A 57,671-nucleotide genomic window follows, 5' to 3' on the forward strand; every position below is an offset into this window, starting at 1 on the left:
GTGCTCATCACTCGGGTGAGCCTGAACGCCCTCCAGTGACTGCTCACGGTAGTCCAGCAGAGCGGCTATATCTCGAGCCTTCAGGCGGTCTTGCATCCACGCCTGAAAGGCTGTGACGTAGCGGGGAACGGACCGGTGCGGCCTGCGAAAATCGCCCAGGTTATGTGTCAGACTGCCTGACGCGATAAGGAGTACGTCGTCAGCCAATGATGACGCTAATGCCTGACCGAGCTGGTAGTGATAGGCGGGGCCCTTGTTTTCATCAATGGACAGGTTGACGACTGGAACATCGGCATCAGGATACATGTAACGCAGTGGCACCCACGCGCCATGATCCAGCCCGCGATTAGGATCAATACGTACCGGCAACCCCTGAGCCTGTAACGCCTCTGCCAGCTGAAAAGCCAGGTCAGGTTCACCCGCCGCGTTGTAGCGCAGCGCATAAAGCGCCTGAGGAAATCCATAAAAGTCATGGATGGTGTCATGCTGCGCGGTCGTTCCGAGCACTGGATATGGCGCCGAAAAATGAGCGGAGACCATTACAATGGTTCGCGGACGTAGTAACGCCGCGGCAAGCTCCGTCCAGGCCTGCCCTGCCCGCCCTGCATCCAATGCCTCCATTGGCGAACCGTGGGATATGAAAATCGTGGGAAGTCGGCTCATGGTGTTCTCCTCAAGAGTGCAGCGCGGTTTAGAACCTTAATCCTTACGAAGTGATGGCTTCAGAGCCAAGGCACCAGGCCCCAGGAGTGCCAACGCAGCGGCCGTGACTGCCAGAAAAACAGGATACTCCCAGCCGCCATCAGCTGCGGTAAATGACCAGCCATTTCCAAAGTGTACGGAAGAGGCTGCCAGTAATTGTACCGCGGCAACGGCTGCAACCCAGCGAGGCAGGATGCCCAGTGTCAGCATTGCACCCGCCAGAATTTCGAAGACCGTAACCGGATAGGCCAGCACGCCTGGAAAACCAACCGATTCAAAGAACTGTGCGGTACCCGGCAAGGTAAAGACGAACAGCTTTGTAAGGCCGTGGGCCAGAAACATGATACCTAGCGCTAAGCGCAACAGAAGCGCGGCATAGGAAGCGGTACGAGTATCCATCGTTAAATCCTTAGAAAAAGGTGCGATCGGTCAGATACCGCTATTCTTTGTATTTCCCTTTTAGAGATAAATAGGGTAAATAAAAATGAATTATTTACATTTTGGAAATCGATATGGATACGCTTTCTGCGCTATCTGCCTTCGTCAAAGTAGTGGAACTAGGATCATTCGCTGCGGCCGCTGATCGACTTGAACTGTCCCGCTCGGGACTTACGAAACTGATCGCCTTTCTTGAGCGTAAATACGATGCGAGACTGCTTAACCGGACGACACGCAAGCTAAGCCTTACCGATGCGGGTCGTGCACTCTATGAGCGCATTCTTCCGTTGCTGGCCGAGTTTGATGACCTGGAAACAGCCCTGCAGTCTGATGTCCAGCATCCGCGGGGGCGGCTACGGGTCAATGCCCCGTTCTCCTTTGGCATCCTGCAGCTGGCCCCGGTAATTGCCCGATACATGGAGCAATACCCAGAGGTATATGTTGATCTTGAACTGAATGACCGAGTCGTTGACCTTGTAGAGGAAGGTTTCGATCTGGCAGTACGTATTGGTCAGCTCGACGACTCCAGCTTAGTCGCACGTCAACTGGCCGTACTCGACGTAGTGGTGTGTGCCTCACCGCTCTACCTGAAACAGCATGGAACGCCAGCGCATCCACTGGAACTCAGACAACACCGCTGCCTCAACTATACGTACGCGCGCCAGGGTAATGAATGGCTCTTTCAACGCGACGAAGAAGAAGTACGAGTCAAGGTATCCGGGATGTTTCGGGCCAATAACGGCGATGTTTTGCGAACTGCAGCCTTGGCAGGTCATGGAATTATTCTGCAGCCAAGCTTCATCATTGGCGATGACATAAAAGCTGGCCGCCTGGTACCGCTACTGCAAGCATGGAAGACCAGCTACACCCCCATTCTCTATGCTGTTTACCCTCACCGCCGCTTCCTTTCAGCCAAAGTGAGGACATTTATCGAGCATCTGCAACATAGTCTAGGAGGCGGTTTGCCTACAGGTTAGCGATGGATTTCACGACACTGGTCTCTGCAGGTGCAGCGGGTTCTACACGCACTGTTCGGATAGCCTCTACCAGATCCTCCTCCGCTACATGCGCCGCCGTTTCCTGGAGCAAAGAACGCAGATTCTTTTCAATCGTTGTGCACAGACTATCCATGGCGATCTGGTGCTGGCTGTCGGCAAAAGGTGCCTGAAGCTCGGTTCCTATTCGCTCTAATGCGAGCAGCATGAAACCTACCACAGAGGAAACAACAGGGGTGTACCAGCCTAATGTACTGACTAGCCCCATGGGCATGATGATGCAAAAGAGCGTTGTAAAAAGTCTTGGAAAATAGACATAGGGATAAGGTAATGGCGTGTTGTTAATGCGTTCCATGCCGCCCTGGCAGTTGGACATATCCACGAGAGTCGATTCAATTCGTGCCAACCGGATACTATCGAGGCGACCCTGGTTTAGTTCTCTGACCAATAGTTGTGCGGTGCCGTTGAGTATGTCGTTGGGGAAATTGCTGCTGCCTTCAGCCATTGATAACTCGTGCCGGGCCAGGTAGGGTCCCGCAGCCTCTGCGCATGAGGTACCCTTCAGATGTGCGCGCAGTGCATTGATATAGGCCATATGACGTAGCAGAAGAACCATCTTTACTCGATTACGCCCTACGCCCACATCATCAATAAGTGTCATCACCTGCCGGCCGAAACTGCGAGAGCTATTGACCATTGCGCCCCACAAGGTACGCGCTTCCCACCAGCGGTTATAGGCACTGCTATTACGAAAGCTGATCAGCACTACCAATGCTGAACAAAGCAATGTCAGGGGCGTGAGTGGCAAGTCAATCGGGTCTTTTACGTACAGCATAGCCTCTGCTGTGACGGCTATGTCCCACACAAGCAGCCAGAACAAAGACCAACCTACATAAAAGAAGGTCTTGCGTAACAAGGCGACTTTCTTATGGATCGACCTGGACATCGGAACACCTTTAGCAGCGCAATGAATGGTTGCCTATCTCTACTGGCTCGCCGCGGACTTGCCGTAAAACAGTTTTCGAATCAGCAACCTGTTCTATTCAGAACGTGTCGGCCATCTGATTCATAACCTTTGGCAAGGCTCGACGGGTGGTTAGGCTAACTAGCGCGCTAAAAGCGTTTTATAAGGTCTAGCCAGGGCAACGGACCGCCTATCGATTTCTCTCAGCTTTCTGATTCACCAGTAATATTCAACCGATAAAACTCATGCAGCTTTTCCTGCAGTAGTTTCTTGTCGGGCAAATGGGTCTGGTATTCCGCTACAAGCGCAGGCGACAAAGATCGATTCAACGCGTACTCAACGACTTCATCATCCTTGCTGGCACAGAGCAGAACACCAATTGCCGGATTTTCATGTGCCTTGCGTACGGTGCGGTCCAGCGCCTCAAGGTAGAACTCGAGTTTACCCAGATATTCCGGCTCGAATCGGCCTACCTTGAGCTCGATGGCCACCAAGCAGTTCAGGCCCCGATGGAAGAACAGCAGGTCCAACGCGAAATCCCGTCCACCCACCTGTAAGGGATACTCGGAGCCGACGAAGCAGAAATCCCGCCCGAGTTCGATCAGAAAATTCCTGAGTCGCTGCAGCAGTCCGTGGTGCAAATCAGCCTCTGCATGTCCCTCCGGAAGCCCAAGAAATTCGACCATATAGGCATCCCTGAACACACTCAGCGCCTCAGGATGACTTTGTCTCAGCGCTGCTGAGACTTTTGCAGGCTGCGTAACGGAGCGCTCAAAAAGTGCAGACTTGAACTGCCGCTCCAACTCACGGCTGGGCCACCGTTCCTGCATGGCCAGCCGTAAATAGAACTCACGTTCTTCGGGGCGCTTGCTCTGACTGAGAATAATGAGGTTGTGGGTCCATGGTAACTGCCGTACCAGAGCGGCTAGTGATGGTTCGTTACGGTACGCTTCATAGAACTGGCGCATTCTGAACAGATTGGCGCGAGTGAAACCACGCAAGCCGGGTTGAGTCTGTGCAAGATAGCGCGCCAACTGATCGACGACCCCGTCTCCCCACTCCGCGGTTTCAAGCTTGGCGCTGATATACGCCCCTACCCGCCAATACAAATCGATCAACTCGATGTTGACGGCCTGAACCGCTCGCTGGCGAGCGGTTGAAATAAGACTGGCTACCTCAGCAAAACGCTTGTCATTCAGAGGCAGATTGGGCGTGGTCTGATCAGACATACCGTGGAGAACGTCCAGGATAATTATTGGAAACGGCCGATTTAAAGTGACTCTTTAGGTTATCTCGACCTGGTAACGAAAGCCTTCTGCCGCACCTCGAGACACTCTGTACTCGATGGGAAGCCGGTCATAGCCCAGCGCGATACGCTCGATCACGACAACCGGTTTGCCCTCCTCGATTTCCAGAATCCGAGCCGTTTCAGCCGAAGCCGATTCCACCGTCAGCGTTTCCTGCGCTGATGCGACATGCTGGCCGCATTGCTGCTCGTAAAAGGGATAAAGCAGATTGCCGAACCTGCCCGGGTCTACGTCTAGAAGCCTGGAAAACTTCGAGCCGGGAAGCCAGATATCCTCATAGAATTTCCGCTGTCCCTCGATAACGCGGACGCGCTCCAGATGTACTACCTGCTCATGCTTCTTGAGAATTAGTGCATGGATCACGGCCTGAGGAGGCTGCTCGAGCGTGCGGCTGAGTACCTGACTGGTCGGCACAGCCTGGCTACCGGACGAATCTATCTGGCGAAAAAAACGAAAGAATGAGGCATTGAAGCTTGGCCGACGAACAAACGTCCCCCTGCCCTGGCTTCGTTCGAGCAAGCCCTCGCTCACCAGCGTATCCACTGCCTTTCTTACCGTCCCGATGGCAACGCCATAGAGCTTGGTCAGTTCAGCCTCGGTGGGAATCGACTGGCCTGGCAACCATTCACCTGACGCAATCCTGGCCAGTATTTCATCACTCAACCGTTGATAGAGCGGTAAACGCTCATCCTGTCCCAGCTTTTCGTTGTTCATATCGTCATCCAAACGACTGGTAGACCTACTTTACCACGAGCACCATCGGGTGATGCATTGACAGCCAACACGCATCGCTATACGGTCCTCTATTCATATAGATGAATATATGTTTTATGGGCAAGGGCGGTGGTTACCTTTGCCAAAAACACACAACAAGGGTAGTGCCCATGTCTCAGCCATATATGCCTATCACGGGTATCGATACACATGCACATATTTTTTCCCGTGACCTTCCCCTGACCGAAAACCGCCGCTACAGCCCTGACTACGATGCCCTTGTGGAAAGCTATCTGGCTCATCTGGAGCATTGCGGGCTTTCCCATGGCGTGTTGGTACAGCCCAGCTTCCTGGGGACCAACAATAACTTCATGGTAGGTGCGCTGCGGGTCTATCCGGAACGGTTACGTGGGACAGCGGTAGTCGATCCCGAAGTCAGTGACGCCGAACTCAATGAATTGGAAAAGGCAGGAGTAGTGGGTGTAAGACTGAACCTGGTCGGGCTTCCGCTGGAAGATTACTCACAGCCACGGTGGCAAACCTTTTTCAAGAAGATGGCCGACCGAAACTGGTCGGTCGAAATCCAGCGTGCCATGGAAGACCTCTGCCTTATCGTTCCAACGCTATTGGATGCAGGGGTCAATGTTGTCATCGACCACTTCGGCTTGCCCGCCGGCTGTATAGATCCTGAAACGCCAGAACATCAGGCCTTCCTGTCGCTCCTGCCTGACTCGGCTATATGGGTCAAGCTGTCCGCCACCTATCGAAGCAAGGCCAGTCTAGAGCAAGCCACCCAGATGGTTGATATATTGCGCAACGCCTATGGGCACTCTGATCAACTGTTATGGGGTAGCGATTGGCCTCATACCCGCTTCGAGGACCAGACCGATTATGATGCCCAGTTTTCAATAATGACCTCCCTCCTCCCGGATGCGCTGGAAAGAAGGAAAGTGCTGGTGGACAACCCGGCCAGACTATTCAAGTTCAAGCCCTGAAAACCAGACAATAACAACAAGGAAAGACAATTATGATGAGTCTGCTCGTCGTGACGGCGATTGCCGTTGCCATTGTCCTCGGGTACAAGACCCGGATCAATATAGGCCTGTTTGCTATCGCCTTCGCTTACCTGATCGGCTCGTTTGTGATGGGTATGAGTCCGTCGGAAGTCATCAACCTCTGGCCGCTCAAAATCTTCTTTATCATTTTCTCGGTATGCCTGTTCTACAGTTTTGCCATCGTTAACGGCACGCTGGAAAAACTGTCGGAGCATTTGCTGTACAGCTGCAGAAAAGTACCCTACCTGTTGCCCTACGCCGTCTTTGTTACTGCCGCCCTGATTGCTGCCTTAGGCGCGGGTTACTATACCGTACTGGCCTTCATGGCGCCGATCACGTTGCTGTTGTGTGAACGTACGGGCATGAGTCTCATCGTGGGCGCGATGGCGGTGAACTACGGAGCCCTCGGAGGGGCCAATTTTGTTTCCAGCCAAAGCGGGATCATTTTCCGCAGCCTGATGGTGAATGCGGGAATTCCGGAAGAAACCGCCTTCATAAACAGCTTTGGTATTTTCGCCAGTACGATCGTGATTCCTTTACTGGTCATCACCGGGTTTCTCTTGTTCAGCGGACACAAGCAATCCATGCGGGAGGCTGCGTTCAACATCAGTGCACCTACGCCGTTCACGAAAGATCAGAAAACCACGCTGTGGTTGACCCTTCTAATGATGGGGCTTGTCTTGCTGGCTCCTATCGCCCACCTTGTCTTCCCGCAGAATGACACGATCAGCTTTATCAACTCGAAGATGGATATTGGTCTGATCGCCAGTGTTTTCTCCGTGATTGCCCTGCTGCTCAAGCTGGGCGATGAGCGCAAGGTCATGGCTACGCTCCCCTGGTCTACCATCATCATGATCTGTGGCGTAGGTATGCTGATCTCGGTTGCGATCAAGGCCGGCACGGTTGATCTCCTGGCATCCTGGATCAGCGCCAATATACCGGCCGTCCTGGTACCTGTTGCTTTTGGTGTGGTCGCAGCGCTGATGTCCTTGTTCTCAAGTACATTGGGCGTGGTAACACCTGCGCTCTTCCCGATCGTGCCCGCAATTGCCGCTAACCTGTCCATTGATCCGATGATCATTTTCATCTGCATCGTGGCGGGGGCACAGGCAACCTCTATTTCGCCTTTCTCTTCCGGTGGAAGCCTGCTGCTGGGCTCATGCCCCACTGAACAAAGCCGCTCTGCTCTCTTTCCCAAGCTCCTGTTCAAGGCAGCGCCACTCGGCTTCATCGCCGCCCTGGTGTTCAACTTTGTTTTAACATTCTGCTTGTAACATTGGCGTGTTCGCCAAGCCCCGGGTTAAACACCCGGGGCTTTTTCGTCTTGATTACAGAAGTGTTATGGTAGTTTAGTTGTTTTATAATGGGCTGGTATTACTAAGAAAAAATAAGCATTTAATGCAAAACGAAGGCACCAGGGTTGATTCAGTGGTTTAGACGCTTCACCCTAACGTCGAGCCTGTATTCGAGCGGTGAGTCCACTGTCTAACGTCAATTCTTCTCGCGCCCTACGCTGGTTTCGGCGTTTAGGCTGGGCCAGTGTAGTTTTCCTGTTATTGCTGGCATCCGGTTCGCTCGGCTTTGCGTTGTTGATTCGCTCGCTGGGTATTACACACTGGAATCTACAAGGGCTGTATCTGAATACTCACTCGATAGGGTTACAGAGCCTATCGCTTGTCCAAGCCGATAAAGATGGTACAGAGCAGTCACTCAACACCGGGCCACTGATGTTTGAGTGGACCGGGCGTCATCTCAGGATCGATCACGTTGAGCTCGCGCTGGCTGCTATTCCAAACGGTACCAGCGGTGAGCCTATTGGCCCTCTGCACCTTGACACTCCTCTCGCCATACCGACATGGCTACCCGATCGTCTGGATGCACCTGATTTCACGTTGTCTCTGCCCTGCGCACAAGGCCAATGCAGGTTAGAGGGCTCCTTGAGTGCAAGCCAGGCAAACAACCAGGCCTTGCCCCTCAGCCTGGAGCTCACGCTTCGTCATGATGGGCGCACACTACAAACCCTGGCCTTGCTTGAGGGCACACCGGAGGCACCGCGCCTGACAGCCAACCTTGCCATTGATGATCAGCCAAGGCTTGTGCTACGGACTGCGCTAACGCCCCACGGCGACGGAGTGGCTTGGAGCGGTGACCTCCTGATCCCTGCCTTTAATGAAGGCCCCTGGGTTCTGGACTGGATCAACCAGTGGTGGCCAATGCCTGCCGTGAACGCTGAATCCCTGCCGGGTGCTCTTCGACTACAGGGTGACTGGCAGTTATCCCTACCTAACACAATTGACAACCTCCAGTCCCTGCTTAATGCACAAGGCAGTATTCGGCTTGATGCGCATTTACCCCAAGCCTGGCCAGTGCCAGGACTGGGATCACTTCAAGGCGATGCCAGCGTGGATGCTACAGTGGATCACGGCTATGTAATGCCTCGAGCCCTGCAAGCCGATCTGCAACTTGCAGTAAGGAACCAACCTTGGCAGCTCCAACTCCCGCAGGGTATACGACCCGACCAACTCCATATCCGGGCGCAGACACCTGCATCTATTGATCAGCCGGACGTGCTGCTCCCCCTCGACGTTACCCTAACCTCCCGTGGCGAAGCAGCTCTGGACCTGAAAGGACGCCTTAAGGTTGCTACTCAGGCCCCTTGGCGCCTCCGGGTGGATGGGCTTGATTTGCATGGAACCGTTCCAAACTTTAAGCAATCCGGCGTTGCCGTTCACACTCTCGACGTCAAACTGAAGGCGCAAGGGAAGATGGATCAGCGCAGTGCTGAGCTGACCTTCTCCAATATCATGCTAGGTGCGCGCCAGCTGGACATCGGTAGCGGTACTTCAGGGACACGCCTGGACAACGTATCTGCAACTTCGCCTGGGCTCAACCTGATGGGGCGGCTGGACGATCAGCAGGACGTGCATTTCACATTGAAGGGCAACACTCAGCTCGAGACCAAGCGCATTGCTCACCCGCAGCTCAAGGCTGCCAAATGGAACTGGAATGGACAGCTTGAGTTGACGGATCGGGCGCTAGGTCTAAATGGTACACTTAAGACCGATACAGGCCTCAGCCTCAAGACCCGGCTTCGTCAGTCTCCTGATCAGTCATTCGTCCTGGAAGGCACACTGGACACATTATTCATGCGGGCTGGAAATCCCTTTGCAGCCACATTTACCGCTTGGCCGGCCTTGCTGGAATTCAATACGGGACGTCTTGACGGTCAGCTTGCCCTTCGTATCCCTCAACAAGGCGACATGAACCTGAATATTGATCTGGATGCTCAAGGTCTGGGCGGCATTTACGATCGTCTGGAAATGAATGGCGTTGTTGCAAAGGTTGCGCTTGATTTGAATAACGATCAGCTGAGCGTAGCATTGCCTGCGTTCAAAGCCGATAGCCTTAACCCAGGGTTTACTCTAGGTCCTCTTGAATTGAGCGGCGCCTATCGCGCTCGGCTGGATGATCCACTGGCCGGCACGCTGTCCTGGCAACAGGCTCAAACGGCCATATTGGGAGGTCGCCTGTGGATACCGCCAGGCCAAGGCAACCTGGGCGACTTCACACTTGCGCTGCCGGTGCATCTCTCAGGTCTGCAAGTCGCTTCACTATTGGAAGCCTACCCGACCGAGGGGCTCAGCGGCGAAGGTATAATTGACGGGCAGTTACCCCTGCACTGGACGCGCCAGGGTATTCGCGTCGAGCAAGGCGTTGTCGGCGCACGTGGAGCAGGCGTGCTACGCTTCCGCTCGGATCGAATCAAAGCGCTGGGGCGGAGCAACCCCGGGATGAAACTGGTAGCCGATGCGCTCGACGATTTCCATTACGAGGTACTGCGTAGCGGCGTTGATTACCGTGAAGACGGTACACTGATGCTTTCACTCCGCCTGGAGGGCCGCAACCCTGATATTGAAAAGGGACGAGCGTTCAACTTTGGAATCAACCTTGAAGAAAACATTCCGCAACTACTGACCAGTCTGCAACTGACTGACCGGGTCAGCGACACCATTCAACGTCGTGTGCAGGAACGCCTGCGTCGTGATCAAACTGGCCCCAAAACCGAGGAGAAGCCCTGATGGGGTTGCGCCCACTATTCGGCATATTGCTTTTATGCCTTCTGACAGCAGCCTGTACACCTACCGTACAGGTCGCGGTTCCAAACGAGCCGATCAACATCAACCTGAACGTAAAAATCCAGCATGAAATCTACATCAAAGTAGACAAGGCACTGGATAACGTTCTCAGCGAAAACAGCGGTCTATTCTAAGGAGCCAGCCATGCGAATCCGTGTTGCCAGTTTGATGCTGGCCTTGCTTTTCACCAGTCCCGCCTGGGCCATGAGCCTCAACGAGGCGATGGCCACCCTGAGCCATGCCAAGGCAAGTGGCCAGGTGGGCGAACAACCCAATGGCTACTTGGGCGCGGTTGACGGGAGCAACCAAGGCACCGAAATTGCCAATCTGATCAATCAGGCCCGCCGCGATGAGTACCAGCGTCTGGCTCAGCAAAATGGCATCCAGCTGGGTGATGTAGAAGCCATCGCCGGCAAGAAGGCGATCGAGAAGACACCCGCGGGGCAATACATCCAGCTCAATGGAAAGTGGGTCAGAAAATAAACGGTACCTGCATGAAAAGCCAGCATCTTGCTGGCTTTTATACATCTGCTTGCTTGTAAGCTACTCGTCCAGATCCAAGCCTAACGCTTTGGCCAAGCCTGTACGGATACAACAAATTCGCCAATATCATGACTCCGGCTGGCACTTAATCACTCTCTTTGTGTCCATTTCTTCGAACCACATAGGGAATACGCCGAGTCCTCCGAGTACATCCGTTTGACGACGGCTTCTGGCAGATATCTGGAAAAGCACTGACATATGTATAGTCAACAATCGACACAAGGTACCAACCGCACCCCCTCCACTGTTCTCGTTGTAGAAGATGAGGAAGTGATTCGGGAATTCGTCCGTGAGCTTCTGGATGGCGAGGGCTTCAACGTCATGACCGCAGAGTCGGCCGACGTGGCTCATGCCCTTCTGCAGGACAAGGCGGCAGATATCGACCTGCTGATCACCGACATCCGTATGCCAGGCTCGATGGACGGTGCCCAACTTGCCAATCATGTAGGCGCTACATGGCCTCATATCCCGATCATCGTAATGTCCGGTTATGACACGCCAGCCACCGCCAGCATCAAGTACAAGGTCAGGTTTCTGCCCAAACCGTGGTCGATCGGCCAGCTAATCGATATGGTAACGGGTGTTGCGTACTCTGCGACTCCCAGCACCTGACCCTTCTTGAACGGGTTGAACAACACCTCCAGTTGATCAACCCGCTGCGGTATATGATTAAACCACTATCCATGAAGCATGCTCCGTGTTCGCCACAGGTCAGCTTGCGCTGCTGTTTTCCTAGCGCCTTTCGGGCAAATACGCCTGTTCGCTCAACGCTCTAAACAATCTTCACGGGCATATATGCGGACCTATGAGTATTGATACGCCTCTCTACCCCGTTACGCCTGATGGCCGCTATTTCGTGGTACGTGGTCAACTCTGGCGATGCACCAATCCTGCACTTCCAGAGGCGCAACGCAAGGTGCTTACCCACGAGTTGATGACGGCGCGCAGAGAGGTGGGCCAAGCGAAGCGCAACCACGACAAAGCGGCTGAACAGCAGGCGCGCCACCGGGTCGATGAAGCCAAGCGCGCTTTAGGTGAGCGTGGGCCCGTGTGGTGGACAGACGGAGCGCCCGACTATAACCGCCGACAAGTTGCCAACACGCCCTATGCAGGCTGGTTTGAAACATTGACGTCCTGAGAAATACCCAACCATCTCAGGCAATGGGTAGAATCAGCAGTAACCTCTAAAGGGGAATACTATGCTGACGGTTCTGGGAAAGGCGACATCGATCAATGTTCGCAAGGTCATGTGGACGTGCGAAGAGCTTGGCATTCCCTTCACTCTTGAAGAGTGGGGCACAGGGTTCAGGCCAACGGATGATCTGAACTTTCTAGCTCTGAATCCCAACGCCATGGTCCCGGTTATCCAGGACAAAGGGTTCGTCTTGTGGGAATCGAATTCAATCATTCGCTATCTGGCGAACCACTATAATGGAGAGGCTCTATATCCGGTGGAGAATAAGGCTTGCGCCATCATTGATCAGTGGATCGACTGGCAGGCCTCTACGCTGAACCCCTCCTGGAGCTATGCCTTCCAAGCGCTGGTAAGGCGGTTATCCAGCCATCAGGATCCAGAACAAATCAGCCAGAGTCATCGCCAATGGTCAGCATGTATGGCCATACTTGACGCCCAGCTTCAGAAAACCAAGGGTTATGTAGCAGGTGAAGTCTTTTCGCTTGCGGACATTCCGATCGGTCTTTCTGTGAACCGATGGTTCGAAACGCCTGTAACACATCCTTACCTACCCGCCTTGAACACTTATTATGATCGGCTGGCTGAGCGCTCCGGTTTTCTGGTCTATGGTAGGAATGGCATTCCGTAATACAGCACGGACCTCATAACTGTAATGTCTAATCTGCTGCATTCTGTATATGGTTGTCTCTGGAGGCATACCGTTAAGGTTACGTTGATTCTCTAACGGAGCCTTGCGCATGTACCTTCCGACCCCTTTCAAGGAAACGGACCTAGCCGTTCTGCATCGCTTCGTCAAGGAGCACCCGTTGGGTGCCTTGGTTATACAGGGAAGTCATGGTTTGTCTGCCGAACATCTTCCGTTTTTGCTGGAAAGCGAGGAGACGGGTCTAGGCATTCTCAAGGCTCATGTGGCGCGTGCCAGCCAGCTCTGGCAGGAAGCGCTTAATGGCCATGACGAAACGCTTGTCATCTTCCAGGGGCCAAGCGCCTATATTTCACCTTCTTGGTATGCCAGTAAACTTGAAACGCACCGGGTCGTGCCGACTTATAACTATGCCACCGTACATGCCTACGGACAGATCAAGGTCAGAGACGATGCCCAATGGGTCAGAGGCCTTGTGGCTCGCCTGACCCGTGCACATGAGGCTACTCAGGACACGCCCTGGAGAATGACCGATGCGCCAGCCGACTTCATTGACGAGCAATTGTCTCGAATTGTCGGTATAGAAATCCACGTTTCCCGCTTGGAAGGAAAATGGAAGATGAGCCAGAACCGCAGCGAAGCAGACCGTAAAGGGGTACTTCAAGGCCTACACCGTGAATCTACACCTCAGGCCACCGAAGCAGCAGCCGAAATGCTCCGCACTTCACCAGAACAAGCCCAAACCCTCCCCCTAAAAAGCGACAGGTTACGTCTGCGGACGATACCCCTTTAGAAAGAAGGCTACCGCCCTTTGCACGGCGGGGCCGATCAGGCTCGGGTCAATGGCGGGCTCTAACGCCAGCATAGCCTGCTCATGGAACTCGGCCTCCAGCAAAGCCTTGAGATGTAGCGCCGCTACCCAAGGATCAGAAGGTTCCAATACACCGTTATCCATGGCGTTACGGAGCACCTCTGCCATTCGGGACCAGCCAATCCTGGGTCCGTTCTCATAGTAGATAAGCCCTACCTGGCTGTTTCCTGCACTCGATTGCACCAGGCGTCGGCCCTGCATGATTTCGGGTCGAATAATGGTCTGGACATATTCATTACCAAATCGCTCCAGCATCTCGGGCAAATCGGCGTCTAGCGGAAGGTGCGCAAATATTGGCTCAAAATGCTTGGCAGCATTGGCGCGGATACATTCGGCAAACAGCTCTTCCTTGGAGCTGAAATAGTTGTAGAGCGTCGCTTTTGAACCGCCTACGCGGCTGGCAATTTCAGACATAGATGCCTGATCAAAGCCCAACTCCATAAAAACCGTCGAGGCAACGTCCACTATTTCGCGGCGTTTGCTTGGGCTTTTCGTTCTCATCCTGCGTCCATGATCACCAACATAATCCTGCCATGCTAAGGCAGATCGTCACACCAGGAAACTTAATAGCGTTTTAATACTCATAGGCCACCAGATAAAAGCAAAGTAATAGCGCTTTGCTTTCAAAAGTGTGAACTTGTCCAATAACTAAACTGAACAGTACGGTTATTTTAAGCGCCCTTCATATTCCAAATGAGATCAGCCTCACGCTGATTATGTAAATCCTAGGATGGACCCCCACCAACATGCAGAAACCTACTCGTGTTTTTCCTGTGGCCAGCAGATCCTTGCTAGCCGTAGCCTTGGCAAGTGCCAGCTGCGCCTGGGCTGCCCCCCTCAAGCAAGGTCCGGAAGTCGAAAGCAGAGTCGAGTCGATCCTGTCCCAGATGTCCCTGTCGGACAAAATCAGCTACATCAATATCGATAACGGCTACATGATGCGTGCCATGCCCAAGTTTGGCTTGCCGGGCACTCTAGCCCGCGATTCCTCTCTTGGCGTAACCGTTGAAGGCACCATGTTCGGGGTGCAGTACCCTGCCCAGTCCGCGCTGGCAGCAACCTGGAACGTGGACCTGGCCAAAACCTACGGTCTGGCTATTGGCTACGACACTCGCGCATCGGGCGGACAGCAACTGCTCTCTCCCGGCCTCAACATGTACCGTACGCCTTACAATGGCCGCTCTGCTGAGCACCTGACCGGCGAAGATCCCTTCCTGGGTGCCGTGCTGGCGCCAGCTGTCGCCAATGGCATCGAAGCTCAAGGTATCTGGACAGGTGCCAAGCACTTTGTCGCGAACGAGCAGGAGGCCAACCGCCATTACCTGAATGTGAAGGTCGACAATCGCACCCTGCGTGAAATCTACCTGCCCGGCTTCGAGTCTCTGGTCAAGAATGCCAACCCTGCGTCGATCATGTGCGGTTTCAACAAGATCAACGGCGATTATGCCTGCGAAAGCCACAGCATGATCGCCGACATGCTCAAGGGCGAATGGGGTTTCAAAGGTTTCGTTGTCAGCGACTTCAACTCCATCCAGAACGGCTACAAGGCGGCGATGGCTGGTGCTGATCTAGACATGCCCAGCGGCCTACAGATGAACGAATCTGTTCTGATGCCGTACGTGTGGAGTGGTCAGTTGCCGGTGTCAGTGATCGACGAGAAGGTCCGTCGTAACCTGCGCGCCATGATTGGCTTTGGCTTTGACAAAGGCCTGCCGACCGCATCGCACATAGGTAACGATCCGCGCAGTCTGAGCACGTCCCTTGATATGGCCCGGCAGGGCATCGTTCTGCTACAGAACGAGAAAGCAAAAGGCTCTTCCAATAACCTGCTGCCGCTGCCTAAAACCGCACGCATTGCTGTGATTGGTGATATCGCCAAGCAGCGCCCACCCTACCCCTTCGGTACCGGTTGGTCTGCCGCCAATACCTATACCACCGAGCTGCAAGGCCTGCAGCAACTGGCGCAGGATCAAAGCCAGATCACCTATATCCAGGCACTGTCTCTCGATCCGCAAACGTCGGAGTGGTATACCTCCAGTGATAGCACCGGCTCCACCGAGACCGTAGCAGGTCTGACAGCTGAATACTTCAACAATCCAAACTTCTCGGGCGAGCCCGCCGTCAAGCGTATTGAACCCGGTATAAACTGGGATTTCCTGAAGGCACAGAACGTCACGGCCAATGGCGTCACTACCATTGATGGCTTCAGCCCGGAGCAGGATAATTTCTCGGCCCGCTTTACCGGTAAAATCAAACCGACCGTCAATGGCGACCAGGTATTCAAGGTACGTGGTGATGGCGCTTACAAGCTATGGGTAGACAACAAGCTGGTCATCGACTTCGATGGCAAACCATTGTCCAACGACCTGGCGGACTCAATCTCCCATTCGGGCAAGGCATATAACCTCAAAGCCGGCCAGACCTATGACATCAAGCTCGAATATAGCCGCGTCAACGATCACTATATTCCAACGTCGGGTAGCCTGTATGGTCTGCAGATGAGCTGGGCGTCGCTGGCTGCGCCTAAAGACCTGAGCCAATATGACGCTGTCATGGTAGCCGTAGGCTTCAACAGCGAGTACGAAGGCGAAGCATCGGATCATGGATTCGATCTGCCTGAGTACCAGAGCGATCTTATCCAGAATGTCATCAAGGCCAACCGCAACACCATCGTTGTGCTGCATGGCGGTGGCGGCATGAACCTTGAGCCCTGGGTGAAGAAGTCCAAGGCCGTATTACATGCCTGGTATCCTGGTCAGTTGGGCGGTCAGGCCCTGGCGGAAATCTTGTTTGGCGATACCAACCCCTCTGCCAAGCTGCCGATCTCGATCGAAAAACGTATCCAGGATAATCCTGCCTATGCCAGTTACCCGAATCCGGATCTGTACGTGGGTGACAATGCCCAGACCGAGATGACATATTCGGAAGGTGTATATATGGGATATCGCGGGTTGGATAAGCAGCGTACCAAGCCACTCTTCCCGTTTGGTTTCGGTCTGTCATATACCACGTTCAGCTTCTCTGACCTGAAGATTGGTCCAAAGTCGCTGACACCTGGTTCAACCATCGACGTCACCTTTACCGTCACCAACACCGGCAATAAGGATGGCTATGAAACAGCCCAGGTTTATGTCAGCCCCAAAAAGGCAATGATTGACCGTCCGAAGAAAGAGCTAAAAGGCTTTACTAAAGTGTTCCTGAAAGCCGGCCAGTCCAAGCAGGTCACCGTTCAGCTGGACGCGCGTTCGCTGGCCTACTTCGATGTCAACACATGGAACTGGCTTGCTGATGCTGGCCGTTACATGATTTCCGTAGGCGACTCTTCGGATAATCTGCCGCTGGAAGGTATGCTGACCAACCTGTACCAACAGTCGCTGCCAACCAATACTAGCAACCCGCTGCCGCCGAAGATGCAGAAGGCCGTACAGGTCGATGCCTCACAGGCGTATTGAGTTAATCCCGCAACAGGAAAAAGGCGCCGCACAGGCGCCTTTTTTGTTGAGGATGGAAGCTTGATCAGAAATTCCATCGCTAGAAATCAAAATGGTCGGCCTCAAGAAACCAATAACGTTCCAGGTAGCCTACCTGCTGTCATGAACGCTCAAGGATTGCCCAAGAATGCCGATCTGCTTATTAGGCAGTAGCCGCTGCCAATATCGCAGACCCAATCCTTGAGTCGTACCCATCATGACCACACACGTTATCAATTTCACTGGCCCCATCAACTCAACCACGTGTGGTCAGCTGATCGAGAAATGCTCCAATGCCTTGCAGCAGGACGCCTCTAGCCTGCTCATAAAGATTGCGACCATGGGTGGCGACTGCAGCTACGGCTTCTCAATGTACAATTTCCTGGTATCGCTTCCGATTCCGGTCCATACGCACAACCTCGGGACCGTCGAGTCCATGGGTAACATTCTGTTCCTGGCGGGACGCCACCGCACAGCCTGTCGCCACAGCAAGTTTCTGATTCATCCATTTCATTGGAGCTTGCATGGGGCAATTGACCATGCGCGGATGTCTGAATATGCCATGAGTCTGGATTATGACCTCGACCTCTATGCCGAGATCGTCATGGAGCGCACTGCGGGTGCGAGCGAGCGAATGGACATTCGTAATTATCTGAAGGCCTCTCCCCGTATCCTTAACCCCGAAGCAGCGTTGGCTACAGGCATGATCCACGCCGTAGATGACGTCGCCATGCCTGTTGAAGCCGTGCACAGCTGTATTCATCTATAAGAGATTTCACTGTATGCAACCAGGCGCGGCTCAAAAGATCGCTCCTGGTTACCACAAGAGGACGATCAGACACGTTTTTTTGCGCTTTTCGTTAGTGGAACAGAACAGGTCCAGCGTCTCGCATGAAGATTTCCAACGTCTTTGGCCCGACGCCCTTGAAGGCTAACAGGCGCTTTTCGAAATCCGAACGGCCTTCGCTTTTATTCTTGATATCCATGATGCTGCCACCGTATTCAACTTGAAGTATCTGGCATACCTCCAGTAGCCGCGTGGCGGTAGACTCGTCATAGCGCGTGTAACGCCCCTCCCGTAACAGCCTTACCAAGCCGTGCCAACCACACGCCAATACTTTTAGCGGCGTATCATGGCCGTGAGACTTGAACATTAAACGCCATGTCTGAGCGGCAATCGTTTGCGAAATACGCTTGCCAAACAGGTAACTGGCCAGAAACCAGCCAAACAGCGCTTTCTCATCTCCACTATATAGATCCAGTCCCAGCTCCTGAGCTGAAATCTCGCTTTTCATCTCGACGCCTTCTTCAGTCTTACCTTCTTGCGACTGGCATCAGACAGGTACGGTTCATCATGGAGGCCTTATACGGTCAATATCGAGACACGTTTTTACAAGTGTTTTCATGGATCTGCTTAGGATTGGGAACAACTCGATTGGGATGTCAGTCACAACTAGTAGGCTATATAAGCCCAGCATCATCGGAGATGAGACTAATTGCTAGTGCTGCCTCGCCAGGCACGCCAAGCGATCCGGTGTTTTTTAAAGCTAGATCAGGAGAATCACCATGAGCCCAGCACTGCCTAAGAAATTTGCCTTCACGTGCGCCCTTTTGCTGTCAATGGGCACGGCGACTGCCTTTGCCCAAAACGCTACCCATGCTGATAGCGCACACGGCACTTCCGGCCATGCACAGTCGGCCAATGCTAACCAAGCTGAAGCCATGTCGCCTGAAGACTTCATTAACGATGCATCGGCAAAAGGCATTGCTGAGATAGAAACGGCCAAGCTTGCGCTTGAAAAGAGCCAGTCCCAAGACGTCAAGACCTTTGCACAGTCAATGATCGATGACCATACCAAGATGAATGAGCAACTTCAGCAACTGGCCCAGCAAAAAAAGCTGGAAGTTGCTGATAATGCGATGCTGATGGACATGGCCAAGAAGATGATCCTTCAAGTACGCGATGAGTCGTTCGATGCTGCCTATGCCAACAACCAGGTCGTCGCCCACGAGCAGACTATCGAAATTTTCCGTAACGAAGCCAATACCAGCAAGGATCCGGAGCTGAAGGCGCTGGCGCAGGCTGCACTGCCTAAACTGGAAGCGCACCTTGAGCATGCCAAAACGCTACAGAGCAAATATGCCGAAAAGAAATAATGGCATACGCTAACAAAAGGCAGCCCTAGGGCTGCCTTTTTTATTCTTGAGCATGTCCCATAACTGTTTGACAACACCGATTCTCTGAGGAATGTAATTGTGCAGCCCGGCTGGTCTTCTTAAAACGATGTGAATACACAATCAGGAAACATTTCTGTAAAGGGCTTCTCAGTACTATAGGTAACCATCTTTTTAGCCTGCGACAGCAATGCAGAGCAAAACGTATCAGGTAAATATGATAGCTGTTAGCAAAGCGCTTCTAATGCAGCGCCAGGACAATGCCACGGAAGAAGGGATTCTACTTAAGGCGTTATGGATAACCAGGAGCGCATGCAGGCCAAACATGCATTTAAGGAAGGCGCTCTGAATAGCGCGAAGACAACATCAATAAAGACGCAAAGGCCAGTCTACTAGGCTTGCATAGCTACAATCAGGCGCGAGGCCTTACTGATTACACAGGCCCTTCGTGATCAGATCAACTCGCCTAGCGCCTCCTTCAATAAGGCAATGCTCGCCTCGTTACGCTTGTAGTATGTCCAGGGACCTATACGCTGAGAGGTAACCAGCTGGGCGCGCTGCAAGGTGCTCAAGTACAGCGAAACCGTAGGTTGGGAAAGCCCAGCTTTGTCCTGGATAATACTTACACATACCCCAGTGGTTTCAGGATCAACTTCCTGGCTTGGAAAGTGCCGGCGAGGCTCTTTCAGCCAATTCAGGATCTTGAGACGGGTAGGATTATCGAGCGCTTTAAGCGCCAAGCTGACATCGATACTCATTGCTGGTATCCGGTAACGGTTCCTTTATAGTAAACAGCCAGTCAATGTTATCACAGCGGAACCCCTTGGCATTTTTACCAAGGGGTATTTGAACAATTTCTCAGGACTCGTATCGAGAATAGTCTATGTAGCCGACCTCTGTGCCCCCATACATCGTGGCAGGATCCACTGGAGTCCACGGCCAATCATTGGCAATCCGTTCAGGCAGATCGGGGTTGGCAATAAAAGGACGGCCAAACGCAATCAGATCGCCCCACCCGGCCTTTAATACTCGCTCCGCACGCTCTAACGTATAGCGTCCCGCATAGATGATACGGCCCTTAAACGTGTTGCGGACCGCCTTGCGGAAATCATCGGGAAGCTCTGGTGCGTTATCCCAGTCTGCCTCGGCAATTGACAGATAGGCTATTCCTACATCTTGAAGCACTTTAATGGCTTCCAGGTAGGTTTCCTGAGGATTTTCCTCAACCAGCCCCAGATACACCCGCGCCTCATCCGTTGTCTCAAAGAGCGGAGCAAAACGTACGCCCATTCGATCCTTGCCAACCACTGCAGCAACTACTTCGGTAACTTCCCGCAGGAAACGCAAACGATTGTGCAGCGAACCGCCATACTCATCGGTACGCTGGTTACTGTGCGCCGAGATAAACTGATTGATCAGATATCCATTGGCAGCGTGTATTTCAACTCCGTCGAAACCAGCGTCCAATGCATTACAGGCTGCCTGCGCGTAAAACTGGACCAGCTCTTTTACCTCAGCCGTACTGAGCTCACGAGGCGTTGAAGGTGCACTGAGGACTCCAGTCCCAGGACCGGTTTCGATGAATACGCTGACGTTCTCAGCGGCTATGGCTGAGGGCGCAACAGGCGCGGCCCCCTCTGGCTGCAACGATGTATGCGATACACGGCCTACATGCCAGAGCTGAGCGAAGATAATACCGCCTGCCTTATGCACCGCGTCGGTTACCAGTCGCCACCCATCGATCTGCTCAGGTGAGTATATGCCCGGCGTCCAGGCATAACCTTGGCCACGAGGCTCGATCTGTGTTCCCTCAGTGACCATGAACCCTGCGCTAGCCCGCTGCTGGTAATAGGTTGCCATTAGCGTGTTGGGTATGTTGCCTGGCTGGGTGCTACGCGAACGAGTCAATGGCGGTAATACAATGCGACTCTTAAGTGTATAAGGGCCTAGCGTGGTAGTTTGCAGTATGGATTTGCTCATTTAAATACTTCAATATCAACGAATAAATGTGACGCTTCGTCAAAAGCCTAAGCTCACGGCTGCCCAAGTGAATCTACAGAATGGCAACCATGAGCAAATGAAGTAACTACTTTACGCATCGTATTTATAAATTTCAATATCAGGATGTCTAGTGCGCTGGCTTTACTCCTTGAATAACTACTCTAGGCTCTATACGAAAAGTACCTGCGCTCGGTGGTGCTTCGTTAAAAACCGATTTGGAATGCTCATTTACAACACGTAAACTCCGCCTCCTTACCGATTCCTGCCTCGCCTGACCTTCGCTCGAAGACTTTTCGTATAGAGCTTAGCGCCTTAACCTGCTTACTATACTAACGATGAAAAGCCCCGCGCCAATGACACAACGCGGGGTGGTCCATAAACCTTTCCTAAAGCTGAGCCTCTTGAGCCCAGCCTTATGTTGATGCGCTATTTTTGACAGTTGGCCTGGGCTGCTGACTGTTGCATTGCTCACTGAAAAGTTTTTGTAGCTTCAACATACAAGCCTGCGCATCCTGGGCGTTGTCACAAAGCTTTGCTACCTGAGGTGCAGAATGCATGACGCACTGTTCTACCGCATTGGATGAAATAGGTACCTTTTGATTTGGGGACGATCCGCGTGTAGCAAGGCCTACCAGACCGCCCATAACAATAAAGGCAGCAGTAATCAGGATCAGTCGAATGACTTTAGAAAAATCGTTGCGTCGCCAGTAAGCAACCAGCGCATCGAATGGGGTACTCCCGGCTGGCAGGCGTACAAAGCAGGCGCAAATTACTAGCCCCATGATTCCAAGTGCAATAAGCCCGGCCTTTTGCCCCATAAATAAGGCCATAACGGCTAGGGGAATACCGTTGCGTAGCAGCGTCCAGCGCGAGGCTTCTGGGTTGAATAACCGCCCAGGTAGCACCTTATAAGTGAGGATCAAATCGAGCGGTTCTAGCCATTTGGCTACCGGTCGCCACAAGCGCGTGAGTAGTTTGGTTACCCATACGGCAACAAGCGGCCAAAGCGTCAAGGAATAGAACAAGGTAAATATGTCAAGACGCCCTTCCTGCCACCGCTGTGGCAAGGTATAAAGAAGTGCAAATAGAGCAGCGCCTGCCCATACCCAGCCATACGAAAGTGGCTTGCCTTCTTTAGGTTCTATCTTGACAAACGCATCGAGTCGCGCATCTGGAAAACGCTGCTTCAAACCAGGGTAGCGATGATTCAGACTATCCCTTAGGGTCTCACGCGCCGCTCTGTCTTCTGGCTTGAAAGCCTTGGCGAGACGAATCTGCTCGGAATGAGAGATAGGCCCCAACAACAGATGAGCAGCCCGTCCCTCAGGGGTTGTCGGCTCTGCATTAAGGAGCTGTTGCAGGCGGAGGGCATAAGCCTCCTGCTCACAGCGCTCTACCAGGGCACACCATGTCTCGTACGGCGCAGGTACAATGCCCTTCCGGTCATCCCAGCCAAACAGGCAACATACGCCCTCGAACAATGAAGGGGTAAGATAGTCGGCCTCGTCCAGCATCTCCAGCACCCAACCCTGCAGTTGTTGCTGTCTGTCGAATGAATTCGCCCAAGGTTGCTTGCTCAGTACCCTGAGCTGCGCTAGAAAGCCTAGCTCGTTACCTGCTTCGCCAAGGTCATCGAGATGCTCACGCTGATGTCCCAGAAGCTCTGCAGTCAAATAGGCTTCCTGACCGGCGCTGAGCACGACACTCTGCCAGGGTGTCAGCCACTGCAGCAGTTCAACCGCAGCGAGCAGAAGCGCGGTTTCATCGTGCCTAAGACAGCGTTCGAGCAGTCCCGCCTGGAATGGAGCTGCGCAGTTCAACTCCTGTGCCTGAGCCCATTGCTGACGTAGGTTCTCGGCAACGGTTTCCTCCAGCAGACGCCTGGCATGATGTCCGGCCAAGGCCTCGGCATTCAGAGCCGGTTCGGGATAATCAGGCGCTGGGCGAGGCCGAGGTGCATCACCTGGAAAGAATGCCGGCTCTTCAACCTCGTCCGAGCCATGAGCCTGGGTTGCTTGTAGCCAGACACTATTGTCTTCAGGCAGCACGGGCTCAACGGCCGCATCGGAAAAGGTTTCTGGCGTGCGTATGGAGGGCCAAGGGGCATCCTCGACCTCCTCGACGGTTCGCTCTCTGGCCCAGCTCAAGGCTTCCTCATAAGCTTCGCGCAGCCGCTGAAACGCCTCGGCATCATCATCGGGGCGATGCACCTTGAGCAGCTTGGCGTACTGCCGCTTGATAGTACGCTCATCGGCCTCATCATCGAGACCCAGAATTTCCCAGCAGTCCATAGGGCTTACCATGTCCCCCGCTCAAGCCTGTCGAGCTGCTCTGCAATCTGCTTGCGCACTTCACTGATCTTGCGCTCGTCCTGCGTTTCCAGGATCTGTTGAAACTGGGTAGCCAGATACCCCGCGGTCTCGCGCTCGTCGCCCAACAACTCTTGGTACAGACGTTCCAGACGCGCCACCATATGGGTATTTACCTGCTGGTCGCGCGGGTGAATCTTGAGTTTTTCCAGGGCTTTGAGACGCTCTTGAATCTCATCGGGGCTCAGAACGCCGGGGTTGTTTTCAATGACCAGCCGATGGTTGGCACCCGTCAACGGAATGGTGACATCGGTTTCCAGAATACCGTTGTTATCGTAGGTAAAACGCACGTCAATGCTGACCTCGCCTGCCTTGCGAGGAGGAACATCAATCTCGAGTTCGCCCAACTTGATATTGTCCTTCACCAGTCGGCTCTCGCCCTGAAAGATCCTGAACAGGACCTTGCTCTGGTTGTCATGGAGCGTTTGTACCGACCTGACACGGCTGACAGGCACTACGCTGTTGCGCTCGATAATCGGCAGGTAATGCCCGCTTTCACTCTGCTGACCAAACGTGATTGAGGTTTCGATGCCAAGCGTATAAGGGCAGACATCGGTCAGGACAACCTCCTCAAGGGCTGCGTCACGACTTTTGAGGGCCGCCTGAACGGCTGCTCCCTGAGCAACGACCTCATCAGGGTTGAGGCTGATGGAGGGGAAACGGCCAAACAGCCCTGCTGCTAGCTTGCGTACCAAGGGCATGCGGGTCGTACCGCCAACCAGCAGCACTTCATCAAGATCAGCCACCCGGATTCGCGCATCCCGCAGTGCACGCTCAATCGGGCCCCGCAGGCGCTCCAGCAGCGGAGCGAAGAGCTCGGCAAGCTGTGCCTGAGTAAACGTCTGGCGCCACTCCTGCTCGTTATACCGCAGGACAAATTCGCTATTGGATTCCTGCGCCAAGGCTTTACGTACGCGCTCCGCCTCACGGCGCAGCGGCTGGCGGACCTGCTCCAGAGTAGGAAAGCCGCTCTGCTGGCTTTGAAGCGCGACGAAACGTTCCATGAGCATGAGATCGAAGTCTTCTCCACCCAGGAAGTTATCGCCTGCACTGGCGCGTACTTCCATGACTCCGTCGTATAACTCAAGAATGGAGACATCAAAGGTGCCGCCGCCGAGGTCAAAGATCAGAAATGAGGTTTCGCTATCTTTCTGGTGAAGCCCATACGCCAAGGCCGCGGCTGTCGGCTCGTTGATCAACTTTTCGACCTTGAGCCCTGCCAGCTCGCCCGCGATGCGGGTAGCCTTGCGCTGTGCATCGCTGAAATAGGCCGGAACACTGATGACCGCTTCGGTCACCGGCTCGCCGTATTGACGCTCGACGTCAGCCTTCAGGCTTTTAAGCACCAGTGCGGACAGCTCTTCCGGCCGGAAGGTGCGCTCACCCAAACGAACCTCCTGGGCGCTTCCCATGTACCGTTTGAACAGGGCGGCTGTTCGTGTGGGGTGGGTATGCAGCCGCTCACGTGCTGTCTTACCCACCAGTATCTGCCCCTCATCGTCGAGGCCGACTACACTAGGCGTCAGCGTATCTCCCAACGCATTCCTGACCAGCTCCGGCGCACCCTCACGCCAGACGGCGACCAGACTATTGGTGGTTCCCAGGTCTATACCAACGATCATACCAAGCGAGCTCCCTGCTAGAAGCCTTTTCCCTTGCGTAGCCGAAGCGTCGGCACTCAGGAGACAAGACCCAAGACACTATCCCTATAAGTGGGCGTATTGAAATGAATGGCTATTGTAGCGAGACCACTGCGCGCAGGCATCTCTTTGATACAGGGATCAACCAGGGCGTGACAGACGCACACAATCGGATAGTCACCCTGGCTGTAAAGCCAACAGCGCTGAGCTGGATATGTCCGCTTGGAGAGTCAGTGCACGGCGAGTACCGTGCACTAAAGAGAGGATCAGACGCGGAAGCGGCTGACCATGGATTGCAGCTCATTACCCAGGCGCGCCAGCTCAACGCTGGAGGCCGCGGTTTCTTCGCTTGCCGCCGCCGTCTGCTCGGACACATCGCGAACATTGACGATGCTGCGATTGATCTCGTCAGCCACGGCGCTCTGCTGTTCAGCCGCCGCCGCAATCTGCAGGTTCATCGACTGGATGTTGGACACCATCTGAGTGATGTTTTCCAGCGAGCCGCCTGCCTTGCGGGCAAGCTCGACGCTGCTGTCAGTCAGCTTGCGGCTATCGTTCATCATAGACGCGACCTGTTGCGTACCAACCTGCAATCCAGCCACCAGCCCTTCGATTTCCTCTGTAGACTTCTGAGTACGCTGAGCCAAACCGCGAACCTCATCCGCCACCACCGCAAATCCACGACCGGCCTCACCAGCACGCGCGGCCTCAATAGCAGCGTTAAGCGCCAGCAGGTTGGTCTGCTCAGCAACAGACTTGATGACATCCATCACGCTGCCGATCTTGTCACTTTCCTTCTGCAGGTTGGTCATGGCCTCGGAAGAACGGTTTACTTCAGAAGCCAGACGCTCGATTTGTACAATCGCCTCGTTGACCACCTTGTCACCCATGCGGGCCTGCTTGTCCGCCTCGCTGGCAGCCGTGGACGCATCACCGGCATTACGGGCTACTTCCTGTACGGTCGCGGCCATTTCATGCATGGCGGTAGCCACCTGATCAGTTTCGCTCTTCTGGCCGTTTACACCTGCGCTGGTCTGCTCGGTCACGGCGGAAAGCTCTTCGGCAGCACTGGCGATCTGGGTCACACCATCGCGGATACCGGTAATCAGCTCACGCAGTGTATTGCCCATGCTCTGGATACCCTGCTGAAGAACACCCAGCTCATCGCGGCGGGTAACACGGGCAGAAGCCGTCAGGTCACCCGAGGCAATACGCTGAACTTCACCCAGTGTTTCTTTCAACGGCTGGGTAATCTGGCGGGTAATCACCCAGGCAGCCAGTACACCCAACAGCAGAGCCAGAATCGTGCTGCCGATCTGCAGCTGACGCGCATGGCTGCTTTCAATTGCCAGACGATCCAGCTGGAACTGATACAACTCCTCACTGATCTTGACGATCTCATTGCCCTGATCGGTCATTTCCTTACGAGCCTGAGCAATATCCGCATTGGCCTTCTTGTAGCCGGCGACAGCCGTGCTATAGCGATTCAGCGAGTCCTTTACCTGCTGGGCCGTATAACTTAGCTCATCCTTGAAAACGGACATCATGTGATCAATGCCCTTGCCCGTTGTCTCGATCTGGGCAAGCAGTGCCTGTTCATTCTCGGACGTTGAATTAGCGGCATAGACACTGACCAGGAACTGCGTTTTCAGCAAGTCTTCCTTGGTCTTTGAGATAGTCTGAAACTGGGAGAAGCGACGGTCATCATAGCTGGGAAGCAGCAGGACGCTATTGGTCATCTTGTCGATCAGCTTGGCCGCGTCAGCCGACTCGCTCTTGATGGTCTCACGAGCCGAATTCGCAACCTTGTATGCGTCACGCATGTTGCCCAGGGACTTCTGATAATCGCCGTTGATGCCGTCCTGCTTTTTCAGCAGCACAACATTGGCCGGGTTGGTAAAGCTACCCAAGAGCTTCTTTTGCTGCTCAAGGTAGATACCCAAGTTCTTCTGCAACCGCTCGGTGCTGGTTTCATCCCCATTCGCCAGCATGAACTGCAGGCGTGCGATACGCAGGTCTGTCAGCGTTCTGTTCAGCTTGGAAATCTCCGTCATCCAGAGGCTTCGCTGAATGACGCTTCCCAAACCACTCCAGCCGCTCCAGGCAAGAAACAGCGTCAATGCCAGTACCACACCGAACCCCAGCGTAAGCTTGCGCGTAACGCTGATATTCCCAAACCAGCTATTCATAAGTCCTTCCGTCAAATGTCGTTTTGAGTCACTCAGCTGGTGTGTTTGTTCTTTTTTGGGCCAGCCTATCTATCTATGCGGAAGGGCTATCGGCAGATGCCGGGATAACTGAAGACGGAAATATCATAAAAAATCTGACGGAATGCGTCAGAGGCAACGCCTGCAGTGATATTTCGACACTGCTGATTGGCGGTCGCCTGCTCAGCTGCACGCCCTTTAGGTCGACACCGGGTGCCAGAAGCATGTATCAAGCAATCACTTGCCTGCCGAGTCCTTGAGGGAATAACCCAAAAGCACTCTGGCCATAAGGCCTCTGCACTGCAGACAGGCGCTAAAAGAAATTAGTTTTAATACGCCTACTGTTTACTACTTAATTGAGCAAGAACATAAATCAGTTATGACAGCATAAACTTATCTATTCATAACGCTTCATTTCTTCTATCCCTACAAGCCTATCTTTCATAACGAACATTACACTCTGCCTTGTTTGGCGTCCTTTCAATTTATTTTTTTCCATTAAGTGACCACTCAGTCATCTGGATATTATCCAAACCAAGTCAAAAAATATTGAAAGGAATTAATGCCGTTTATCGGATTTTTTAGCCATACGTTATATTGATCCATTCATACAAGAGAGGTTATAAAATCATAAATTCATTATTTATCAACAGCTTATGAATAACATACCTGCACTCATGCCATCACAACTTTTCATTTTGAATCTCAATTCAATATCACAAGAATAGCATTTAAAGAAACACCTCAAACAAACAGTCAATACACCTGATTTAAAAAACGAGACATTAATTCTATATTCGTATCAGGAAAAACGAATCTGGGCGTATCGTTAATCCTGCCTGGCTAAATCTCTAGATAAAGCGAAGGACCGGAATAATGCTCTCATCCAAACAACCTGTTTTTTTATTAGTTTCGCTTTTTGCAGGGGGAGTCTGCGGTATTGCATACGCTGCCGAAGACACTGCATCGTCACAAGCCGCACAAAATGTTCAGAATGGCAGCGACCCACTGTTCATTTACCAGTGGCATTTACGCAATAGAGGGCAAAAGGTAATCGGTGATGTCACGCCACTTGCCGGCGTGGATCTGCGGATGGGTGTATTGCATGAGCTGGGTATACGAGGGAAGAACGTCATTGTCGGGGTGGTGGACGATGGCTTGGAAATACGTCATGAAGACCTGTCAGGTAACGTCGTGCCAAATGGCTCGAAGAACTTCGTAAACGGATCAAACGATCCAACGCCGAGTGTCGATACCGATGAACACGGCACCTCGGTGGCAGGCATCGTTGCCGAAATGGGATGGAACGGAAAAGGAGGGCGAGGCATCGCACCCGAGGCAAAGCTGAAGGGCTTTAACTTCCTAGCCAGCGACGCAGACCCGGCGAGCCAGGATGCAAACATTCTGTACGCCTGGGGCAGCGGCAACGAATCCAAGGATGTGGCCGTTTTCAATAACAGTTGGGGCAGCAGTACACCTTACTATCCTGCATTCTCAACCAGCGAGCAGGCCGCCTGGGAACGTTTGATGCAGTCCACGCGTAATGGCAAGGGCGGAATTTATGTCAAGTCGGCAGGCAACTCCTTCAAGGAGTTCTTTACCTATACTGCGTTTGGCCGAGTCAATATCTGTTCTGAAAAGGCAGCCGAGCTAAATGTGACTTGCGCGTCTTCAACGATTGATCCCAATAACAACCTGATCACGATTATTACCGCCGCCGCCGTGAATGCTCGGGGGCTCCGCTCGTCTTACTCCACAGCCGGATCGTCGGTGTGGATCTCAGGCTTTGGTGGCGAATTTGGCAATCAGAGGGCCTATAACCCGGACCTTACCAATGTACGGGAAGCGATCAGGCCGACCTACTATTCCCCTGCCATCGTAACCACTGATCTGATGGGCTGTTCCCGCGGAGCCAATACCGCGAATACTGTTTCCAATGCCTTGGAAGGCAGTCAGTCGCCTATCGATAACTCCTGCAATTACTGGGGACGCATGAACGGCACCTCTTCTGCCGCGCCCACAGTGTCAGGGGTGGTGAGCCTGATGTTGGGTGCCAATCCCAAGCTTACTCAGCGCGACGTGAAATATATCCTGGCCAGCACTGCGCGGCCGCTTGATCCTTATCAGCCGGTAGTGAGCTACGGCGGAACAGTGATCGAGCCGGGATGGATCACCAACGCGGCAGGCCATCACTTCAGCAACTGGTATGGGTTTGGATTGGTGGATGCAACCGCGGCCGTCAATAAAGCCATGAGCTTCAAGCTACTGCCGGCGATGAAAGATACGCATTGGAAAGCCTCCAGTGATCCTGCCAGCCCGATTGGCGGTGTGAATGCTCCGGCAACATTGCGCGTGCGGATCAATCAGAGCATCAAGGTCGAGGCGGTACAGCTCAGTTTCCAGACCAGCCATATGAAGCCGTCAAACCTGAAGGCCGTTCTAACCTCGCCAAGCGGTACCAAAAGCTATGTCATGACGCCTTTCTCGACGCTATCGGATGTTACGTCCGGGACCGGGTTCACCGTTTCACTGGCGGCGAGCAATGCGTTTCTGGATGAGCCGGCGACGGGTGACTGGACGCTTTCGTTAACGGATGTGGTTGATGCGGGGGGTAATGCCGCCAAGCTGCAAGACTTCAAACTTCGCGTGGTGGGGCACTGATCATGAAAATAGCCACTTTATTCTTCTTAACCGTTACCCTGGCTGCAACACCTCTGGTACAGGCGCAGACCACAGACGCGGCGCGCCTTCAGCAGGCGGCGACCGGGGCTAGCTTCAATGTCGGAAACTCCCCGTTTCGCCTCGTGCCCAACGCAACGGTTCAGCGTATCGACTCCACTGCCTCTGCTCAAACGCCGTCAACCACGCAAAGCCAGAGCCGCCAGCAGACGCTACAGGCAGACAGCAATGTGGTGGGACAGATAGGGCCGTATGCGATCAGGCTGCCGCAGGGTAATCAGGCTCAGCTCAAGTCGCAATCCGCGGCGGCAGCCAGCACTGCCTCAGGTCCGAGCGAGATGGGCGTCGCAGTGAACCTGACCTCCGGGCAAGCCGTGCTCGTGCCTCCGCGCCTGAAGGTATTTGTACAGGATGCGTCTGTTATTGATCAGGTTGCAAAAGCTACTGGCGGTACGATGGTTCAAGCCTCTTCGGCGGCAGGCATGGGCGTCATCCGTTACAGTTCGGTAGACGCTGCTCAGTCAGCCCTGAGCAAGGTGAAGGGCATGCAAGGTGTGAACGACGTGTCACTGGATATCATCCAGGGCTTCATTCAAAAGCAGTAAGTCCATGATAAACACCGCGCTGCCGTCAAGAGACGTTCAGCGCGGCGTTTATTTTCATGGTTAAACGTTACTGCTGGGTAATTGTTGCGCGGTTCGCCGTACCTGTTTGCGTAATGCCTGCAGTGTTGCCATAGAAGGTATCGCCACCCTGAGTAATCAGCGCCTGGTTGGCGATGCCGTTCTGGGTAAGCGACACTGAGTTTTGTGTCTGATATCCCACTTGATCGATCTGGGCGATATTCAGATCCCCGGTTTGGCTGTAGTTGATAGTGCTGGTGTCACTGTACTGGTTGATTTCAACGTCGTTATCATTGCCAACAGTGGAGCCAGAAAGGTTGGAGCCTCGTGTCCCTTGCACGACATAAAGCTCGTTATTCGAGCCTTCTTGTGAGACACCCAGGCCGCCAAACATATTGCTCTGTCTGACAGAGGCAAAATTGTTATCACCCGACTGAGATATCCCACCGTTGGCGAACTCACGCGTGGACTGTTCCAGCGAAGCGCTGTTGCCATTGCCATATTGGCTAATGCCAGCACCACCACCGCCTGACTGTCTGAAGTAAGCCGTATTGTTATCGCCTTCCTGCGTAACACTGCCTGATGTGGTGCCGCCGTACTGCACAGCTTCGACCCAGTTGTTATTGCCACGAGAAGTAACACCGAGCACCGTATCAAACCCGTTTTGGGTTACGTGCATAGTATTGCCTGTTCCTTCCTGAGTGGCTCGCAAATCAGCGACTTGCGCTATTCCGCTACCCTGATTCAGGGTAGCCAGGTTCGAATCGCCCCGCTGCTCAAGCGCCACACTGTTATCTTGGCCGCCGCCCCCCTGGTAGATCTGCCCTTCGTTGGCAGAACCCTCCTGAGTAATTGATACCTGACCGTTATTGACCTGTTGCTGTTGGATAACCCCAATATGACTGCTTCCCAGCTGATTGATAGAGGCCTGGCTATTGATAGCGGTACCAGCCTGTTCAAGGGTTGCCGTATTGTTTTCTCCGTCCTGCATAACGTCGGCAGTATTCATTTCAGCCCATGAGGGCATGGCGAAGGCCAGCAGGATGGCAGCAGCGAGTGGTTTCAAGCGGGACATACGATTTCCTTTCCTTGTATCCATAGGGGTCGCTACCTGGCGACCCGGTTAATCGACCAGATCAGCACCGGTTGGCGTGCTGAAGAATGGTGTGTTCCTGGCTATCCGTAACGCGGTATTGCCCTGCGGTAGATGAACCTTGTGCATGGCTTCCACCTGCGAATGCATCACCAAGACGCCGGTCGATTCTTCAAGGAAAAGGCTAAATATAAAATCGATCCAAAGGATGTAAACGAACCGCTTTTGAGCCTTCTGGTATTAATTCCTGTTACCGAACCTTTGAGATGCATGGCTATTTGAGGCTTTCAAGCAGAACATGCATCTCGATAGGTGACTGTGCCGCCCAAGGGACCACGGCGGGCTGTTGGCGACTACGCAACGGTGGCGCTAGGTTGATAGCTGAGTCGCCGCGGCATAAAGCCGAACTCCAGCCGCGAAGGCTCTTTGAACATGGAGGCCAGGTTCTTTTCGATATTGCTGCACAGCGAGTTCATCTGGATCTGGTGCTGGCTATTGGCAAACGGGGTTTGCAGATCGGTCCCGATCCGCTCGATCGCCAGCAGCATGAAGCCTACGACGGTAGAAACCAGTGGCGTATACCACCCCATAGACGACACTAGGCCAACCGGAACGATCAGGCAGAACAGCGAAATGAACAGCCGCGGGAAATACACATAGGGAAAGGGCAATGGCGTGTTGGCAATACGCTCCATTCCACCCTGATGGTTCGAAACTTCCACGAGGGTAGATTCCATACGGGCCAGACGTATGCTGTCCAACCTACCCGCCTGGTACTCCTGCGCCACAATCGCTGCGGAGGCGTTCAGGATATCGTTGGGAAAGTTATTGGTGTCATGTCGGCGGGCAAACTCATCGGCAGGTAGTAGCGTCGCGACATCAGCTGGACAAGCTTGGCCCTTGAGGTGAGCGGAAAGCGCCTTGAGGTAGGCCACGTGTCGGCGAAACAGCAGCGCTTTGATTGGATTTCGCCTGTCGTCTTGATCATCGATCAAGGTCAGTACCTGGCGACCAAAACTCCGTGAACTGTTTACCATGGCACCCCATAAGGTACGCGCTTCCCACCACCGGTTATAGGCGCTTGTATTGCGAAAGCTGATCAGGACGACCAGTGCTGAACAGAGCAGCGTCAGCGGCATAAGAGGCAGGTTTAGCCGATTGTTCATCAGCAACATCGAATCGGCCGTAACGATGACATCCCAGATAAACAACCAGAACAGCGGCCAGCCGACGTAGGAAAAAACCTTGTGCATCCAGGTCAGCGTTCTCGAAATCCGAGCAATCATGAAACGACTCCCTTGTTGACAGTCTGGAGATCAGTGGCTGTATATCGTTCAGATCGGTGTTAACACAGCTGCTGCCGGGTCTTCCGCGTGTCGTCAGCAAAAGCCAGGACCCAGGTTGTCCAGATAGATATAGGTGATCTCATGTGATGCATCCTCAATGCGGCTTTTGATGTGATCACGCTAACGGGGCTGGCTTAATTCTTCCTTAAAGGTTGCAAAATGTTTTAAATCAGGATGAGTAGTCGTTGCCCAATGGACATAAGAGGCATGCATCCACATGGCGCCCACTGCGTTCTTGAACGGCCTGAACTTCTTTCTTGCGGATGTTCGTGACGGGCTTGGCCCATTCCTTGGAATCTTTCTTCAGCAACAGGGCTGGACCGCGGACCGAATAGGACTGGTCATGACACTAGGCGGGTTAGCCGGCTTGCTCCTGACCACACCGCTGGGAATGCTGGTGGACGCACTACAGGCCAAGCGCGGTATTGTTGCATGGGCTGCCTTGTGCATTCTTGTGGCCTGCGCCCTCAATTATTTTCTACCTACTTTTCTCTTTACCAGCATCGCGCAGATGGTTGCCGGTATCGCCGGTGCCGCTATTCCACCCGCCATTGCAGGACTTACCCTGGGCCTTGTAGGAACACGAGGGTTCGACCATCAGCTAGGTCGAAATGAAGCGTTCAACCATGGTGGTAATGCCTTTGCTGCAATCGGCGCTGGCGTATTCGGCTACTGGTTTGGCCTGGGCGCTGTATTCGTCCTGATGGGCGTTCTGACATTGGCCGCCTTGTATATGCTAGCCAGGATACGGGCTGACCAGATTGATCACGAGGCAGCCCGCGCTGGCTCGCCGGATCATGCGCAAAAGCTTTCCTGGTCAGCCCTTTTCCGCAACCGCCCCCTTCTAACCGTGGCAGTTACAGTGCTGCTCTTTCACCTTGGCAATGCGGCAATGCTCCCGTTGCTGGGCCAGGCAATGGTAGCGCGCGGCACCGCTGGCGACCCCAGTGCCTATACCGCTGCTACCGTAATCGTGGCTCAGGCCACCATGATCGTCATGGCACTGCTGGCGGCCAGATTGGCCCAGACCAAGGGCTATTACATCGTGTTTATACTGGCACTGTTGGCCTTGCCTCTTCGCGGCCTGCTGGCCTCATTCATCCAGGCACCCTGGGTTCTGATCCCTGTCCAGTTGCTCGACGGTATTGGTGCGGGCTTGCTGGGCGTAGCCGTACCGGGGTTGGTAGCCCGCATTCTGGATGGTTCCGGGCGATTCAACACCGGCCTTGCTGCCGTCATGACAGTACAGGGCATCGGTGCTGCCTTGAGTACCAGCCTGGGCGGATTTTTCGCAGCCCGTTACGGCTATGCTGAAGCGTTTAAAATACTGGCGCTGGTCGCCAGCGCAGGTGTGCTGTTGTGGCTCTGTGCGTCTTCCTGGATGTACCCTCTCTGCACGCAGCAAATAGCGCCTCGTGGTGCCAGGGAATGAGTCCGTCCGGCTGCTCAATCAGAGGGGTCATAACGTGTTTCACATTCGCAAGGCAAACCGCGCAGACACGGCGGACACCTGGACAGTCCGCTGTGAGGCCATTCGTCATCAATGCCCATCGTCCTACAGTGACGAGCAAATCCGGATCTGGACCAGTGGCACCTTTACGCAAAGCTATGAAAATGATGTCGAGGACCATTTCCATGTCCTGGTCTCGGATGAGCGCATCATCGGAACAGGTATGGTTGACCTGACATCCGGCAAGATCGACGCAATCTTTGTATTACCCCACTACATGGGACAAGGGGCTGCGCGCCAGATGCTGGAGCATCTCGAAACGCTTGCCGTTCAGGCAGACCTGGACTACCTTCACCTGGACGCAACCCTGAACGCGGCGCCGTTTTATCGAAAGTGTGGTTTTGTAGGTGAAAAGGTATCCACTTACCATTCGCCTCGTGGTCTTACGCTGGACTGTATACCGATGTACAAGATGCTTCGGCCAACCGGAGATATCCCTCGGTAAGGCCACAGATAAAGTCTGCCAACGCACCACAACAGAGATCGTCCACGCATGTTAACCGTTCGACGTGCACAACCTGACGATGCCGGCTACCTCCAACGGCTATACAGCCAACTTGTGGACAGTGCGTTCATTACTGTGCTTCCGGCTCGTCTGGAGGAGCTTCAGCATGATCCTGTCCATGAGCTTTTAGTGGCCGAATATGGCGGCACCGTTATCGCCAGCGCGTTGCTGATCTTCTGCAAGGATGCAATGTTTGGTTTTCAACCGTTTGCGGTGGTAGAGAATGTAATCGTTGACGAGGCGCAACGCGGAACGGGCGTCGGCAGGCAGCTGATCAGAACCATCGAGCAACGCTGTATCGACAAGGACTGCTCCAAGATCATGTTATTGAGTTCAGCCCACCGGATTCAGGCCCACGCCTTCTTCGAGCGGGCAGGCTTCAAGGGTGACAGCAAGCGCGGCTTCGTCAAATATCGGCGAGACTTGCTGGCATCTGGCTTGCCACCTGACTAGTCAAGCCAGACGCAGAATCATTGCCCCTATAGCCATGACACATACCGCCGCAATTCGACCCCGACTCATGCGCTCTTTCAGAACAAGCACGGAGATGAGCGCCGCAAATATAATCGAGGTCTCTCGCAAGGCAGCGATAACGGCCACAGGCGCCAGGGTCATCGCCCAAAGCGCCAGGCCATAAGACGCCAATGTTCCAGCTCCCCCTACCAGTCCCACCAGCCATTGAACGCGGAAAAATGATACGAAGGCATGGGCATTGCGCCAAAGCATCCAGGCCGTCATAACCGCGCCTGTCAGAAGAAAAATCCATAGGGTATACGCCAGCGGTGCACCCGACATTCTGACGCCCGCCCCGTCTACCAATGTGTAAGTAGCAATAACCAAAGCGTTAAGTAGCGCCAAACCCACCCCTGCCCTATGACTGGAGACACGTCTGCGCGCCATCAACAAAATACCCAGACAAATCGTGCCGATACCCACCCAGGCCGTCGTGCTCAGATGCTCGCCTAATCCCACCGTGCTGATGACCGCTACCAGCAGCGGCGCCGTTCCCCGCATCAACGGGTATGCCAGGTTCATTTCAGCGACGCGATAAGTCTGTGCCACCAGGTTGTAATACACTACCTGCAGTACAGCAGATGCTCCAATGAAACCCCAGCTGGGCGCTGCCGGCGGAGGGACAAATAGCAGGATCAAGGCTGCTATCAATGCCGCTGCAGCGGTAATCACTGCAGTGATAAGGATCTTGTCGCTTCCACTTTTGACGATTGCATTCCAAGTGGCATGCAAGGCCGCCGCGAACAAGACGACACCATAAACGGTTACAAGCATCTGTACCTCTGCAGGGTGATTGGGCCTGTCGCACCAACGACTCAACCGCTTCAGGCGTAACGTTTACGCGCGGCGCTTTTGATCGCCTCCAGAAATGCGCGTACCCGCTGAGGCAGCTGGGTACTGGCATAAACGGCATGTATCTGTGGGTCATGCCCGGTTGAGGAAGTCAGTCGATAATGGCTGCATACCCGGACTAAACGTCCCGCCTGCACCGCCGGTTCTGCAAGCCAGTCTGCCAGCCGGCAGATACCAAGACCTTGGACAGCAGCGTTATATAACGCTACGCCTGAACTGAGACGGTAACGGGGCTGGGCCTTGTAACGGACCTGAGCATCGCCCTGCCTGAAATACCAATCCTTGAGAATTCTTGGGGAGGTATGCATCAGCAGGTCATGCTCGACAAGCGCCTCGGGCGCTTCAGGCACGCCACGTATGGCGAGATATGTCGGACTTGCATAAAGGTGACGCCGATAGCTCCACAATGGCGCGCCGATCAGCTCGCTGGGATAGGCAAAGCCACCACGAATAGCAAAATCCAGTTTGTCTGCAATGGGATCATGTGCCGCATCGCTTACCTGTATATCAATGCTGATCTGGGGGTTCCGCCGCCCAAACTCCGCCATGACGCTGGGCAAGAAATCCATCATCAGGCTTTCAGGGGCGGAGCAGCGAATCCACCCTTGCGCCAACGTACCCTGTACCGAGAGTGATTCCTCTGCCTCGGCCTGCAGCGACAGCATCTGCCTGGCGTAGCCATAATACGCCTCCCCCGCCTCGGTCAATCGGACCTGCTTTTGTGAGCGCTGCAAAAGCTCATGCCCCAGCTGCGCCTCAAGGCTCTGTATGGCGCGCGTCACTGTACTGGGAGAGCGTCCCAGCAGGCGCGCCGCACTCACGAAACTATGGCGATCCACTACTGCGCAAAAGGCTTGTAGCTCCCATAACTGAGCCAGTGACATACCGCCTTCCTTGTTGCGATTTCTGCAATACCACATTGCAACACAAAACCCGGCATTGCTCTATCGTATCCGTCTCGCGTCATCAAAGGATGTTGAAATGGATATAGTATTAGATCCCACCTTTCTGCTGTTACTCGGGCTGGTTGCCTTTGCGGCAGGCTTTATCGATACGCTGGCAGGTGGCGGCGGGCTGATTACCGTGCCTACCCTGATGCTGGCTCAGATCCCACCGGTACAAGCCATTGCAACCAATAAACTCCAGAGCACCTTTGGGGCGCTAATCGCCACATTGACCCTGCTTCGTAAACGCAAGATCGCCTGGGCAGATGTCAAAAAGCCCTTCTTGACCTCCTTTATTGGTGCAGCCGTGGGCGCCGTGGTTATTCAGCGTGTGGATGCCTCCGCTCTTGAAGTCCTGGTGCCTTTCATATTGGGTGGTATTGCGTTGTACTTTCTGCTTGCGCCAAGCGCAGGTACTGTTGAGCGCAAGCCGCGCATGGGGGAGCGGCTGCACCGTCTCCTGGTTGTCCCCCTTATCGGGTTTTACGACGGTTTTTTCGGCCCTGGCACGGGCTCGTTCTTTTCACTCAGCGAGGTAGCCTTACGGGGCCGCGACCTTATTACCGCTACGGCAACTGCCAAGTCCCTTAACCTGGCGAGCAACCTTGCATCCCTTGCAATCTTCATCGTGGGCGGCAAGGTACTTTGGCTGGTAGGTGGCATCATGGCAGTCGGACAGCTTGCGGGTGCCTATCTGGGCTCACTGGCCGTTATCGGTGGCGGTGCCCGACTGATCAGGCCTCTCATCGTAGCCATCTGCTTTGTAATGATTGGCCGTTACCTTTATCAAAACGGTTACCTGTCTTTTATAGCGCATGTATAAGATCGCACTCAGAGACCATGCAGAGCGAGCCCAGCCATGATGAGCAACAGGATTCCGCACAGGGCATGGCTGGCTCTATGCCAGTTTGGCGAGCTGGCACGCCGGAACCCCTCAACAAGCGCTGCCGTCAGAAAGCAGCACAAAATGGAGGCACTCATGACTCCGCTAAAGAACATCGCTGTGTTTGCAATACTGGGAGTGTCGCCTGTTATACCCGACAAGGCGCTTCCCAACGCGCCCCAATACACAATGTTTTTTGGATTAGTCAACGAGATGGCAGCACCCGCCATCAAGGCGCCCTGCTGCGGTTGACCTGATTCACCTGTACCGACCGGCAGGCGCCACGCATCCTTGAGACTCTGAACGCCTAGCCAGGCCAGATAAACCGCACAGAGTAGCGTTAGGGGTATGCGAATCGGCTCATGGCCCAGCAGGACTGACAGCCCTACCAACCCTAATACAGCCCACACGGCGTCGCCCAGCAAAGATCCTACCTGAACCATTAGGGCCGGCCTGAAACCATTGGACAAGCCACGACGCAACGTTTCAGCCAGGACAGGTCCAGGCGAAAGGCAGAACGCAGCGCCAAACAAAAAGGCCGATAAGAAGATTGTCAGCATATCAGGCGTCTCGGAAAGAAAGGGCGATCAGTATGGGTTGCCCCTGCTCAATAATCTTGAACAGGATTGCAGGACCTGTAGAGGCGTTGATATTGGCCAGGCGGTATTCCATAAGCCGAACGAAAGTGGCGACTCAAGTGGCTCTGATCAGCAAAGCCAAGCGTATAAGCAACATCCGTGGCGGGCATACCCTGCCGCAGCAGTCCCCGTGCTCGCCGCGTTCTCAGCTGCATGGCCCATTGATGTGGGCTCAACCCCGTTTCCTTTTGAAATGTCCTCAGCAATTGATACTTGGATCGCTGGGTCAAAAGGGCTAGTTCGTCCAAAGTAGGCATTTGCGCCAAGGAGTCGGCAAGACACTCCTGAATACGAAGAACCACCTCTGGCTCGGCTGAATGCGTGGTCAGTGCAACACCACTCAGCTCCGTGATCTCTGCGAGTAACAGGACCAACGCCTGATGAACGTGTGGGTTGCTCATGGAGCTGCCTCGTAACGCCATTTGCACCACGCAGGCAAAGCGGTTTGCAATGTCTGGCTGATAAAGCAAAGGACGCTCGAACTCAACTTGATTGACCCCAAGGCTTTGGGCCAGCCAGTCCGCCGATACATAAAGCCCTACGTAGCGCCAGAAGGCTCCCTCATGGGCCCCGCCGCCTTGTATTTGGCCGGGGTTATACAGAGTGATGGATCCCTTGCCGGCATTGAATATCCTGCCATCCAGCCAGATGTGCTCCTCGCCTTCCAAATTAACGCCAATTACACACTCATCATGGCTGTGCTTGGCGAATCGGTGACCCGTACCGCTGGCATCCACCAGCTCAACGGGACCTGACCAGGCATGCCGCAGGGTAAGCACGTCTTATAGCCTCTCATCCGATTTGAAGAGACTACAGCTTAAGCCAAACGAACGTACGATAGGTTAATTGGACGTTCGGACCTACTGTTTCAGCTGGTGTTCGGGGCTCTCGCTTTCTGCCGGCTCACCCCCGGTTGCATTGAACGTATCCCAGTCTTCACCAAACAGCTCAACCGGATGCATGGTACGGCTGGCGCCATTACCGCAAGCTAACGAGTTTGCAGGACAATACATATCGCACCCCCAACAGATGCGCTCCGGATGCTTAGGCTGCAAAGGAAATTTCTTGGCCATCCGAGACTCCTGAACGTATGAGGTGAACCCCTAACGTATCGAAATCTGGATAAACGTTTTTGATCTCGCTCAAGTTTTACGACGATTATAGCGGTGTTGATACCCACCCAATGATATAACCCTACTGTGTGACTTGTAGCAGCTTGGCATGCTACGACTGTCTAAGGACTCATCGCACCCCAGCGAACAGCCATACATTTTGTTCGATAGAAGTCGATGCTGACGATGTATCAATGGATTTAAACGTTAAGACAATGGGTTTGCACGAGGGAATGCATACGTGCCCACTTCATAGGCAAACGCTGACTTATCAAATGCAACCACAAACTATGTAGTGATAGTTTTGAGAGCCAGGATCTGGTTATGAAGCCACACGCTAGTAAACCTTTAAAGGTAACATTTACACGTTATAATCCTGAACGGTTTGTCAGAACTATTACACAACTGTCTGACTTTTTAGTCTGGTTGAGTCAGCCGCATGTACGATAGATCCACGATGCCTGCCGGTATACCTAACCAAGCAATAGCGGCTATTTCAATGCTCAGGTTGCCAAACCTTAAAAGATACGCCAACCATGGTACTTCACTGATTCAATACCTTCGACGTATCTAAGTGATTGAAAAGCTGAATTTTCCAACTATTACACACTGGTCACTTATCTGGAATGAATGATAGCGCTTTTACTGTAGCGTCAAGTTGACTTCATCTGTAAACTTACCGCCCACCTTGAAGCTATGGACTGGCTTCTGTGAAAGATTATGGATGATCTGGGAAAGATTTCTCTTGCATTGCTTGCTCTCATAGCAAATAGCAGCTCTGTGCAATCATCTGTTCTTTTACTGATTCCCTATCCTAAACTTCATTGTTTTTTAGGATGCTGGCGTTTTATGCCTGGCTTGTATAAGGAAGATGTAATAAATGGAATGGTATCTCTCGGTAGTCAGTAACTACGTCAAGTTTGATGGCCGTGCTCGACGGAAAGAATATTGGATGTTCGCCCTGTTCAGCGCGATCATTACTGTTGTACTTGCCGTTGTAGATGGAGTAATTGGCTGGGGCCCTTGGTTATGTGGTGTCTATACCCTGGCTATGATTCTTCCAAATGTGGCCGTCACTATCCGACGCCTTCATGATACCAACCGAAGCGGTTGGTGGGCTCTTATCAGTGGCGTTCCAGCAGTAGGCGGAATCATTTTCCTGGTGCTTATGTGCCTGGAAGGAGATCTTGTCGATAACCGCTTCGGGCAGAACCCTAAAAACGTCTAAGCCTAATATAGGGTTATGCAATTGAAGTTTTGAAAACCGCTCATTGCGTACCAGATCGGACATGAATTGATCATGTCCGATTATGCTCCATCTACTTTTCTTGATTGCTCGTCAAAAATATCCCCTGCTAAATAACAGGCCCTCATGTGCAGATAAGAACAGTCTTATCTTCCAAGGTTATTTAATTCACGAGTAGCAGCAGTGTTGAAAACGATAGCGCTTACACTGATGGGTGCGTCTTGATAGGCAGGCTTGTTGGTGGTGTGTTTCTATGGATTGGACGCCAGCCCGGGGTATCGGCGGTAAACATTCAAACCCCAGGCGGCCAGTTAGATATAAGCCGAGATTACGCTTACTTAAATTCCACGACGATTATTGATTGCCGTCAGCCCTTTCACGATTCGATAAATCGTCCAGATTGCCCAGCCAAGCAGCACGAACCATCCGATGATAAGCAGGGTTGAAGCAAACCCCAGTACAAGCCACAGAAGTCCCCACCAGAATGTACGGATCTGATAATCCAGGTGCGAACGAGAAATCGGATCTGCCGTATCTCTGTTGACATAGGCTAGGATAAGTCCAATCAGCGCGGTAACGCCGTTGAAGAAACCTACAATGTACAGAACATAGACGATGCCAGCCATATTCGAATTGCTGACAATCGGCTGCTGCAATGGAGCAGGCTGGACGGTTTGATTGATATCGGTCATGGCTAAGTCCTTTTAATGAGCAGGTGAAACGCGCACTCCAAATGCGCCTGTGCACATGATAATACGTTCCAGGACATCAAACTACCCTGGCCTCTGTATTAGCAACCTGAAGAGTTGTTCTCGGAACATTTGACGGCCGTATTGAGGCGTTTTGACAAGCGATGACGTCAGCCGGAATGCTTACCCTTTACCGAAAGGCTGAACCTAAAACGGCAATGTTTGATCTTGGTCCGGGCTTGACAGTAGCGCATGTACCTTTCGTACGACTCAATGTTCTTTGGCTCCCTATGAGTTCTTTAAACGGTAAATAGACACCCCTAAGCGCAAATAACCACACAAAAAAAGCGTGTAATTACAAGAGCCTAGACGTATCTATCTTCCAACGTCCTCAAGTGCATGCTCGCCACAAAACGTGCCAACTTGCTTCGCTCGACCAATACCGCTTATCGGAATTAAACACTCCTATTCGCGAAGCAAAATAGTCGTTGCTAGGCTCGAAAGGACCGAGACAAGGGAGCCGACGTTTTGAGCCAGTTCGTTGATCGACTACTGTTCTTCAAAAAGTACAAGGGATCTTTCTCGGAAGGTCATGGAGTAACCACTGACGAAAATCGCGCCTGGGAGGATAATTATCGGTCCCGCTGGCAAAGCGAGAAGATCGTACGATCTACCCATGGCGTCAATTGCACAGGCAGCTGTAGCTGGAAGATCTATGTCAAAAATGGATTGGTGACCTGGGAAACTCAGCAGACCGACTACCCGCGGACCCGTCCTGATCTTCCCAACCATGAGCCGCGTGGCTGTCCCCGTGGCGCCAGTTATTCCTGGTATCTCTACAGCAGCAACCGCATCAAATATCCGATGGTACGCGGTCGCCTTCTTGCGCTTTGGCGCGAAGCACGCAAGACGCTTTCCCCTGTTCAGGCCTGGGAATCCATCCAGAGCGATGCTGCCAAACGGCGGAGTTACCAGGAAGTGCGGGGCTTGGGTGGCTTCGTACGAGTGGATTGGGATGAGATCAACGAACTTATCGCCGCTGCCAACATTCACACAATCAAGGCCTGGGGGCCTGATCGGGTGGTCGGGTTTTCACCGATTCCCGCCATGTCGATGATCAGCTATGCGGCCGGCACACGCTACCTCAGCCTGATCGGAGGCACGTGCCTGTCCTTTTACGACTGGTACTGCGACTTGCCACCCTCATCACCTCAGACCTTTGGCGAGCAGACAGACGTTCCGGAAAGTGCAGACTGGTACAACTCTGGCTATCTGCTGCTCTGGGGCTCCAATGTGTCCATGACACGGACGCCCGATGCTCACTTCTACACCGAAGCCCGGTATCGCGGGGCCAAAAGTGTGGTGATCGCGCCAGACTTCATCGAGGTGGCCCGCTTCGCCGACTTGTGGCTACATCCCAAGCAGGGCACCGACGCGGCCCTTGCCCTGGCCATGTGTCATGTAATCCTCAAGGAGTTCTTCGTCGACCGGCAAGTGCCTTACTTCCAGGAATACGTCCGTCAATACTCCGACTTGCCCTTCCTGATTGTGCTCGAACGTCATCCCGAAGGGCTCGTTGCTGGCCGCATGCTTCGTGCCGCCGACTTTGCCGATAACCTCGGCCAGGACAACAATCCCGACTGGAAACCCGTTGTGATTGACGAAACGACCGATGCTATCGTAGCGCCACAGGGCAGCGCCGGGTTCCGCTGGGGTCAGAAAGGCAAGTGGAATCTGGAACCCAAGGATGGCGCCAGCGGAGCAGAGATCTCCCCGCGCCTAACGCTGCTAGGCGAGGCGACTGCAACCGTTGCTTTCCCCTACTTTGGCAGCGAAGGCAAGTTTGGTCTTACTGACCATGCCCCTATTCAGAAACGCCGGATACCTGTACGTCGTGTGACGCTCAAGGACGGACGCGAGGTCGAAATCACGACTGTGTTCGACCTGATGCTTGGCAGCTATGGCGTCAGTCGCGGACTGGGCGAGGACGGCGCAAGCAGTTTTGACGAAAATATTCCAGGAACGCCCGCCTGGCAGGAGTCGATCACAGGCGTTCCGCGGGATCGTTGCATTGCCGTAGCTCGTGGTTTTGCAGCCAATGCCGAAGCGACCCAAGGACGTTCCATGGTGATCCTCGGTGCGGGCTTGAACCACTGGTACAACATGGACATGACCTACCGCGGCATCATGTCGATGCTCATCCTGTGTGGTTGCGTAGGGAAGTCCGGAGGCGGCTGGGCGCATTACGTCGGGCAGGAAAAGCTGCGGCCTCAAGCCGGCTGGCTGCCGGTCGCGTTTGCGACAGACTGGTCGCGTCCCCCACGACAGATGAACGGGACGAGTTTTTTCTATGCCCACACTGATCAGTGGCGCTATGAGCGTATGGAGTTACGCGAGCAGATCTCGCCACTGGCAGATCCCACGGCGTGGTCTGGAACCATGCTCGACTGCAATGTTCGAGCCGAGCGCATGGGGTGGCTGCCCAGTGCGCCGCAGCTCAAGACCAATCCCTTGCATGTGGCGCGTGCCGCACGCGCTTCAGGCCAAGACCCGGCTGCGTACGTGGCCGACGCCCTTCATGCAGGCTCCCTGCAAATGGCCTGCGAAGATCCAGACGCGCCCGAGAATTGGCCACGCAACCTGTTCGTCTGGCGCTCCAATCTGCTCGGCGCTAGCGGCAAAGGTCATGAGTATTTTCTGAAACACCTGTTAGGTGCACGCAACAATGTACTTAACGAGGAAAGCGATCAGCGGCCCGAAGAAGTGGTTTACCGAGAGCAGGCTCCAGAGGGCAAGCTAGACCTGTTGGTTACCATCGATTTTCGCATGAATACTACCACGCTCTTCAGCGATGTGGTCCTGCCAACTGCCACCTGGTACGAAAAGGCTGACCTCAACACCTCCGACATGCATCCTTTTATCCATCCACTGCAAGCCGCGGTGGACCCGGTTTGGGGCGCACGCACGGATTGGGCCATTTTTCGAGAACTGGCGAATACGTTCCAGCGGCTTGCGCCTGGTCAACTGGGCGTTGAGGAAGACGTAGTGCTGACCCCAACCCTGAAAGACACGCCATCCGAACTGTCCCAGCCCTATGGAGGGCAAGACTGGAAGCATGGAGGACCGGCTGGCATTCCAGGGCGCACCATGCCTGCTGTTACCCTGGTTACCCGCGACTATCCCGCGACTTACGACCGCTTTGTCAGCGTGGGTCCCCTGCTTGAGGAACGCGGGAACGGTACCAAGGGCATGGTGTGGGATACGAAGGCGGAGGTGGCACACTTGCGTGACGTCAATCTACCTGACCCCGGCGCAAACAATCGCCCACGCATGCGGTCGGATCTCGACGCGATCGAAACGGTGCTGGCGCTGGCACCCGAAACCAACGGACAGGTAGCCTATAAAGCCTGGCAGGTCCTCTCGGAGGTAACCGGCCGTGATCACACTCACCTGATTGAACGACGTGCCGGTGAAAAGATCGAGTTCCGTGATATCGCCGCCCAGCCCCGCCCCATCCTGACATCGCCGGTCTGGTCGGGCATCGAAAGCCATGAGATCTCCTACAACGCTGGCTGGACGAACGTGCACGAGCTGATCCCATGGCGAACACTAACCGGACGCCAACAGCTCTATCAGGATCACCCCTGGATGCGGGATTTTGGCGAAGGCTTCGCCACGTATCGCCCTCCGATCGATACGCGCTCGGCGTCTCTTGAGCTAGCTCAGGCGCATGACAACGGCAATCCGCCGCTTGCTCTCAACCTCCTCACACCTCACCAGAAATGGGGCATCCACAGTACCTATACCGAAAATCTGATCATGCTGACCTTGGCGCGGGGTGGGCCAATCGTCTGGATCAGCGAGCGTGATGCCGCCAAGGCAGACATTGAAGATAACGACTGGATTGAGGCGTTCAACCGTAATGGTGCACTGGTCGCACGTGCGGTCGTCAGCCAACGCATACCTGAAGGGGCCGCGTTCATGTATCACGCGGCCGAGCGTACGGCGAATGTGCCGGGCAGCGAGGTCACGCAGAATCGCGGCGGTATACACAACTCCGTCACCCGTGTTGTGCTTAAGCCCACACATATGATTGGCGGCTACGCCCAGCTGTCCTGGGGATTCAACTATTACGGCACCGTTGGATCGAACCGGGACGAATTTATCGTGCTGCGCAAGATGAGAAACGTCGACTGGCGCGACCGACCGCTGTCCGAAAAGATCGCCGTGATGAAAACCGAAGAGGAATCTCGCGTGGAAGGGCAGCGGACATGAAAGTCAGGGCGCAGATCGGCAAGGTTCTCAATCTCGACAAATGCATTGGTTGCCACACCTGCAGCGTGACCTGTAAACAGGTCTGGACGACCCGCCAGGGAATCGAATACGCCTGGTGGAACAACGTAGAAAGCAAACCGGGCATTGGCTTTCCTAAAGACTGGGAGAACCAGGAGCGCTGGCGCGGCGGTTGGGTGCTTGGCAAGGGCGGTGAACTGCGACCGAAGACTGGCGGCAAATGGCGGATTCTGTCCAAGATATTTGCCAATCCGGAGTTGCCGGAAATCGATGATTACTACGAGCCGTTCGATTACGAATATTCCTACATTCATGGCGTAGGTGAAAGCGAGGCTGCCCCAACGACTCAGCCGGTTTCGATTGTGACTGGCGAGCGGATGGAAAAGGTCAGCTGGGGGCCCAATTGGGAAGAGTCACTCGGTACCGAGTTTCACAAACGCTCGCAAGACTACAACTTCAAGGAAGTCGAGAAAGCGATCTATGGAGAGTTTGAAAACAGCTTTCTGATGTTTCTCCCTCGTCTATGTGAGCATTGCCTGAACCCTACTTGCGTTGCCGCGTGCCCGTCAGGGGCTATTTATAAGCGCGAAGAAGATGGCATTGTCCTGATCGATCAGGAGAAGTGCCGCGGCTGGCGCATGTGCGTAACCGGGTGCCCTTATAAGAAGGTTTATTACAACTGGCATACGGGCAAGTCCGAGAAGTGCATCTTCTGCTATCCGCGCATCGAGAGCGGTCAGCCGACCGTGTGTTCGGAAACCTGCGTAGGCCGTATTCGCTACCTGGGCGTGATGCTATACGACGCCGACAGGATTCTTGAGGTTGCCTCTCAGGCCAATGTTCAGGATTGCTATCAGGCGCAGCTGGACATCTTTCTTGATCCGCACGACCCGGCTGTAATCGAGCAGGCTCGCAAAGACGGCGTGTCGGATAACTGGATCGAGGCGGCCCAGCGCTCGCCCGTTTATAAAATGGCCTGTGAGTGGAAGGTGGCCTTCCCGCTTCACCCTGAATACCGAACCGTTCCGATGGTCTGGTACATCCCTCCCCTGTCGCCGATTCAGGAGGCGGCCGATGCAGGCGCCCTGGCTACCCTTGAAGGCATCCCGGATGTAGACAGCCTGCGTATCCCGGTCCGCTACCTGGCTAACCTGCTGACGGCGGGAAAAGAGGAGCCCATCCGCGACACGCTACGCAAGCTGCTGGCGCTGAGAGCCTACATGCGTCGGCGCAATATCGAAGGGATTGTCGATACCACCATGCTCGATGCGGTCGGTCTGACAGAGCGACAGGCCGAAGAGATGTACCGCGTAATGGCAATCGCCAACTACGAGGACCGGTTCGTGATCCCGACCTCGCATAAGGAAGTGGCCGAAAATGCTTACGACCAGCGCGGCATTGCCGGCTTCCATTTCGGGCAGATGACTTCCGAAGGGAACAGCCGTTTCATGCTGTGGGGCCAGGACACCCGCAAGACCCGGGGTGAGCGCTTCCCTCTCGACAGGAAGTAACGTGATGATAACGTGCAAGGCACTTGCCGGACTGTTGCTTTACCCCGACCAGGCCCTCATGGAGGCCCTGCCGGATATTCGATATATCCTGAATGACTCACCGCTACCCGTCACACAGCGTGACCAGGTCATCGCCTTTTGCGACCATCTGGCAGCGACTGACCCTATACAGGCGCAAGGGAACTATGTGTCGCTGTTTGATGGCGGCTCACGCTCCCTCTCGCTCTATCTATTCGGTCATGTGCACGGTGACTCACGGGACCGGGGCCAGGCCATGGCCAACCTCGTCGAAGACTATCGGGCCGTTGGGCTAGAGCTGTCAGGCGATGAGTTGCCCGATTTTCTACCGGTCTTTCTGGAATACGTTTCGTGTCATGCACCCTCCGACGCCGCCGTCCTGCTCGGTGAGATTGTAGAGATCGTTGCGCTTCTGGCCAGTCGTCTCGAGAAACGCGAAACACCGTATGCTGCAGTGCTGCGCGCTATCGAGGCATTAGGTTCACGGCCAGCTGACGCCGAGGTAGTCGCCTCCAGGCTGGCCGAGGGAGAACAGGAAGATACCCCTGAGGCACTGGATGCCCGCTACGAAGAAGCACCTGTCAGCTTTATGGAGCCCGTAGCTGCCGATAGTGCCTGCTCGAACGCAGCCGCCCTGGTTGCACAGTTCGAACGCGATGTGCAGGTTTCACCCATCCGTCTCATAGAACGCTAGAGGTATGCCGCATGAATTGGCTCAACCAGTTCCTGTTCGGGTTTTACCCGTACCTGTGCATGATCTGTTTTTTTCTGGGCAGTTGGGCACGATTTGACCGCAGCCAATTCTCCTGGCGAAGTCAGTCAAGCCAGTTTTTGAGACGTCGCCAGTTGGTTTGGGGCAGTAATCTTTTTCACATCAGCATTCTGGGCCTTTTTGTCGGGCATACTGCGGGGTTACTTACGCCGCCTGAGGTCTACCATGCCCTCGGCCTGACCGTGAAAGCCAAGCAGATCCTGGCTATCGTGACGGGTGGTGCGCTCGCCGCCCTCGGCGTAGTGGGCGGAATTTTGTTGATACATAGGCGCCTGACGGATGCCCGCATTCGCCAGACCAGCAAGCCGACCGATATTTTCATCCTGCTCTTCATCTTCTTCCAACTCTGCCTCGGGATCAGCACGCTGCCCGAATCGTCGCAAAATCTGGACGGCACCTACATGCTGGTGCTTGCCGAGTGGTCTCGCAGCATTCTCTTGTTCCGCCCGGGCTCGGCGCAGCTGGTGGCCGACGTGCCTTGGGTCTATAAGCTGCATCTGGTTTGCGGTATGACGCTGTTCCTTCTTGTGCCTTTTACCCGGCTCGTCCATGTCTGGTCTGCGCCTGTCTGGTACCTGGGCCGCCCTGGATGGCAGATCGTTCGCAAGAACGCCAACATTTCCAAGGAGGGCGTATGACGCCTTTCCAGCGAATGCTCTGGCTGTTATCCGGTGTTCTGTTCATGGAGGCAGCCCTGGCAGCAGGCGCTGCCGATGATGTAGCGCCGCAGCCGGGGATCGCGCCATTCGGGGATCAGATTGCCGAGCAGCGTCTGCCGCTGTACCACCGTGTTGCGCCGCTTGTGGCTATCGCTGGTCCGATTGAGGACGAGGGTGTGGTTGAAGCCAAGCGCGTAGGTTTCGCCATGATTGTGGATCTGAGGCCAGCGGAAGAAATCGCATCCGAAAAACAACATGCGGAATTCGCACGCATCCGCTACGCCAACCTTCCCGTTCAGGACCTGCCGACACAGGAGCAGGTCAAGCAGTTTTCGGACTTGCTGGCCGATCGCAGTAACCTACCGCTGTTACTGCACGGAGGTACCACCGACCAGCCCGGTGCCATGTGGGCCTTGTACAGGGCCTCGCTCGGCGTTCCGCCCAACATTGCGCTGGACGACGGCATAACAGCCGGACTACAGCAGAGCACTTCTGCTGTCCGTACCCGGCTCGACGAACATAAAAAAAAGTAGGGACATGACAATGATCACCGTTGACGGTATTGCCATTACTGATGACCTACTTTCGCTGGAGGCCCAACTGCAGGACGCCGATGACCCAGCCGCTGCCTGGGAACAGGCCGCACGCGCACTCGTCGTTCGAGAGCTGCTTTTGGCCGAGGCTACACGGCACGGTATCACCGGTCAGGATGCTGAGCCCGGTGAGGAGGCCGACGAGGCCGCCATCAGGCGTCTGCTCGAAACTGAGCTGAAGCTTCCAGAGCCAACCGAGACAGAGCTGGAGCGCTGGTACCAGCACAACCTTGATCGTTTGAAGCGTCCTGACCGTTGGCAGGTCCAGCACTTGCTGATCGCAGCGAACCCCGGTGATGAACGCGCCATTGGGGCGGCACGGGAAAAGGCAGAAACGATGCTTGCAGAAGTGCTTGATGACCCGACAGCACTGACCGTGTTGGCGGCCCGCTTCTCTGACTGTCCTTCAAGAACGCAGGGCGGCGATCTGGGATTGATTGAGCGTGGAAGCACAGTGCCGGAATTCGAAACCCACCTTGCCGGACTGGCAGCAGGTGAGGTATGCCCCACAGTTGTTCAAAGCCGGTTCGGCCTGCATATCATCCGTGTGCTGGCTTGTCATAAAGGACGGGTACCGCCACTGCAGGCAGTACGCCCGCGAATTATCGCCTTTTTGCAGGAAACCAGTTGGCGGCAGGCCGTGCAGGGCTATATCGCCTCACTGGCCGCACGCGCCAGCATCAAGGGCTTCGACCTTTTTGCAGGCGAGAGCGCCCCTGCTCGACCCTCAGCGTGGCCGGCGGGATCATCGTGCACCGCCGCGGGCGCTTCCGCTGGCCACGCCCCGAACCGAGATCCCGTGATCATTCCCGCGAGGAACTGCTCTTGAAAACCGGATCGGCAGCAATCGCATCCTCAAACAGCACACAGTCCTTGCGTGTGCTCGTGATGAGCACCTTGGCATTTCTGATCTCCTTTGCCGTCTGGATGATGTTTGGCGTGATCGGCATCCCCATTCAGACCTCCCTAGGGCTCAGTGCATCTGAGTTCGGCCTGCTTACCGCCACGCCAGTCCTGACCGGCGCCATTTTCCGGTTGCCGCTGGGTATCTGGACAGACCGCTTCGGTGGTCGAACAGTGATGACCTTGCTGCTTCTGACGTGCACCGTTCCCCTCTGGCTAGCCTCCTACGCAAACCAGCTCTGGCAATTCCTGTTGTTGGGGCTGGCACTTGGGCTTGTGGGAGCCTCATTCTCGGTTGGAACGCCCTACGTGGCTCGCTTTTTTCCCAGCGAGCGCAAAGGATTTGCGATGGGGGTATTCGGAGCAGGTACCGCTGGCGCCGCCATCAACATGTTCCTGGCGCCCACCCTTGTTGCCCGCTACGGCTGGGAGAGCGTGCCGCGTGTGTATGCCGTGGCGCTTCTCGTGACGGCGGTTCTGTTCTGGATAATTGCCGCACCGGATACCAGAGCCCCTGGACGCTCCGTTCCGGTTAGACAGCAGCTGGCTGTTCTGCGGGATGGGCGCGTCTGGAAATATTGTCAGTATTATTCCGTTGTATTCGGGGGCTTCACAGCGCTCTCGATCTGGATGCCACAGTATTACCTGAACGAGTACGGTCTCTCGATTGCTCAGGCTTCACTGCTGGCAGCCTGCTTCTCCCTTCCTGGAGGTGCCCTTCGAGCGCTCGGCGGCTTGCTGTCAGACCGGCTTGGTGCCCATGCTGTAACGTGGTGGGTATTGTGGATCGCGTGGATCAGTCTATTTCTACTTTCCTATCCGCAAACCGATTTTACTGTTCAAACTATCCGGGGACCGATGAACTTTCATCTTGGCCTTCCGGTTTGGGGAGCAACAGCACTGCTGTTTATTCTAGGTATCGCTTTTGCCTGCGGCATGGCTTCTACCTTCAAGTACATCGGCGATGATTTTCCACAAAACATGGGCATCGTTTCAGGCATCGTCGGCATGGCGGGAGGACTGGGAGGGTTCCTGTTGCCTATCCTGTTTGGCACACTGCTCGACTTCCTGGGTATCAACTCAAGCTGCTTCATGCTGCTCTACGGCATCGTGTGGGTGTCGCTGATCCTGATCTACATCACCGAAGTACGACGATCACCTCCATTGGGTACCTCCTCTAAAGAGCAGACCCATCATTCGTAGCCGGGCAAAGGGCAGTTCTCCTCTGCCCCAACGCAGTAACAGGTCCGTCTTGCGAGTGCGCCTGATTACTCAAATAGCAGGTAATCAGGCGATTGCACTGCTGGCATCCGCCAGGTGTATAGTCGCTGGGAGCGACCCTAGCCACTACGCGCCTTCAATGACAGCTAATGGGCAGAAGCAGCGGCCCTGGCACGTGCCGTATGCAGTTTCTTATAGCTGTCGATCAGTCGCAGGTGTCTATCCAGCCCCTCCAGCTTCATGCTGGTGGGCGTCAGGCCAAAGAAGCGGATGCTTCCATCCACTGAGCCCAGCACTGCATCCATGCGCTGATTGCCAAACATCCTGCGGAAGTTGACTTCATAGTCGGCCAGCTCCAGCTCCTCGTCCAGCGATACCTCAAGTACTGCATTCAAAGCCTGATAGAACAGGCCACGCTCAACGGTATTGTCGTTGAACTGCAGGAAGGCACCGACCAGTTCATGCGCTTCCTCGAACTGCTTCAGTGCCAGATAGATCAGCAACTTCAATTCAAGAATCGTGAGCTGTCCCCAAACCGTGTTGTCATCAAATTCGATGCCGATCAGGGTAGTGATGTCGGTGTAATCATCCAGCTCGCAGTTTTCCAGGCGCTCAACCAATGCTTCCAGAGCGGCGTCATCCAGACGGTGCAGATTCAGAATATCAGCGCGAAAGGACAGCGCCTTGTTGGTGTTATCCCAGATCAGATCCTCTACCGGATAAATCTCCGAATAGCCCGGCACCAGGATACGGCAAGCCGTTGCCTCCAGGTCCTCATATACCGCCATGTACACTTCCTTACCCATATCCTCGAGGATACCGAACAGCGTCGCGGCTTCCTCAGCATTGGCATTTTCACCCTCGGCTGAAAAATCCCATTCGACAAATTCGAAATCCGCCTTGGCACTGAAGAAACGCCACGACACTACACCGCTGGAATCAATGAAATGCTCAACGAAGTTGTTCGGCTCGGTCACGGCCTGGCTTTCAAACGTAGGCTGAGGAAGATCATTGAGACCTTCGAAGCTGCGCCCTTGAAGCAGTTCTGTGAGGCTGCGCTCAAGCGCTACCTCCAAGCTTGGATGCGCGCCAAACGAGGCGAATACGCCGCCGGTACGTGGATTCATCAAGGTGACGCACATCACCGGGAATTCACCTCCGAGCGATGCATCCTTTACCAATACCGGGAAGCCCTGCTCTTCCAGTCCTTGGATGCCAGCCAGAATAGCCGGGTATTTTGCCAGCACGTCCTGCGGTACGTCAGGCAGGGCAAGTTCCCTTTCCAGGATTTCACGCTTCACCGCGCGCTCGAAAATTTCCGACAGACATTGCACCTGCGCTTCAGCCAGCGTGTTACCAGCACTCATGCCATTGCTCAGGTACAGGTTTTCGATCAGATTGGACGGGAAATACACCACCTCGCCGTCCGACTGACGTACAAAGGGCAGCGAACAGATGCCGCGCTCGACGTTGCCGGAGTTGGTGTCATACAGATGCGAGCCGCGTAGCTCCCCATCAGGGTTGTAGATTTCCCGGCAGTATGCATCGAGAATTTCAGATGGCAATGCATCCTTACGGCCTGGCTTGAACCACCGTTCGTTCGGGTAATGCACGAACTCTGCATTGGCAATGTCTTCACCCCAGAACTGATCGTTGTAGAAGAAGTTACAGTTCAGACGCTCGATAAACTCGCCCAAGGCTGACGCCAACGCGGCTTCCTTGGTGGCCCCCTTGCCATTGGTAAAGCACATCGGAGAATGAGCGTCGCGTATATGCAGCGACCACACGTTGGGAACGATATTTCGCCATGAAGCGATTTCAATCTTCATGCCCAGGTCGGCCAGAATCCCCGACATGTTGGCAATAGTCTGCTCAAGCGGCAGATCCTTGCCTGCAATAAAGGTGTTCGTGTCAGAGGCCATGCTCGGTATCAGCAGCGCCTGAGCATCGGCATCCAGGTTGTCCACTTCCTCAATGACAAATTCCGGGCCGGTTTGCACCACCTTCTTTACCGTACAACGGTCGATGGAGCGCAAAATGCCCTGGCGGTCCTTGTCAGAGATATCTGCCGGCAACTCGACCTGAATCTTGAAAATCTGCTGATAACGGTTTTCAGGATCAACAATATTGTTCTGCGAAAGACGAATGTTGTCGGTAGGGATGTTGCGTGTCTGGCAATACAGCTTCACGAAATACGCAGCACATAACGCTGATGAAGCCAGGAAATAATCAAAAGGCCCAGGCGCCGAACCGTCCCCCTTGTAGCGGATAGGCTGATCGGCTATGACCGTGAAGTCATCGAACTTAGCCTCAAGCCGAAGGTTATCGAGAAAATTGACCTTGATTTCCATGCAAAACTACCGAAACGTGAATAAGCGAATTGGCTGCCATTATCCCGCATCTCGACAAGAAGTTTTTGCTTTTGGACGAAAGCGCCAGAATGGTCTCGCCTGAAAGCCAGATTTCTGACTGCCCAAGGGGTCCCTTCTTGACCAGGCACTGCCTACTCGACCTGAAAAATCAAACCCGATAAACGGTCTTCCTGCTGAAAGCATTGCGCCATCAAGTATTTAGCAAAGCTATCAGGACTTTAATCCTAAATGTTTCCTTATATGTAAAGGTTTTGGCACGTCACTTGTAATCAAGGGCACAAGCGTCAGGATGCGCCTCTTGGTATCTCCTAGTACCAAGACCTCATTACTTTTTATTTAGGGCAGCCCCCTCGTATTCATGGACGCGAGACCTAGCCCATCACTAGCAGAGCAGTATGGTGATTATGAGCACGTCCATTCATTTTTCTAAGCGATTCTTCAAGAGCCTGCCCCTTCTCGTGGGTCTTACCTTTGGCTCGGTAGCCGCCCAAGCCGAACCGGTCGATCTGGTTAGTCTGAACCTGTCCGGTGCGGGATTTGCTCCCCATGTTCTACCTGGAATCAATGGCACCAACTATATTTTTCCGGTGGAATCCTACTTCCAGCAGTGGAGCGCCAGGGGTATCAAGACATTCCGCTTCCCCATCATCTGGGAGCGCCTGCAACCCAAGCTGGGCGGTCCTCTTGATCCTACCTATGTAGCCCTGATAGACCGCACCTTTGGTTATGCGCAAAAGCACAACATCAAGATCATTCTGGACCTGCATAACTATGCACGCTATCGCGGCCAGGTGATTGGGACCAGTGGCGTTCCGTATGCGCGCTACCAGGAGATCATGACCAAGATTGCCCAGCAGTGGAGTAATCAACCCGCCCTGTACGCCTACGACATCATGAACGAGCCCAACGGGGCCCTGGCCTACTGGGCGACCGCTGCGCAATACGGTATCAACGGTGTGCGCGCCGTAGACAAGACCCGCCCGATCATTGTGGAAGGTAACGGCTGGTCGAGCGCTACGCGCTGGGCGGAGTGGAATGATCCCTTGCTGAACCTGAAGGATCCGTCCAACAACATCATTTTCTCGGCGCACTCGTATTTCGATGAGAACGCCGGTGGCAGCTATGGTGACGTAGACGTCAACAAGCTGGACGTGATGTATGGCGTGAATCGGGTCAAGCCGTTCGTAGAGTGGCTGAAGAAGCATGGTCAGCGTGGCTATATTGGTGAGTTCGGCGTACCGGATAACAACCCGCGCTGGAACATCCTGATGGACAACATGCTGGCCTACCTGAAAGAGAATTGCGTACCGGCATCCTACTGGGCGGCAGGTCCGGGCTGGGGCAATTATTTCATGTCGGTTGAGCCGGTAAATGGGCAGGATCGCCCGCAGTGGCCGACGCTCAAGAAATACATGGATAACACCAGCTGTACGGAAATAGGCCCGAAGAAGGCAGGCGCCTCCACGACGCCAACGCCATCCACTCCGTCTGTGGGTACAACTCCGGTTGCGACCACACCGTCTACGGGTACTGGCTCTTCCACAGCACCGTCGACTTCGGTACCACCGGCAGCAACTCCAATAACCACCACACCTGTTGCTGGAGTAGACGGTGCAGTTAGTAGTGTAATCAACAACTTTACTAACGCCGATTGGCTCAATGGTGTTTATCGCAAGAAAGCCGGTTTCTCGATCCCTGCTACGGCCGCTAATAAGGCTGCCTTCATAGTAGGTGCTTCGGTGCGACTTGCTAACGGAGAGGTCAGAAAGATCTCTGCTGTCCAGATCGGTACCAATATGGCGGTGTACCTGGACGGCGCTCCGGTAAATGGATCGATCGTAGGCTATCCTAATAAGCTGGCGTTGGTATCGGCAGTACTCGCCACAAGCCCGATCAATGACTTTACCAATGCTGACTGGCTCAACGGTGTGTACCGCAAGAAGGCTGGCTTCTCGATTCCTGGCACCTCAACCAACCAGGCGGCATTCAAGGTAGGAAAATCTGTACGCCTTGCCAATGGCGAGGTTCGCAAGATTACCTATGTCCAGGCAGGTAAAAACCTTGGGGTTTATCTCGAGGGCGCTCCGGTAAATGGATCGACCGTAGGTTATCCCAAGACATTGGCGGCGCTAGCCAACTAATCGGAGCTATGCCTCCAGAGCCTCTTTCGCCAAGAGGCTCTGGAACTTAATCGTTGTCCTGCATAGCAATTGATTCGGTTCATCATAAGTCCTTGAAACATAATGAAAGCATTTATAAGCGTAATAATCAGGCATCCTTGTAGTTACTGTCTTTAAATGAACCAACACGTTCATAAATACAGCTAGGTGAACCTACTATTGAATGCTTTTATAGAATGGCTGCTGAGTAAACCCGAGCGCACCAGTGATTGGGACTGGTTAGGTGATCTGGAAGCACGTAGCGCTGAAGATGAGCGTGACGATACTGACGTGGAGTTTTAAGCGTATGAGGCGTTATCGGTATGCTTCATTTTCTGTAGTTTGCCGTGTTAAAAGCCTTTATCCGCTTAATATAACGTTAGCCACCTCTTCCCCATGATGCGATTCGTGAGAGGAAAGCTGCCTCAAGCTTAAAGCTTCTGCTTTATCGGATAACGCCCTTTTCTTTTCGACTGATAAGGTTTGATATACAGAGAAGCCTTATCCTTACAACCGAACACCCGCCTTGCCACGGAATGAAAACCAAGCGCTCTTTACTAGCAAGCTTTCAACGGCAACTGGCTAAGAACTGGAAGGAGCGGAGCATACTTTTGCAGGGTCAGTAACTCAGGGACAGCGGGCAGCACGAAGCCCTGCATGCTCCAGCAAACCTCGTTATCATTGCTTCCGCTCCAATAACTCATCTCACTTGACCACTCTTCATCAGGCGAAGCCAACTTCCTTTGTTAAGATCTCTCCTTCTTCAGATCACGCCGGTTTTCTGACGGGCCCAGCATCAAGCGTATCAATCACCGTTGTAATTGGCGCCTATCGGCCATAAGTGATCGTTCGGAGGATGATGCTCGGAAAAGCATCGTTGCAATGCTATTAAAGTAGCCAGGCAAGCAATCAGACTTGCCAGGTAGTTGGACTATGGAAACGAGTGATCGCCCCGTGAAACCTGACAATGTGGTTCATGAGTACACGTCTGCATTAGTACTGGGCATTCGCTTCGTCTGTGTATTGGCGCTGTCTGCAATGATTGCCGGTAAGCTTTCCAGGCTTATGGGTACTGACAATGTTGTTGTTTATTTCCTGGTGTTTATTGCGCT

At 54.0% G+C, this 57,671-nt stretch carries 51 protein-coding genes and 1 pseudogene (2 of these 52 cut by a window edge); 30 read left to right on the forward strand and 22 right to left on the reverse strand.

The window, feature by feature from the left end:
• Positions 1-663, reverse strand: partial view of a dioxygenase family protein gene (locus JQR90_RS22130; RefSeq protein ID WP_010798540.1) — the 5' portion only. Its footprint begins 123 nt before the window's first position; 663 of the gene's 786 nt are visible here — the first part of the coding sequence; its start codon is at positions 661-663; the stop codon falls past the left edge of the window.
• Between the two features lie 36 nt (positions 664-699).
• Positions 700-1,101, reverse strand: coding sequence for a DoxX family protein (locus JQR90_RS22135; protein WP_010798541.1), 402 nt, complete (start codon positions 1,099-1,101; stop codon positions 700-702).
• A 113-nt stretch (positions 1,102-1,214) separates the two neighbouring features.
• Here JQR90_RS22135 and JQR90_RS22140 point away from each other — a divergent pair, with 113 nt between their 5' ends.
• Positions 1,215-2,117, forward strand: a complete 903-nt coding sequence (locus JQR90_RS22140; RefSeq protein WP_010798542.1) for a LysR family transcriptional regulator — start codon at positions 1,215-1,217, stop codon at positions 2,115-2,117.
• On the opposite strand, the gene JQR90_RS22145 is transcribed toward JQR90_RS22140, so the two are convergent.
• The 3 genes from JQR90_RS22145 to JQR90_RS22155 all read right to left on the reverse strand — a co-directional run bounded on the left by JQR90_RS22145 (position 2,107) and on the right by JQR90_RS22155 (position 5,120).
• A complete protein-coding gene (locus JQR90_RS22145) occupies positions 2,107-3,081 on the reverse strand; it encodes a bestrophin family protein (protein WP_010798543.1) in 975 nt (324 codons plus the stop codon). The two genes, JQR90_RS22140 and JQR90_RS22145, sit on opposite strands and share 11 nt — an antisense overlap.
• 221 nt (positions 3,082-3,302) lie before the next feature.
• On the reverse strand, positions 3,303-4,328 hold the full coding sequence (locus JQR90_RS22150) for a PDDEXK nuclease domain-containing protein (RefSeq protein ID WP_010798544.1): 1,026 nt from the start codon (positions 4,326-4,328) through the stop codon (positions 3,303-3,305).
• 54 nt (positions 4,329-4,382) lie between these two features.
• Positions 4,383-5,120, reverse strand: coding sequence for a GntR family transcriptional regulator (locus JQR90_RS22155; RefSeq protein WP_010798545.1), 738 nt, complete (start codon positions 5,118-5,120; stop codon positions 4,383-4,385).
• 170 nt (positions 5,121-5,290) lie between these two features.
• Here JQR90_RS22155 and JQR90_RS22160 point away from each other — a divergent pair, with 170 nt between their 5' ends.
• From JQR90_RS22160 to JQR90_RS22200, 9 genes are all read left to right on the forward strand, one after another.
• On the forward strand, positions 5,291-6,115 hold the full coding sequence (locus JQR90_RS22160) for an amidohydrolase family protein (RefSeq protein WP_010798546.1): 825 nt from the start codon (positions 5,291-5,293) through the stop codon (positions 6,113-6,115).
• A gap of 32 nt (positions 6,116-6,147) precedes the next feature.
• Entirely contained in the window at positions 6,148-7,449 is a 1,302-nt protein-coding gene (locus tag JQR90_RS22165; RefSeq protein ID WP_073450705.1) for an SLC13 family permease, read from the forward strand.
• A 198-nt stretch (positions 7,450-7,647) separates the two neighbouring features.
• On the forward strand, positions 7,648-10,254 hold the full coding sequence (locus tag JQR90_RS22170) for an intermembrane phospholipid transport protein YdbH family protein (RefSeq protein WP_434140810.1): 2,607 nt from the start codon (positions 7,648-7,650) through the stop codon (positions 10,252-10,254).
• On the forward strand, positions 10,254-10,445 hold the full coding sequence (locus tag JQR90_RS22175) for a YnbE family lipoprotein (protein WP_010798549.1): 192 nt from the start codon (positions 10,254-10,256) through the stop codon (positions 10,443-10,445). Before JQR90_RS22170 ends, JQR90_RS22175 begins: the two co-directional genes overlap by 1 nt.
• Before the next feature lie 10 nt (positions 10,446-10,455).
• Entirely contained in the window at positions 10,456-10,794 is a 339-nt protein-coding gene (locus JQR90_RS22180; RefSeq protein WP_010798550.1) for a YdbL family protein, read from the forward strand.
• 258 nt (positions 10,795-11,052) lie between these two features.
• Positions 11,053-11,466: a response regulator gene (locus tag JQR90_RS22185; protein ID WP_019363877.1), complete on the forward strand. Its 414-nt coding sequence runs from the start codon at positions 11,053-11,055 to the stop codon at positions 11,464-11,466.
• A gap of 193 nt (positions 11,467-11,659) precedes the next feature.
• Complete coding sequence (locus JQR90_RS22190) at positions 11,660-11,992, forward strand: hypothetical protein (protein WP_010798552.1); 333 nt, start codon at positions 11,660-11,662, stop codon at positions 11,990-11,992.
• 61 nt (positions 11,993-12,053) lie between these two features.
• Positions 12,054-12,677: a glutathione S-transferase family protein gene (locus tag JQR90_RS22195; protein ID WP_010798553.1), complete on the forward strand. Its 624-nt coding sequence runs from the start codon at positions 12,054-12,056 to the stop codon at positions 12,675-12,677.
• Positions 12,678-12,786: 109 nt separating this feature from the next.
• Positions 12,787-13,485, forward strand: a complete 699-nt coding sequence (locus JQR90_RS22200; protein WP_010798554.1) for an FMN-binding negative transcriptional regulator — start codon at positions 12,787-12,789, stop codon at positions 13,483-13,485.
• Here JQR90_RS22200 and JQR90_RS22205 read toward each other — a convergent pair.
• Positions 13,459-14,064 carry a TetR/AcrR family transcriptional regulator gene (locus JQR90_RS22205; protein WP_010798555.1) on the reverse strand — a complete coding sequence of 202 codons (606 nt, stop codon included), beginning with the start codon at positions 14,062-14,064 and terminating at the stop codon, positions 13,459-13,461. The two genes, JQR90_RS22200 and JQR90_RS22205, sit on opposite strands and share 27 nt — an antisense overlap.
• Before the next feature lie 245 nt (positions 14,065-14,309).
• Between JQR90_RS22205 and JQR90_RS22210 the strand changes: the two genes are divergently transcribed.
• Both JQR90_RS22210 and JQR90_RS22215 read left to right on the forward strand, forming a co-directional pair.
• On the forward strand, positions 14,310-17,015 hold the full coding sequence (locus JQR90_RS22210; RefSeq protein ID WP_010798556.1) for a beta-glucosidase: 2,706 nt from the start codon (positions 14,310-14,312) through the stop codon (positions 17,013-17,015).
• 235 nt (positions 17,016-17,250) lie between these two features.
• Positions 17,251-17,802: an ATP-dependent Clp protease proteolytic subunit gene (locus JQR90_RS22215; protein WP_010798557.1), complete on the forward strand. Its 552-nt coding sequence runs from the start codon at positions 17,251-17,253 to the stop codon at positions 17,800-17,802.
• A gap of 91 nt (positions 17,803-17,893) precedes the next feature.
• Here JQR90_RS22215 and JQR90_RS22220 read toward each other — a convergent pair whose 3' ends face one another.
• A complete protein-coding gene (locus tag JQR90_RS22220; RefSeq protein WP_010798558.1) occupies positions 17,894-18,328 on the reverse strand; it encodes a hypothetical protein in 435 nt (144 codons plus the stop codon).
• A 271-nt stretch (positions 18,329-18,599) separates the two neighbouring features.
• Between JQR90_RS22220 and JQR90_RS22225 the strand changes: the two genes are divergently transcribed.
• Positions 18,600-19,190: a DUF4142 domain-containing protein gene (locus JQR90_RS22225; RefSeq protein WP_010798559.1), complete on the forward strand. Its 591-nt coding sequence runs from the start codon at positions 18,600-18,602 to the stop codon at positions 19,188-19,190.
• A 470-nt stretch (positions 19,191-19,660) separates the two neighbouring features.
• Here JQR90_RS22225 and JQR90_RS22230 read toward each other — a convergent pair whose 3' ends face one another.
• The 6 genes and pseudogenes from JQR90_RS22230 to JQR90_RS22255 all read right to left on the reverse strand — a co-directional run.
• Positions 19,661-19,966, reverse strand: coding sequence for an ArsR/SmtB family transcription factor (locus JQR90_RS22230; protein ID WP_010798560.1), 306 nt, complete (start codon positions 19,964-19,966; stop codon positions 19,661-19,663).
• Positions 19,967-20,066: 100 nt separating this feature from the next.
• Positions 20,067-21,188 carry an alkene reductase gene (locus JQR90_RS22235; RefSeq protein WP_434140811.1) on the reverse strand — a complete coding sequence of 374 codons (1,122 nt, stop codon included), beginning with the start codon at positions 21,186-21,188 and terminating at the stop codon, positions 20,067-20,069.
• A gap of 434 nt (positions 21,189-21,622) precedes the next feature.
• Positions 21,623-23,500 (reverse strand): J domain-containing protein, encoded by a 1,878-nt coding sequence (locus tag JQR90_RS22240; protein WP_434140812.1) that lies wholly within the window; start codon positions 23,498-23,500, stop codon positions 21,623-21,625.
• A gap of 5 nt (positions 23,501-23,505) precedes the next feature.
• Complete coding sequence (locus JQR90_RS22245; protein WP_010798563.1) at positions 23,506-25,200, reverse strand: molecular chaperone HscC; 1,695 nt, start codon at positions 25,198-25,200, stop codon at positions 23,506-23,508.
• Between the two features lie 284 nt (positions 25,201-25,484).
• Positions 25,485-26,348 carry a methyl-accepting chemotaxis protein gene (locus JQR90_RS22250; protein ID WP_371106396.1) on the reverse strand — a complete coding sequence of 288 codons (864 nt, stop codon included), beginning with the start codon at positions 26,346-26,348 and terminating at the stop codon, positions 25,485-25,487.
• Positions 26,340-27,407, reverse strand: a pseudogene (locus JQR90_RS22255) (methyl-accepting chemotaxis protein); the annotation flags it as partial. The pseudogene JQR90_RS22255 and the gene JQR90_RS22250, both read right to left, overlap by 9 nt.
• An 894-nt stretch (positions 27,408-28,301) precedes the next feature.
• Between JQR90_RS22255 and JQR90_RS22260 the strand changes: the two are divergent.
• Entirely contained in the window at positions 28,302-30,086 is a 1,785-nt protein-coding gene (locus tag JQR90_RS22260; RefSeq protein WP_010798565.1) for a S8 family serine peptidase, read from the forward strand.
• A gap of 2 nt (positions 30,087-30,088) precedes the next feature.
• Complete coding sequence (locus JQR90_RS22265) at positions 30,089-30,709, forward strand: hypothetical protein (protein WP_010798566.1); 621 nt, start codon at positions 30,089-30,091, stop codon at positions 30,707-30,709.
• Between the two features lie 67 nt (positions 30,710-30,776).
• Here JQR90_RS22265 and JQR90_RS22270 read toward each other — a convergent pair whose 3' ends face one another.
• Both JQR90_RS22270 and JQR90_RS22275 read right to left on the reverse strand, forming a co-directional pair.
• Positions 30,777-31,802, reverse strand: coding sequence for a hypothetical protein (locus JQR90_RS22270; RefSeq protein ID WP_010798567.1), 1,026 nt, complete (start codon positions 31,800-31,802; stop codon positions 30,777-30,779).
• 371 nt (positions 31,803-32,173) lie between these two features.
• Positions 32,174-33,106, reverse strand: a complete 933-nt coding sequence (locus tag JQR90_RS22275) for a bestrophin family protein (protein WP_010798568.1) — start codon at positions 33,104-33,106, stop codon at positions 32,174-32,176.
• Between the two features lie 277 nt (positions 33,107-33,383).
• Here JQR90_RS22275 and JQR90_RS22280 point away from each other — a divergent pair, with 277 nt between their 5' ends.
• The 3 genes from JQR90_RS22280 to JQR90_RS22290 are packed head-to-tail and all read left to right on the forward strand — an operon-like array spanning position 33,384 to position 35,634.
• Positions 33,384-34,598, forward strand: coding sequence for an MFS transporter (locus tag JQR90_RS22280; protein ID WP_286789071.1), 1,215 nt, complete (start codon positions 33,384-33,386; stop codon positions 34,596-34,598).
• 34 nt (positions 34,599-34,632) lie between these two features.
• Positions 34,633-35,121: a GNAT family N-acetyltransferase gene (locus JQR90_RS22285; RefSeq protein WP_010798570.1), complete on the forward strand. Its 489-nt coding sequence runs from the start codon at positions 34,633-34,635 to the stop codon at positions 35,119-35,121.
• 48 nt (positions 35,122-35,169) lie between these two features.
• Positions 35,170-35,634, forward strand: coding sequence for a GNAT family N-acetyltransferase (locus JQR90_RS22290; protein WP_010798571.1), 465 nt, complete (start codon positions 35,170-35,172; stop codon positions 35,632-35,634).
• Here JQR90_RS22290 and JQR90_RS22295 read toward each other — a convergent pair whose 3' ends face one another.
• Entirely contained in the window at positions 35,635-36,468 is an 834-nt protein-coding gene (locus JQR90_RS22295; RefSeq protein ID WP_010798572.1) for a DMT family transporter, read from the reverse strand.
• A 50-nt stretch (positions 36,469-36,518) separates the two neighbouring features.
• Positions 36,519-37,430 carry a LysR family transcriptional regulator gene (locus JQR90_RS22300; RefSeq protein WP_010798573.1) on the reverse strand — a complete coding sequence of 304 codons (912 nt, stop codon included), beginning with the start codon at positions 37,428-37,430 and terminating at the stop codon, positions 36,519-36,521.
• A gap of 97 nt (positions 37,431-37,527) precedes the next feature.
• Between JQR90_RS22300 and JQR90_RS22305 the strand changes: the two genes are divergently transcribed.
• Positions 37,528-38,313 (forward strand): TSUP family transporter, encoded by a 786-nt coding sequence (locus JQR90_RS22305; RefSeq protein ID WP_010798574.1) that lies wholly within the window; start codon positions 37,528-37,530, stop codon positions 38,311-38,313.
• An 8-nt stretch (positions 38,314-38,321) separates the two neighbouring features.
• Here the strand turns inward: JQR90_RS22305 and JQR90_RS22310 are convergent, their stop codons facing one another.
• The 3 genes from JQR90_RS22310 to JQR90_RS22320 all read right to left on the reverse strand — a co-directional run bounded on the left by JQR90_RS22310 (position 38,322) and on the right by JQR90_RS22320 (position 40,084).
• On the reverse strand, positions 38,322-38,933 hold the full coding sequence (locus JQR90_RS22310; RefSeq protein ID WP_010798575.1) for a LysE family transporter: 612 nt from the start codon (positions 38,931-38,933) through the stop codon (positions 38,322-38,324).
• 47 nt (positions 38,934-38,980) lie between these two features.
• Positions 38,981-39,790 (reverse strand): AraC family transcriptional regulator, encoded by an 810-nt coding sequence (locus JQR90_RS22315; RefSeq protein ID WP_010798576.1) that lies wholly within the window; start codon positions 39,788-39,790, stop codon positions 38,981-38,983.
• Positions 39,791-39,871: 81 nt separating this feature from the next.
• On the reverse strand, positions 39,872-40,084 hold the full coding sequence (locus JQR90_RS22320; RefSeq protein ID WP_010798577.1) for a DUF3079 domain-containing protein: 213 nt from the start codon (positions 40,082-40,084) through the stop codon (positions 39,872-39,874).
• A gap of 919 nt (positions 40,085-41,003) precedes the next feature.
• On the opposite strand from JQR90_RS22320, the gene JQR90_RS22325 reads away from it, so the two are divergent.
• Positions 41,004-41,351 carry a DUF805 domain-containing protein gene (locus JQR90_RS22325; protein ID WP_010798578.1) on the forward strand — a complete coding sequence of 116 codons (348 nt, stop codon included), beginning with the start codon at positions 41,004-41,006 and terminating at the stop codon, positions 41,349-41,351.
• Positions 41,352-41,707: 356 nt separating this feature from the next.
• On the opposite strand, the gene JQR90_RS22330 is transcribed toward JQR90_RS22325, so the two are convergent.
• Entirely contained in the window at positions 41,708-42,061 is a 354-nt protein-coding gene (locus JQR90_RS22330; protein ID WP_010798579.1) for a DUF4870 family protein, read from the reverse strand.
• A gap of 525 nt (positions 42,062-42,586) precedes the next feature.
• On the opposite strand from JQR90_RS22330, the gene JQR90_RS22335 reads away from it, so the two are divergent.
• From JQR90_RS22335 to JQR90_RS22365, 7 genes are read left to right on the forward strand one after another with little or no spacing between them, the layout of a single operon-like run.
• Positions 42,587-46,333 (forward strand): nitrate reductase subunit alpha, encoded by a 3,747-nt coding sequence (locus JQR90_RS22335; RefSeq protein ID WP_286790612.1) that lies wholly within the window; start codon positions 42,587-42,589, stop codon positions 46,331-46,333.
• Positions 46,330-47,862, forward strand: coding sequence for a nitrate reductase subunit beta (gene narH / locus JQR90_RS22340; RefSeq protein ID WP_010798581.1), 1,533 nt, complete (start codon positions 46,330-46,332; stop codon positions 47,860-47,862). Before JQR90_RS22335 ends, narH begins: the two co-directional genes overlap by 4 nt.
• A 4-nt stretch (positions 47,863-47,866) precedes the next feature.
• Complete coding sequence (gene narJ, locus JQR90_RS22345; RefSeq protein ID WP_010798582.1) at positions 47,867-48,574, forward strand: nitrate reductase molybdenum cofactor assembly chaperone; 708 nt, start codon at positions 47,867-47,869, stop codon at positions 48,572-48,574.
• Between the two features lie 11 nt (positions 48,575-48,585).
• A complete protein-coding gene (gene narI, locus JQR90_RS22350) occupies positions 48,586-49,290 on the forward strand; it encodes a respiratory nitrate reductase subunit gamma (RefSeq protein WP_010798583.1) in 705 nt (234 codons plus the stop codon).
• Positions 49,287-49,844, forward strand: a complete 558-nt coding sequence (locus JQR90_RS22355; protein ID WP_010798584.1) for a fused DSP-PTPase phosphatase/NAD kinase-like protein — start codon at positions 49,287-49,289, stop codon at positions 49,842-49,844. Before narI ends, JQR90_RS22355 begins: the two co-directional genes overlap by 4 nt.
• Positions 49,845-49,848: 4 nt before the next feature.
• A complete protein-coding gene (locus JQR90_RS22360; RefSeq protein ID WP_083603261.1) occupies positions 49,849-50,733 on the forward strand; it encodes a peptidylprolyl isomerase in 885 nt (294 codons plus the stop codon).
• On the forward strand, positions 50,724-52,010 hold the full coding sequence (locus tag JQR90_RS22365) for an MFS transporter (protein WP_073450710.1): 1,287 nt from the start codon (positions 50,724-50,726) through the stop codon (positions 52,008-52,010). The genes JQR90_RS22360 and JQR90_RS22365 overlap by 10 nt, the downstream gene beginning before the upstream one ends.
• A gap of 164 nt (positions 52,011-52,174) precedes the next feature.
• Here JQR90_RS22365 and JQR90_RS22370 read toward each other — a convergent pair whose 3' ends face one another.
• Positions 52,175-54,379 carry an OsmC domain/YcaO domain-containing protein gene (locus JQR90_RS22370; protein ID WP_434140813.1) on the reverse strand — a complete coding sequence of 735 codons (2,205 nt, stop codon included), beginning with the start codon at positions 54,377-54,379 and terminating at the stop codon, positions 52,175-52,177.
• 416 nt (positions 54,380-54,795) lie between these two features.
• Here JQR90_RS22370 and JQR90_RS22375 point away from each other — a divergent pair, with 416 nt between their 5' ends.
• The 3 genes from JQR90_RS22375 to JQR90_RS22385 all read left to right on the forward strand — a co-directional run.
• A complete protein-coding gene (locus tag JQR90_RS22375; RefSeq protein WP_010798588.1) occupies positions 54,796-56,541 on the forward strand; it encodes a glycoside hydrolase family 5 protein in 1,746 nt (581 codons plus the stop codon).
• Between the two features lie 198 nt (positions 56,542-56,739).
• A complete protein-coding gene (locus JQR90_RS22380; RefSeq protein WP_256205735.1) occupies positions 56,740-56,862 on the forward strand; it encodes a hypothetical protein in 123 nt (40 codons plus the stop codon).
• Positions 56,863-57,492: 630 nt separating this feature from the next.
• On the forward strand, positions 57,493-57,671 hold the 5' portion of the coding sequence (locus tag JQR90_RS22385) for a hypothetical protein (protein WP_010798589.1). Its footprint extends 70 nt past the window's final position; only the first 179 of its 249 coding nucleotides appear in the window; its start codon is at positions 57,493-57,495; its stop codon lies beyond the right edge, outside the window.

The sequence above is a fragment of the Pseudomonas sp. JZ114 genome (assembly GCF_051027705.1).
GTDB lineage: Bacteria > Pseudomonadota > Gammaproteobacteria > Pseudomonadales > Pseudomonadaceae > Chryseomonas > Chryseomonas luteola.

What these genes read in the sequence shown, in the direction of transcription:
- JQR90_RS22135 (WP_010798541.1), bottom strand. Translation starts at nt 1,101, where the DNA reads ATGGATACTCGTACCGCTTCCTATGCCGCGCTTCTGTTGCGCTTAGCG.
- JQR90_RS22140 (WP_010798542.1), top strand. Translation starts at nt 1,215, where the DNA reads ATGGATACGCTTTCTGCGCTATCTGCCTTCGTCAAAGTAGTGGAACTA.
- JQR90_RS22145 (WP_010798543.1), bottom strand. Translation starts at nt 3,081, where the DNA reads ATGTCCAGGTCGATCCATAAGAAAGTCGCCTTGTTACGCAAGACCTTC.
- JQR90_RS22150 (WP_010798544.1), bottom strand. Translation starts at nt 4,328, where the DNA reads ATGTCTGATCAGACCACGCCCAATCTGCCTCTGAATGACAAGCGTTTT.
- JQR90_RS22155 (WP_010798545.1), bottom strand. Translation starts at nt 5,120, where the DNA reads ATGAACAACGAAAAGCTGGGACAGGATGAGCGTTTACCGCTCTATCAA.
- JQR90_RS22160 (WP_010798546.1), top strand. Translation starts at nt 5,291, where the DNA reads ATGTCTCAGCCATATATGCCTATCACGGGTATCGATACACATGCACAT.
- JQR90_RS22165 (WP_073450705.1), top strand. Translation starts at nt 6,148, where the DNA reads ATGATGAGTCTGCTCGTCGTGACGGCGATTGCCGTTGCCATTGTCCTC.
- JQR90_RS22175 (WP_010798549.1), top strand. Translation starts at nt 10,254, where the DNA reads ATGGGGTTGCGCCCACTATTCGGCATATTGCTTTTATGCCTTCTGACA.
- JQR90_RS22180 (WP_010798550.1), top strand. Translation starts at nt 10,456, where the DNA reads ATGCGAATCCGTGTTGCCAGTTTGATGCTGGCCTTGCTTTTCACCAGT.
- JQR90_RS22185 (WP_019363877.1), top strand. Translation starts at nt 11,053, where the DNA reads ATGTATAGTCAACAATCGACACAAGGTACCAACCGCACCCCCTCCACT.
- JQR90_RS22190 (WP_010798552.1), top strand. Translation starts at nt 11,660, where the DNA reads ATGAGTATTGATACGCCTCTCTACCCCGTTACGCCTGATGGCCGCTAT.
- JQR90_RS22195 (WP_010798553.1), top strand. Translation starts at nt 12,054, where the DNA reads ATGCTGACGGTTCTGGGAAAGGCGACATCGATCAATGTTCGCAAGGTC.
- JQR90_RS22200 (WP_010798554.1), top strand. Translation starts at nt 12,787, where the DNA reads ATGTACCTTCCGACCCCTTTCAAGGAAACGGACCTAGCCGTTCTGCAT.
- JQR90_RS22205 (WP_010798555.1), bottom strand. Translation starts at nt 14,064, where the DNA reads ATGAGAACGAAAAGCCCAAGCAAACGCCGCGAAATAGTGGACGTTGCC.
- JQR90_RS22210 (WP_010798556.1), top strand. Translation starts at nt 14,310, where the DNA reads ATGCAGAAACCTACTCGTGTTTTTCCTGTGGCCAGCAGATCCTTGCTA.
- JQR90_RS22215 (WP_010798557.1), top strand. Translation starts at nt 17,251, where the DNA reads ATGACCACACACGTTATCAATTTCACTGGCCCCATCAACTCAACCACG.
- JQR90_RS22220 (WP_010798558.1), bottom strand. Translation starts at nt 18,328, where the DNA reads ATGAAAAGCGAGATTTCAGCTCAGGAGCTGGGACTGGATCTATATAGT.
- JQR90_RS22225 (WP_010798559.1), top strand. Translation starts at nt 18,600, where the DNA reads ATGAGCCCAGCACTGCCTAAGAAATTTGCCTTCACGTGCGCCCTTTTG.
- JQR90_RS22230 (WP_010798560.1), bottom strand. Translation starts at nt 19,966, where the DNA reads ATGAGTATCGATGTCAGCTTGGCGCTTAAAGCGCTCGATAATCCTACC.
- JQR90_RS22235 (WP_434140811.1), bottom strand. Translation starts at nt 21,188, where the DNA reads ATGAGCAAATCCATACTGCAAACTACCACGCTAGGCCCTTATACACTT.
- JQR90_RS22240 (WP_434140812.1), bottom strand. Translation starts at nt 23,500, where the DNA reads ATGGACTGCTGGGAAATTCTGGGTCTCGATGATGAGGCCGATGAGCGT.
- JQR90_RS22245 (WP_010798563.1), bottom strand. Translation starts at nt 25,200, where the DNA reads ATGATCGTTGGTATAGACCTGGGAACCACCAATAGTCTGGTCGCCGTC.
- JQR90_RS22250 (WP_371106396.1), bottom strand. Translation starts at nt 26,348, where the DNA reads ATGGGCAATACACTGCGTGAGCTGATTACCGGTATCCGCGATGGTGTG.
- JQR90_RS22260 (WP_010798565.1), top strand. Translation starts at nt 28,302, where the DNA reads ATGCTCTCATCCAAACAACCTGTTTTTTTATTAGTTTCGCTTTTTGCA.
- JQR90_RS22265 (WP_010798566.1), top strand. Translation starts at nt 30,089, where the DNA reads ATGAAAATAGCCACTTTATTCTTCTTAACCGTTACCCTGGCTGCAACA.
- JQR90_RS22270 (WP_010798567.1), bottom strand. Translation starts at nt 31,802, where the DNA reads ATGTCCCGCTTGAAACCACTCGCTGCTGCCATCCTGCTGGCCTTCGCC.
- JQR90_RS22275 (WP_010798568.1), bottom strand. Translation starts at nt 33,106, where the DNA reads ATGATTGCTCGGATTTCGAGAACGCTGACCTGGATGCACAAGGTTTTT.
- JQR90_RS22280 (WP_286789071.1), top strand. Translation starts at nt 33,384, where the DNA reads ATGGCGCCCACTGCGTTCTTGAACGGCCTGAACTTCTTTCTTGCGGAT.
- JQR90_RS22290 (WP_010798571.1), top strand. Translation starts at nt 35,170, where the DNA reads ATGTTAACCGTTCGACGTGCACAACCTGACGATGCCGGCTACCTCCAA.
- JQR90_RS22295 (WP_010798572.1), bottom strand. Translation starts at nt 36,468, where the DNA reads ATGCTTGTAACCGTTTATGGTGTCGTCTTGTTCGCGGCGGCCTTGCAT.
- JQR90_RS22300 (WP_010798573.1), bottom strand. Translation starts at nt 37,430, where the DNA reads ATGTCACTGGCTCAGTTATGGGAGCTACAAGCCTTTTGCGCAGTAGTG.
- JQR90_RS22305 (WP_010798574.1), top strand. Translation starts at nt 37,528, where the DNA reads ATGGATATAGTATTAGATCCCACCTTTCTGCTGTTACTCGGGCTGGTT.
- JQR90_RS22310 (WP_010798575.1), bottom strand. Translation starts at nt 38,933, where the DNA reads ATGCTGACAATCTTCTTATCGGCCTTTTTGTTTGGCGCTGCGTTCTGC.
- JQR90_RS22320 (WP_010798577.1), bottom strand. Translation starts at nt 40,084, where the DNA reads ATGGCCAAGAAATTTCCTTTGCAGCCTAAGCATCCGGAGCGCATCTGT.
- JQR90_RS22325 (WP_010798578.1), top strand. Translation starts at nt 41,004, where the DNA reads ATGGAATGGTATCTCTCGGTAGTCAGTAACTACGTCAAGTTTGATGGC.
- JQR90_RS22330 (WP_010798579.1), bottom strand. Translation starts at nt 42,061, where the DNA reads ATGACCGATATCAATCAAACCGTCCAGCCTGCTCCATTGCAGCAGCCG.
- narH (WP_010798581.1), top strand. Translation starts at nt 46,330, where the DNA reads ATGAAAGTCAGGGCGCAGATCGGCAAGGTTCTCAATCTCGACAAATGC.
- narJ (WP_010798582.1), top strand. Translation starts at nt 47,867, where the DNA reads ATGATAACGTGCAAGGCACTTGCCGGACTGTTGCTTTACCCCGACCAG.
- narI (WP_010798583.1), top strand. Translation starts at nt 48,586, where the DNA reads ATGAATTGGCTCAACCAGTTCCTGTTCGGGTTTTACCCGTACCTGTGC.
- JQR90_RS22355 (WP_010798584.1), top strand. Translation starts at nt 49,287, where the DNA reads ATGACGCCTTTCCAGCGAATGCTCTGGCTGTTATCCGGTGTTCTGTTC.
- JQR90_RS22360 (WP_083603261.1), top strand. Translation starts at nt 49,849, where the DNA reads ATGACAATGATCACCGTTGACGGTATTGCCATTACTGATGACCTACTT.
- JQR90_RS22370 (WP_434140813.1), bottom strand. Translation starts at nt 54,379, where the DNA reads ATGGAAATCAAGGTCAATTTTCTCGATAACCTTCGGCTTGAGGCTAAG.
- JQR90_RS22375 (WP_010798588.1), top strand. Translation starts at nt 54,796, where the DNA reads ATGGTGATTATGAGCACGTCCATTCATTTTTCTAAGCGATTCTTCAAG.